This window comes from Flavobacterium sp. N2820 (assembly GCF_025947285.1).
GTDB lineage: Bacteria > Bacteroidota > Bacteroidia > Flavobacteriales > Flavobacteriaceae > Flavobacterium.
The window spans coordinates 287,758-345,428 of sequence record NZ_CP110008.1 but is presented as its reverse complement, the minus strand read 5'-3'; the positions used below and the strand labels follow the sequence as shown (position 1 = coordinate 345,428).

Here is a 57,671-nt window from a genome sequence, read left to right as displayed (position 1 = left end):
TTCTATAAAACCAAGAGAAAATAAAGAACTCTTTTTTATCTTTGAAGTCAAATAACAACACTCATGCAAAACATCATCTTAACGCACAAAGAAATTGCGCACAAAACCAAAAGAATTGCTTATCAAATTTACGAAACATTTAGTAATGAAGAAGAAGTGATTTTGGCAGGAATTGCATCAAACGGCTACATATTTGCTCAAAAAATAGCGGCTGAATTGGCTCAAATTTCCGATTTAAAAGTAACACTTTGTGAAGTTAAAATAAACAAACAAAATCCAAAAGACGGTATCACAACTTCAATTCCAAAAGAAGCATACGAGAACAAAGGTTTGGTATTGATTGATGATGTTTTAAACTCGGGAACCACTTTAATTTATGGCGTAAAACACTTTTTAGAAGTTTCGTTAAGCAAATTTAAAACCGCCGTTTTAGTGGATCGAAATCACAAAAAATATCCTGTAAAAGCTGATTTTAAAGGAATTTCATTGTCCACTTCCTTACAAGAACACATCCAAGTGGTTTTTGAAGAAAATGATTCGTATGCTTATTTAAGCTAATTTTTCGATAATCTCATCCGAAATTTTGGCAATCGATTTGTCGTCAACGTGAATTACATGCTGGACTTGGTGGTAATAAAACGAACGATCGAAGAGGTGCTTATTGATAAAATCGGTTAATTCAGCAGCATTAAAACCGGATAAAATTGGACGTTTTGCAGTTTCACTTGACAATCTTGCGACTAAATTTGCAACCGATGCCTTCAAATAAAAAGAAGTTACATCGTCTTGTTGCAACAATTCGTGGTTGTTATAATAACAAGGAGTTCCTCCACCTAAACTGAGAACAAATGTTTCTTTTTGGTCTAAAATAGTTTTCAACACTTCGTTTTCTTTTTTTCTAAAGTAAATTTCTCCTTTGGTTTGAAACAATTCAGAAATAGAATTTTGCGTTAATTTTTCAATTTCATGATCCAAATCATAGAACGGAACTTGCAACTTTTCTGCTAAAAAAGCACCTATTACCGACTTACCACATCCCATGTAACCTAACAGCACTACTTTCATATCTAAATAATCCTCTATAAATTAAAGGGTTAAGAAATTAATTATAAAAAAAGACAAATTTATAATAAATTCCCATTGGAAAATAAATAAATGTTTATATATTTGCACCCGCATTCAAGAAAAGAAAATGACTTGGTAGCTCAGTTGGTAGAGCACATCACTTTTAATGATGGGGTCCTGGGTTCGAGCCCCAGCCAGGTCACTAAAAAAGACTATTTTCTTGAATGCAACGACTTGGTAGCTCAGTTGGTAGAGCACATCACTTTTAATGATGGGGTCCTGGGTTCGAGCCCCAGCCAGGTCACTTTCAAAGACGTTGCAGTGCAACGTCTTTATTATTTTAAGGCCATGTGGAGAAACGGTAGACTCGCCATCTTGAGGGGGTGGTGCTCGCAAGGGCGTGAGGGTTCAAATCCCTCCATGGTCACTATAAAGTATTTATCTTCTTTTTAAAACTAACCAATCTTTTAAAAACGTTTAACCAAAAATAACAACTGTTAAACATTTTTTAACCAAAAAAACATTTTGTTTATTTTTTTTATTACTTTTGTTGAACAAAAAAGCAAAAAAAGATGAACAATGTAAAAAATGTTTTTAGCATCAAAGACCTAGAAAATCTTTCAGGAATAAAAGCACACACCATTCGTATCTGGGAAAAAAGATATGATGTTTTAGAACCAATGCGTTCTGAAACCAACATTCGTTCTTACGATATTAAAAATTTACAAAAACTTTTAAATATTGTTTTGTTGCATAATTATGGTTATAAGATTTCTAAAATCTCCAAATTATCACAACCCGAAATTAATAAATTAGTTAACGATATTATTTCTGAAAAAAGCGCCAAAAATCACGCCATAAGTACATTTAAAATGGCAATGATGAATTTTGATCAAGCGCTGTTTTTTAATACCTACACTAATTTATTGAGCGAAAAATCTTTTAAAGAAGTATTCTATTCGGTGTTTATTCCGCTAATGCAAGAAATTGGTTTCTTATGGCAAACCGAAACCATTTCTCCAGCCCACGAACATTTTATTACATATTTAATCAAACAAAAACTATTAATAAATACCGAAAAAGTCCAAATTCTTGAACCTACAAAAAACGACAAGGTTTTTGTTTTGTTCTTACCTTCAAATGAAATCCACGAATTGGGCTTGATGTATCTGAATTATGAAATTTTATTAAACGGCTATCAAAGTATTTATTTAGGCGAAAGTATTCCTATTGAAAGTTTGATTGATTTAAAAAATTACTTTGAAAAAATCACTTTTGTGAGCTACTTTACGGTAGAACCAAAACAAGAAGAAATCAATGAGTACATTAAAGAATTTACTTCAAAAATATTAAAAGACACCCCTCATGAAGCACTCTTGATTGGAAGAATGACCGAATTTATCGACTCGAAAGACTTAAGTCCAAATGTTAAAGTATTCCATAATATAGAAGAATTAACAAATAGCCTTTAAATAAGTTTTGTTTTGTTTAATATTTTTACTATTTTTGTTAAACAAAATTAATACACCGTGTCAAAAAAAATTGTAGTTATTGGTTCCGGATTTTCTTCATTAGCAGCAGCATGTTACTTAGCAAAAGCTGGAAATGAGGTAATTGTTTATGAAAAAAATCAAACCATAGGCGGAAGAGCGCGTCAACTTAAAAAAGAAGGATTTGTTTTTGATATAGGCCCAACATGGTATTGGATGCCTGATGTTTTTGAACGTTTTTTTGCTGACTTCAATAAAAAACCTTCTGATTATTATGAGTTAATTAAGTTATCTCCAGCGTATCAAGTATATTTTGGTCCTTTAGATTTTGTTACCATTGCTGATAATTTACCCGAAATTGTTACCACTTTCGAATCTATCGAGAAAGGAAGTGGCAAGCAATTAGAACAATTTATGGCTGAAGCCAAAAGCAATTATGACATTGCCATTAAAGATTTGGTTTATCGCCCAGGAGAATCGCCACTAGAATTAATTACCTTAGAAACGGCAAAAAAAGTAAATCAGTTTTTTAGTAACATCTCTAAAGATGTTAGAAAACGATTCAAAAACACCAAGTTAGTACAAATATTAGAATTTCCTGTTTTGTTTTTAGGAGCAAAACCAAGTGATACGCCTTCTTTTTATAGTTTCATGAATTTTGCTGATTTTGGATTGGGCACATGGCATCCAAAAAACGGGATGTATTCTGTAATATTAGCCATTGAAGCTTTGGCTAAAGAATTAGGCGTTAAAATAGAGACCAATGCTAATGTTGAAAAAATTGATGTTACAAATGGAAAAACTACCGGAATATTAGTCAATAACCAATTTATAACTGCTGATATTGTTTTAAGCGGCGCAGATTATCATCATTCAGAAACATTACTTGATGTAAATTATCGTCAATATTCAGAAAAATATTGGGAAAACAAAACGTTTGCACCTTCCTCGCTCCTATTTTATGTAGGTTTTGATAAGAAAATAGAAAATGTGGAACACCATTCGTTATTTTTTGATGTAGATTTTGATGTACACGCACAAGCGATTTATGATACGCCAAAATGGCCTGAAGAACCACTTTTTTATGCAAGTTTCCCATCAAAAACAGATGAAAATTCTGCTCCAGAAGGCAAGGAAGCAGGCATATTTTTAATACCAATAGCTCCAGGGTTAGAAGACACAAAAGAGTTACGAGAAGATTATTTTGAAAAGATTATTTCACGTTTTGAAACGTTAACTAATCAAAAAGTAAAAAATAATATTATCTTTAAAGAATCATTTTGTGTAAATGATTTTGTAAAAGAATACAACTCTTATAAAGGTAATGCATACGGAATGGCAAATACCTTATTGCAAACAGCCTTTTTGAGACCAAAATTAAAAAGCAAAAAAGTTAAAAACTTATATTTTACAGGACAATTAACTGTTCCAGGACCAGGTGTTCCTCCTGCATTAATTTCAGGGAAATTAGTTTCAGATTTAATAGAAAAGTATCAATAATAATAGTATGAAATCGATTTTTGACAACGTATCGTTTGATTGTAGCATGAAAGTTACAAAAGCTTACAGCACTTCTTTTTCGTCTGCTGTTAAAATGCTTGCACCAACTATTCGACAAGACATTTACAACATTTATGGTTTTGTTCGTTTTGCAGATGAAATTGTGGATACTTTTCATGATTATGACAAAGAAGTTTTATTTGCTCAGTTTGAAAATGATTTGGCTTTGGCGTTATCACAAAAAATTAGTTTAAACCCAATTTTAAACTCATTTCAACACACCGTACACAATTATAATATTCCAATCGATTTGATAGATGCTTTTATGAAAAGTATGAAATTAGATTTGTTTAAAACTAAATATACAACGGTTGAAGAATATAACGAATACATTTATGGTTCTGCCGATGTTGTTGGATTAATGTGTTTGAAAGTTTTTGTCAATGGAAACGATGAAAAGTATGAAGAATTAAAACACAGTGCGATGCGACTGGGTTCTGCTTTTCAGAAAGTGAATTTTTTAAGAGATTTAAAAGCCGATTTTGAAGATTTAAGCAGAACTTATTTTCCAAATACTGATTTATCAAAATTGGATGAAGTTTCAAAACAACAAATTATAGCAGAAATTCAGGCTGATTTTGATGCGGGTTTTGCTGGAATTCAAAAACTTCCGTTAGAAGCAAAATTTGGGGTTTACACGGCTTATATTTATTACAAAAAATTGTTGACTAAATTAAAGAAAACACCATCATTGGAAATCAAAAACACCCGAATAAGAGTTCCTGACTATCAAAAAGTAGGTTTGTTAGCCAAGTGCTATGTCAATTATAGATTGAATATTTTGTAGTTTTTTGTCATGCTGAATGCGTTTCAGCATTTATAAATCGAATTTAATTATTGAAATTTAAAATATTATGTGGATACATATCTTAGTCTTTTTTACAACGTTTTTCTTCATGGAATTTATGGCTTGGTTTAGTCACAAATACATTATGCATGGCTTTTTATGGAGTTTGCACGCCGATCACCATAAAAAAGACCACGATTCTTGGTTTGAACGCAATGATGCTTTCTTTATATTTTATGCAATTGTAAGTATTGGTTGTTTCTTGCTTTGGAAATATGATATTTTCGAATTAGGTTTAGCAATTGGCTTAGGAATTCTTGCCTATGGATTAGCTTATTTCTTGGTGCATGATATATTTATTCACCAACGCTTTAAGTTGTTTAGAAACGCTAATAACCGATATGCAAAAGCGGTTAGAAGAGCGCACAAAATGCACCATAAACATATTGGTAAAGAGCATGGAGAATGCTTTGGAATGTTAATTGTTCCTTTAAAATATTACAAAAACTAAAAAATCCCGCTGAAGCGGGATTTTTATTATTTTATTAATTGTTGTAAAGGTTTTAATTGATCCAAATCAACATCTGATTTTTGAAGTAAACTTAGCATATTGATTATATGTGTGGGATTCATATCGTTTCCTAAAACACGAACTACTGCAAAACCATTTTCTTTTTTTCCTGCTAAGACAACAAACTCTTCAATATGTTCATCATCGTCGCCAACAAAATAAATTGCCGCACCATCATTACCCGAACCTGCTTTCATTAATTGCTGATAACTTTCATCTTTTAAAATGGCTTTTACTTCTTTGATTTCTTGTTCATAACCGGTACTATTTGTTGAATCGGTTTTAAACGCTAAAATGTTCATTTTTTCAAATGATGCTAAAGCTGCTCTTTCGGTTTCAGACAAGGACATTTTATCTGTTTTAATAATACTCGGAGCCAAATCAACTGCAATAAACTTTGATGATTCTGTGTTTTCAACAAAATACTTTTGAAGAGACGGCTTTTCTTCGCAACTCCAAATTAAAATTACGGTTGAAACAAATAAAAGTAGCTTTTTCATGTGTTATTTTTTTGAAGCTTTTTTCAAATCATCACCGCCTGGTAAACTCATTTTTTCGGTTAACATCGAAATTTCATCTAAACTAAAGTTTCCTGTTAACGACAATACAATTGTATTTGCATCTTTCATATTTGCACCTTCAATAAACATCAAAAGTTCTTTTACAATGTTTTCATTTGCTCCAGATTTTACATAAATTTTCACGTTTTTACCTTCGCTATTTACACGCATCAATTCTTCCAGCGGATTAGATTTCAAATAACTGTTTACAGTAGATTTCATCTCTGCTCCTACTTTTGCATTACTTGTTGTAAACACTTTTAAGTTGTCTAATTTTTTAAGTAAATTTAAATAGAGCTGCGTTTCTTTGTCCTTAGCATCTACTTTTACTTTACTCATCATTTCAAACATCTTTTTATTTACGATAACAGATGCAACTCCTTCTTTATCTTCATATTTATCAAAAGCTCCTTGAGCAAATGAAGTTATTGAAGACATTAAAAATACTAAAGCTATTACTATATTTTTCATGGTTATAAATTTTATTGTTTTTATTTAAAAATTGTTTTTTTTGTTTTTTCGTATTCTTTTAAATGAGATACACTTTTCATGCCAAAATTCACTTGTTCAGAAACCATAAGCAGCGCTTTCTGAGTTTCAACATAAGCTTCTTCAGGGTTATCAAATGTTCCTAAATCTTGATCTTTAGGTCCAGAAGGATAAAAATAAAAAGTTGCCAAGCCAAAAAGGATTACAAAACTTGCTGCGATACCCATCCATTTTACATTATTTTGTTTTCTAGGTTGTAATGGAAGTTTTTGTGCAAATTGCGTTTCTTTTTGTGTTTCAAAGTAACCAAATAACGGTTGATATTTTACCAAATGTGGTGCTACATCGTTTGAAGAAAAATAGGCCTTTAATTGTTTTTCTTCCGCTATAGTGGTTGCTCCTTGAAAGTATTTTTCTATTAATTGTTCAACTAACTTGAGTTCCATAATTGTGCATTTTTTCTATTTGTTCTCTTAAGGTTTTTCGTGCTCTTGATAAAGCTACTCGAACCGCCGTTTCATTCATTTCTAGTACTTGAGCTATTTCTGAAAATTCGTATTCTTCAATTTCTCTAAGTTGCAATATTAATCGTTGTTGTTCGGGTAAATCGTTCATTAACTTTTCGGCCCATTGCAACGTATTTTGATGTTCTATTTGGGTTTCAACACTAGCTTGCTTATCTTGATAATTATTATGTACAATTTGCAAATTAGTGGCTCTTTTACTTTTTAACTGATCCAAACAATAATTCTTTGTCATCGTCATTGCTAATGCTTCTACACTATTATAGTGCTCTAAAGAATCATTTTTATTCCATAAACGCACCAAAACTTCTTGAGTTGCATCTTCTGCTTCCTCTGTACTAACAAGCATTCGTTTTGCTAAACGAAATAATTTGTCTTTAAAAGGAGTTATAATATGAATAAACTCGTTTTGGTTCATTGTATTAGGTTGGTTTATAATGAAGACGAATGTAATCTATTTTTGTTACAAAAAGAAAAAAGGTTTTGATAGAAAACTACCAAAACCTTTCAAAATCAAACAATTAAACATTTTTAAAACAGAAAATTTAAACCTAATTTAAAGTTCCTTCCTCTTGTGTTGTATCCTATTACTTCTTGAAAATCTTCATTTAAAATATTAGTTACTGCTCCAAAAACTTGTAAACGATTTGGCATTAATTCATAAGAAATAGTTGAATTTACAATTTGATAAGCTGGTAAAGTAATGGATTGAGTAGCCCAAATATTTGAATCATAATACGCATCATTTCGTTGGTCTACATATTGATAATTGATGCCAAATGTACCTCGTTTGAATTTGTAACTTAAATCAACATTCGCTTTGTGCTTTGGAATTAGTCGGTTTAACTGCTCTTCTACTTGAGTAAATGTATAATTTCCGCCAATATTAAATTTTGGTGATATTGCATAGCGAACACTTGTTTCTATCCCTTTTGCATTGTATGTTCCGATTACATTGTTGTAATAAGATTCAAATGTTGTTGGATTATAATAAAAGCCGAAAGTATTTTCTTCCTCACGATAAAAACCTACCGCGTTAATCGTTAATTTTTTATTCAATATTTGTGATTCGAAACCAAATTCTGCCGTTGCATTTTCTTCTGGTGTTAAGGCTAAATTCCCATAAGGCCCATATAATTGGTATAAACTTGGCGTAATAAAAGCGGTACTATATGAAGCTAAAATTTTTAGAGGCAATTTTTCAAAAGAAAAACTTGGATTAAAGTTATACACTACTTGATTTCCATATTCGCTATGCGTATTAAAACGTGCACCTGCATTGATATTTAACCCAAAATCCGAATTAAAAACTACGGTTGCATAAGGATCCACTAAATTGAACTTTGCGGTTTCTCTTGTCACATCAGTGAAAGCATCTTTTTGTGCCATGTCCAAGTATTGAAATTGCGTACCTACTACTACAAATAATTGTTTACTAAACTTATATTTATTAAAAGCATCAATCGAAATGGTTCTTCCCGTATAATTATATCTATCAATTGTTCCTGACCATGAGTTAGAAATATCTACCATTCTATCAATAACTGAAGCGCCTGCATTTATTGCAAACTCGCCTTTATTATAGTTGTATTTTGGTAAGAATCCAACCCTAAATTGCTCAGAAAAACTTTTATTATTCAAATCATCAGAATTAGCAATTAAACCATCAAACGAATTATCGAATGTGTTTTTTATCCGATCATAACTCCCAAAAAAATCAAAACTCAATTTATCAGAAGCTCTGAAACCTATTTTTTGTAACACATTTACTCTCGAAAACACATCTTCTTCGAAATTTTTTCCTGAAGCTTCAGACATTCCTTTGGTTTCAGTACTATTTAAAGTAGTCAAATAGGAAACTTTATGAATCGTTCCATTTACAGAGACACCTTGATTGAAATCTTGCGCATTGGTTTTAGACGTTTCCGAAGTATTTTGTGTTCCCGCATTGATGTAAGCATTACCCGAAATTCCTTTTTTAGCTGATTTTTTTAAAGTAATATTGATCACTCCTGTTGCAGCTCCTGTACCATACAAAGTACTCGAAGCGCCTTTCATTACTTCAATTTTTTCAATTTGTTCTACTGGAATTAATCGCAAATCATATTCTAAATTAATACCCGAAGCATCCGTTACTGGAACACCATCAATATAAATAGCAACTTGACGATTGCGACCACCACGAATGTAATAGCCTAAATTTTTTCCACTAAACGATTGATTTCCGTTGATTTCAACTCCTGCAACTTGACTTAAAACATTCGCCAAATTTTGACCTTTTTTAGCTTCCAAGTCTTGAGCCGTAATAACTTCAATAATTTTACCCGATTTTTCTTTGCTTTGCGCAAATTTTGTATCAGAAACGACCACTTCTTTTAGTGTGGTTACTTTTAGCGTATCAGATTCTTGAGCATACGCAAAAGTTGTTATAAGTGAATATACACTCAAACAAATAAACTTTTTGTTCATTTTAGGGTTAATAAAAATTTTAATAAAATTGGGGAGAAAAGCACAGAATTTACCCATACTCAAACTTTTTTTCCCGAAAGTTTGTTACTCAACGAATGTGGCAGGTCTCCTGGCTTGCGTCTTGTTATCAACCTTCCCATCGAAAGTTAGAAGTTAGAAGTTAGAAGTTAGAAATCAAATTTCTAAATTCAGCATTCTTAATTCTAAATTACCAACAGTGGTATTGTAGATAATAACAAGCTTTATAGCTTACAGTTGCGGGTACAGCTTAGGTATTACACCTAATTCCCTTTTAATGTTGTTTTGAAAAAATCAGAAACAACAACCAAAATTCGAGTGCAAATGTAAGTATTTTTTGAAAGTTTACAATGTTAATTTTATATCTTTGATTTTCAAACTTTCAAATATATTCAAAATGAAGATTTTAGTTTTATGTATATTCATCAGTAGTTTTACATTTTTACAAGCTCAAAAAATTGAAGTGCGAGAAATAAAAGTTTCTGATCAGGAAAATGTTAATGTAAAAGAAGTTGGAGATTCGGCAGTTGGAGATTTAGAATTTGAAGATATGGCAATTCCATTAGCAGTAGTGGAACAAGTTCCGCTTTTTAGTTCATGTGAAAAAACTGAAAAAACCTTGCAAAGAGAATGTTTTCATGAAGAAATGAAAAAACATGTAGAAAAACACATGAATTATCCGCAAGAAGCTAGAGAAAATAAAGTCTATTGTAAAGTTTTTGTAGAATTTGAAATTGAAAAAGACGGAAAAGTATCAATTGAACGAGTAAAATCGAACTTAAAAGATAAATATGGGATACTTTTTGAAACCGAAGCAAAACGAATAATCAACGAATTGCCTAATTTTATTCCTGCTATGCAAAGAGGTAAAGTTGTTAAAGTACGATATGTTCATAAAATTGAATTTAACCTTTAACTTACTTCTTCTTATTCAACTTACGCCATAACCAAATAAAACCAATTACAAAGTGCGCAATTACAATTGTAGCTACAGCATAAATAAACTCGTTCGAATCTGTTCTCATGTTTTTTTAGTACAAATTTAATGGTTTTGTTGGATTCACTTTGCATCATTTGTTACATTATTTTGAAAATCAGATAACATAATATTTTAACCTTTTAATGTGCTTTGTGTAAAATCTTTGTGCGCTTTGTGGTTAATGAACTACTTTTGCAAAAAAAAATTCATGCGCCACTATATCTTTTTAATAATTCTGTTGTTAGGATTTATTCAATGTAAAGAATCTAAGAATCAAACAGGTTTAAATACTTCTGAACAAAATAGTATTCGACATGCGGAAGGATTTTCTATTGAAAAATACGATGGCTTTTCTATTGTAAAAGTATCTAATGCTTATCCCGAAGCAAAAAACAATTACACTTATATCCTTCACAAAAAAAACGTTCAAATTCCGGATAGTTTGCAACAATTTATTTCGATTGAAGTACCAATTAAGAAAGTGATCGTTACATCTACAACCCACATTCCTGCATTAGAATCATTAGGTGTAGAACAAACTTTAATTGGATTTCCAACTACAAATTATATTTCATCTGAAAAAACAAGAGCCTTAATAGATGCAGGAAAAGTCAGGGATTTAGGTTCAAATCAAGGATTAAATACCGAAGTCATTTTAGACATTCAACCTGATGTGATTATTGGTTTTAGTGTAGATGGTGATTTAAAAACGTATAAAAACTTAGAAAAAAACGGTCAGAAAATCATCTTCAATGGAGACTGGACCGAAAAAACACCTCTTGGTAAAGCAGAATGGATTAAGTTTTTTGGTGCTTTATATGATTTAGACGATAAAGCGACAGAAATTTTCAATTCGATTGAAAAAGAATACAATTCCGTATTAGCTTTAGCAAAAAATGCAAAAACGCAGCCTACCATTTTTGCTGGTGCCATTTATGAAGACCAATGGTTTTTACCACAAGGCGATAGTTGGGCAGCCTACTTTTTAAAAGAAGCAAATGGTAATTACTTATGGAAAGAATCCAAAGGAACTGGAAGTTTAGCATTATCCTTCGAAAGTGTTTTAGACAAAGCCAAAGGTGCTGATTTTTGGATTGGACCAGGGCAATTTACTTCGATTCAGGAAATTTTAGACAATAATCCAAATTACATTCATTTTAAAGCTGTAAAAAACAAAAATGTGTATTCATTTAGCACAAAAAAAGGTAAAACTGGTGGTGCAATTTATTATGAATTAGCACAAAACCGACCTGACTTGGTTTTAAAAGATATGGTAAAAATCTTACATCCTGAAATACTACCGAATTACGAATTATACTTTTTCGAGCGATTAAAATAAATCAACTTCAAATTTAAAGTAGTTCATTCTGATGAAGAATTGTAACAATTTTTCATTCAATGCTACTTATTGTATATGAAAACAGAATCGGAAGCACTTTTTGTAAAACAACTTAAAGAAAATCAGAATATAATTCACAAAATTTGTAGATTATATACTACTGATGCTGACGCGCATAAAGATTTGTTTCAGGAAATTACGATACAATTATGGAAGGCTTTTCCCAACTTTAGAGGCGATTCTAAATTTACAACTTGGGCATACCGAGTGGGCTTAAACACTGCAATTACACTTTATCGAAAAAAGAAACGAACCATTGATACCATTGAGTTTGATAGTACTTTTCATAAGGTAACACAAGACGATTACAACTTTGAAGAAGAAGAAAAATTAAAACTATTATACAGCGCCATAAGTGAATTAAATGATATTGAAAAAGCGCTCGTTTTCTTGTATTTAGAAGACAAAGATTACACCGAAATATCTGAAACCTTAGGTATTAGTGAAGTAAATGCACGGGTAAAAATGAACCGTGTAAAAGGAAAATTAAAAAAAATATTAAATCCGTAATCATGGATGAATTAGAAATATTAAAAAAAGATTGGAAGAAAAACGAAAATACTTTCGACCAAGTTACAGAAAAAGAAATTTATGGAATGCTACACAAAAGATCTTCTTCTATTGTGAAGTGGATTATGATTATTAGTATTTTGGAACTTTTACTTTGGAGCGGAATTACTTTTTTAACTGCCGATGAAGAATACTTTAAAACACTAGAAATGTATCATTTAGATACAATTATGCCCATAATCTCAGTAATTAATTATGGTGTAATATTGTTTTTTATCTATTTATTTTTTAAAAACTATAAAACAATTAATACGACAGATACCGTAAAACAGTTGATGCAAAGCATTTTAAAAACTCGAAAAACGGTTAAATATTATGTTTGGTACAATTTAGGAATGACTGCATTTTCATTCATTTTGGTATTCATTTTTCAATTTATGTATGACCCAAATATTCAAAAATTGATTGAAAAAATGTCGAAAACTGTATCTGTAAATACATTTTATTGTATTATGATTCTAGTATATATTGCCGTTATAATTTTATTTATTGGTTTAATCTGGCTATTTTATAGAATTTTATATGGAATATTAATGAGAAGGCTCCAAAAGAATTATAACGAACTTCAAAAAATAGACTTTTAATGAAACATTTATTTTTAATTGCTGGACTTTTAACTTCGCTAGTAGGAAATTCACAAGAATTAGAAAAAAGTTTACTTTGGCGAATTTCGAGCAATGAATTGCAAGAACCATCGTATTTATATGGAACCATTCATGCTACTTGCGATGCAAAACTAGATGAAAATACACTAAAAGCATTGGATGACACACAGCAATTGTTTTTAGAATTGGATATGGACGACAAATCGATGCAAATGCAAATGCTAAAGCACATGAAAATGAATGATGGCACAAAACTATCAACATTATTAACTGCTGAGGAATTTAAAATTGTTGACGATTTTTTGAAAAAGAACATGAACATGTCGGCCAAAACCTTTGACACTTTCAAACCTTTTATAGTGAGTACGATGCTTTTACCAAAGCTGTTAGACTGCGAATTTCAATCCGTTGAATCAGAATTAATGAAAGTTACTAAAATACAAGAAGAAGAAATTTTAGGTCTTGAAAAAATGGAAGATCAAATGAAAGTTTTTGATGCCATTCCATACAAAACTCAAGCTGAAGAACTGCTAAAAACAGCCAAAGGCGATCTATCAAACGAAAAGGATGAATTCAAAAAAATGATTTTATTATACGAACAAAAAGATATTGAAGGTTTACTAATAATGATGAACGATTCTGACAATAAAATTACTTCAGAAAACCAGGATATTTTATTGAACAGTAGAAATAAAAACTGGATTCCAATTATTATTGAAACTATAAAAGAAAAACCCACCTTTTTTGGCGTTGGCGCAGCACATTTAGCAGGAGAAGAAGGTGTAATAAATCTATTAAGAGTTCAAGGTTATACTGTTGAAGCTGTAAAATAAAAAAAGAAACAATCGTGTCTTTTTTATTAATACTTCCACATTCTTTCCTTGTCTAATCTTGCTTTTTCGTCTAATTCTTCGGCTGGAATTACTTTTAAAAGCGATGGATGTTGTTCAATTGCAAATTCAATCATCTCAACCACTTCATCTACTGTTGCATTTTCATAATCAATTTTCAATGGTTCTTTAATTACGAATGATTGCAAAATACCTTTCTTTTTAATTCGCAAACCTCTTCTATCAAACGAACGTCGAAAACCATCAATTACAATAGGAACAACAATGGGTTTGTGTTGCAAAATAATATGGGCTGTACCTTTTCTAACAGGCTTAAAAGATCGGGTAGTTCCCTGCGGAAAAGTTATTACCCAGCCATCTTGTAAAGCAATTTTTATGTTTTCAGTATCGTTTGGATTAACCTCTTTTTTTTCGGTAACATCTTTTCCTTTTGCTCTCCAAGTTCGCTCTACAGTAATTGCTCCAGCATAAGCCAAAATTCTAGGTAATAAACCTTCTTGCATAGTTTCTTTAGCCGCAACATAATACAAGTTTAGCTTTGGATTCCACAAATACATAACATTTTTTATGTTATTCTCCCTTCCTTTTAAACTAGCATTAAAAACATGAAACATTGCTACAACATCTGCAAAATAGGTTTGATGATTAGAAATGAACAACACATTTGTATCTGGTAAATTTCTTATAATTTCTGAACCTTCAATATGCAACTCGTTAAAACTTCTGTAACGTTGATGCGTAATAATACCAGCGATACGAATTAACCACGTTTTTAAAAATAATATATGTCCAAAAGGATTTCTCTTAAATAATCCCATAATACTTAACTTTATTAACAAAACAAGAAAGCAAATGTAGTAAAATCAGTTATTTTAAAAAGGAAAAAAGGATAAAATCACAAATTGAAATTGTAATTTTAAATGACTTTAAAGTAGCTTATCGCAAAACACTTTTAATAGTTTCTTTTAACTCACTCAACATCATAGCGGTAGCACCCCAAACTATATATTTATCAACCATAAAAGCAGGAACTTCAATGTCTGTAGCATAAGAAGTTGACATTTTTACTTTAGTGATACTTTTTTCATCTAAAAAATCAACAATTGAGAATTCTAAAACACGTTTAACTTCATCTAAATCAGGAACAAAAATTAATTCTTCATGCGAAATTCCCATAAATGGAGCTACTAAAAAATTACTAGGCGGAATATAAATTTCGCTAAATGTTTTGATGATTCTTATTTTATCAGGATGTACACCTACTTCTTCATGTGTTTCTCTCAGTGCCGTTTCTTCCAAATTAAAATCAGTTTCTTCAACTTTTCCACCAGGAAATCCTATCTGCGAAGAATGAACACCAGGATAAGAATTTCGGACGATTAAAGCCAAATGTGCAATTTCATTTTTGGGATAAATTAGCATCAAAACAGCTGCTTTCTTTGGATTTTTATCCTTATAATTTTCTTCCTTCAAATAGGAAATACGCTCAAGTGGTGCCATTTTTATGTGGGCATCAGTAGAAAGCAGTTTTTCTTTTTCTATCTTTGGAATAAATTTAATAAAATCGGTAAAAAGCATAATCAAAATTGTTTTTGCAAACTTAAAGATAATTAAATTTTGAGGGAAAAATAACATTTTTTAAAAATAGTATGTTTAGTAAAGAAGAAGCTCTTCAAATAAAAAAGGATTTTTGGATCGCATTTGCTGCCGAATATCCTCGTAAATGGTTGTTATACAACACAAAAATCAAAGATGTTACTTTTAAGTTTTATGTTGACAATAAAAAAGCACAAGTTTTATTAGATATAGAACCAAAAGACGAAAATAAACGTATAATATATTATGAAAAGGTAGAATCTTTAAAGAATATTCTTTTAGAAGATTATCTAGAGGATGCCATTTTTGAACGCCATTTTTATTTAGAAAACGGAAAAGAAATAAGTCGCATTTGGGTTGAAAAAACAGGAATTAGTATCAATAATAAAAATACTTGGAATACAGTTTTTGACTTTTTTAATGAAAAAATGGATGCTTTTGAACGTTTTTTTTATGAAAACGAAGATTATATTAAAGATTTAGAAATTAATACATAATTCAAATACTTTGTAACATTGTTAACATTTTATTTGCATTATAAGACTTAAATTTGAAAAAATGTTAGCTATGAAGAATTTGATTTTAGTACTATTCGTATTTACGTTTCAATCCTGTCAATCACAAAACAAATCCGAAACTTCGGAAAAAACAAGCACTATGAGTACAACTGTTAAAAAAACTGATGCCGAATGGAAAGCCCAACTTTCTGAAGTGGAATATGAAGTATTGAGAAACAAAGGCACAGAACGCGCTTTTACTGGAGAATATTATGACCATTTTGAAAAAGGAAAATATGTTTGTGCCGCTTGTGAAAACGATTTGTTTGTTTCAGACACAAAATTTGACTCACACTGCGGTTGGCCGTCATTTGATCAAGCAATAAAAGGTGCTGTAATTTATAAAAAAGATTTAAGTTTTGGAATGGTTAGAACAGAAGTAATGTGTGCTAAATGTGAAGGACACTTAGGTCATGTTTTTGATGATGGTCCAAAAGAGACTACTGGTCAACGTTTTTGTACCAATTCAGTATCTATAAAGTTTGTTCCAGAAAACAAATAAGTCTATGCTGATAAATTTTTTAAAAACTAATATAAAAGAAAACATTGAAGTACTTCGTCAACTTTCGAATGAAGAATTCTGCAAAAAAAATCCTGAATTAAGTCAAGCAACAATTGGCGAACACATGCGTCATATTATCGAATTGATGGGTTGTTTATTGGATAATTATGAAGAAGGAATCATAAATTACGACAATCGAAATCGTACTATTCAAATTCAATCAGATGTAAATTATGCGATTTCTATTTTGGAAAAACAGCTTGCAATTATTGATAAACAAAACAAACAAATGTCACTAATTCATAATTGTTTTAGTACCGAAGAAGTATTGCCAACTAATTATTTTCGCGAATTATTATACAATTTAGAGCACAGTATTCATCATCAAGCCTTGATAAAAGTAGCATTGTATAATTTTCCTCACATCATCATCTCAGATTCATTTGGAGTAGCTCCATCAACACTTGAATACAGAAAACAATGTGCACAGTAACGTTTATTCCAACGAAAGAAGGTTGTATTATTACATCAAATCGTGATGAAAAAATAGCGCGTGAAAAGGCAATTCCACCACAATCTTACGAAATAAATACAAAAAAAATAATTTTTCCAAAAGATCAAAAAGCAGGTGGCACTTGGATAGCACATACCGAAAATAAAATCGTTGTTTTACTAAATGGTGCACAAGAAAAACACGTTGTAAAACCATCTTACCGAAAAAGTAGAGGTTTAATCGTTGTAGAAATTGCAAGTGCAAACAACAGTTTAGCATTTTGGAAAACCATTGATTTAACTGAAGTTGAACCCTTTACAATTGTACTTTTTGAGAACAGTAAATTGTTTCAATTACAATGGAATGAAATTAAAAAAAGTCAACAAGAACTAGCTGTTTCAGAAAATCATATTTGGTCATCGTCTACATTATACTCAAAAGAAATTCGAACCGAAAGAGCAAAATGGTTTACCAATTTTATGCTTAAAAATGCAAATCCAACTGCAAAAGATATTTTAAATTTTCATCAATTTACAGAATCCGATAATACTGAATTTGGCTTACAAATCAACCGAAACAATCTTTTAAAAACCATCAGCATTACACAATGTTTCGTTTCTAAAAACAAAATACAAATGTCTTATCTAGACTTAATGGAAAACTATGAGCAAGTTTAAACTCTTTTTTCACAAACTTACCCATTGGGAATATTGGCCTTATCAAGTACTCTATTTTCCAGTTTATTTTCAATATTTGTATTATGTAATTCGCACACAATCGTTCTTCTTTTTTAATGCTTCAAATCCTACAATAAAAAATGGCGGATTTTTTATGGAATCTAAAAAAGAAATTTACGATCTAATTCCACAAGAATATTATCCAAAAACAATATTGGTAGCTCCTGATGAAAGTTTAGAGAACATTTTACAAAAACTAACTTTCGAAAATATTAATTTCCCTTTAATAGCAAAGCCTGACATTGGTTTGAGAGGAACAGCTGTAAAAAAAATAAATACAACAGAAGAATTAGCAACGTATCATAAAAAAGCTAAATTCAATATTTTATTACAAGACTTAATACCTTATGAAAATGAAATCGGACTTTTCTATGTAAAATTACCTAATCAACCAGGAAAAATAACAGGAATAGTATCAAAAGAATTCATGATTCTAACCGGAAACGGAAAAAATACCATTCGTGAACTCTTACAACAGGATATTCGCTATATATTCCAAATTGAAACACTAGAAAAAGAATATAACGACAAACTAAACGCAGTTTTAAATGAAGGAGAGACCATAAATTTGGTTCCTTATGGAAATCATTGCCGTGGTACTAAATTCGTAGATGCAAGCTATGAAATCACACCCGAAATGGAAGAAAATTTCAATACGATTTGCAGTCAAATTGATGGCTTTCATTTTGGCCGAATGGATATAATGTATAAATCGTATGAAGATTTAGCAAATGGAAAAAACTTCCAAATTGTAGAAATAAATGGTGCTATCAGTGAACCGACACATATGTACGACCCAAAACATTCCCTTTTATTTGGTTGGAAGGAACTTACACGTCATTTTCACTATATGTATTTAATTAGTAAAAACAACCACGAAAATGGTGCAAAATACCTAACTTTTAAAGAGGGAGTTCAAGAGTTCAAAAATCACCACAAACATTACGATACTATATTAGAATTTTAGGGCGTTACCACAAGGGTCGGGCTATCCGCACTCGCTTTACTTAAAAAGCTTAGGCATTTTAAGTAAGAGCTCAAACAAATGCTCCTATCCCTAACGCGGAATTGGTTTTTATTTGAAATATACTGGAAAATTGTTAGCTTTATTAAACATTAAAGAATGTTTTATATACATTTAGTGCAAGAAAATTAATAAAGCAAAAATATATGAACTTGAAAATCACAATTTTCATTCTAATTTTATTATCTTTTAAAACTTCTTGTAATAATCAAAAGATATTACAACTAGGAACAAAAGTTAATGAAAACTCAAATGGCAAAACAAAAATATTCATACCAAATGGATCTATAAAAGATTTAAAAGAAATTAAACATAAAGGTATTTTATATAAATTAGGTATCTCAAAAACTAGAGAAATTCAGTACATCTCAACATGCGACACTAAACTTAAAATAAAAGGATTAAAAATAAACGATGAAATTTCAAAGATTTTTGATGAAACAAAAATAAACCATATTCGTGGTTGGGGATATTATATAAAAATAAATTCAGAATGGTATGCTGGATTTAACTTTAGGATAAAACCAACAAAATCCTCTAGAATAGAATGGTTTTTTAAATATGATTTCCCTGATAGCAAAATGATTACAAAAGAGTTACTATAAAATTCATTAAAAGATAACAATTAAAATATTTCGTTATCATCTTTTATAACCCACCGCTACTATGAGCCGTCACTCTCATGTCACAAGATAAAACAAGTTCACGAACGAAACGCTTGCTTTAGCTTTCAAATCTAAAACAATAAAACGACCTCAAGAGGGTGGTTTTATGTTGCTTAGTCCCATCGGGACGATATATTGGTAACAAAAAAGCCTGTCTATATTTAGACAGGCTTTTCAAAAGAAAGGCGGCGACATACTCTCCCACATTACTGCAGTACCATCTGCGCAATCGGGCTTAACTTCTCTGTTCGGAATGGGAAGAGGTGAGCCCCGACGCAATAACCACCTTAAGAGGTTATGTTGCTTTGGACAACATTTACAATTCGTAATTCATAATTTTAAATTCGTAATTGCAATAATATCTTAACATACTGAGATAAATAAATTTAAAGAAAGTTTCTTCCTCCGCCGAAGCGGAGGAATTGTACATAAGCTTACGGGTTATTAGTACTACTCGACTATGACATTACTGCCTTTACATCTATAGCCTATCGACCTAGTCATCTTCTAGGACCCTTAAAAGAAATCTCATCTTGTGGTGGGTTTCGCGCTTATATGCTTTCAGCGCTTATCCCTTCCCAACGTAGCTACTCTGCAGTGCTCCTGGCGGAACAACAGATACACCAGCGGTTAGTCCAATTCGGTCCTCTCGTACTAGAATCAGATCCACTCAAATTTCTAACGCCCACAGTAGATAGAGACCGAACTGTCTCACGACGTTCTGAACCCAGCTCGCGTGCCACTTTAATGGGCGAACAGCCCAACCCTTGGGACCTTCTCCAGCCCCAGGATGTGACGAGCCGACATCGAGGTGCCAAACCCCCCGTCGATATGAGCTCTTGGGGGAGATCAGCCTGTTATCCCCGGCGTACCTTTTATCCTTTGAGCGATGGCCCTTCCATGCGGAACCACCGGATCACTATGCTCTACTTTCGTACCTGATCGACCTGTATGTCTCTCAGTCAAGCTCCCTTATGCCATTGCACTCTACGCACGGTTACCAAGCGTGCTGAGGGAACCTTTAGAAGCCTCCGTTACTCTTTTGGAGGCGACCACCCCAGTCAAACTACCCACCAAACAATGTCCCCCGCATAGCGGGGTTAGGCCTCAGACAAGCAAAGGGTGGTATTTCAACAATGACTCCACAACGCCTAGCGACGCCACTTCACAGTCTCCCACCTATCCTACACATCACGTGTCCAAGGTCAATATTAAGCTATAGTAAAGGTGCACAGGGTCTTTTCGTCCCACTGCGGGTAAGCGGCATCTTCACCGCTACTACAATTTCACCGAGCTCATGGCTGAGACAGTATCCAGATCGTTACACCATTCGTGCAGGTCGGAACTTACCCGACAAGGAATTTCGCTACCTTAGGACCGTTATAGTTACGGCCGCCGTTTACTGGGGCTTCAATTCAATGCTTCTCCGAAGATAACATCTCCTCTTAACCTTCCAGCACCGGGCAGGTGTCAGGCCCTATACTTCATCTTACGATTTTGCAGAGCCCTGTGTTTTTGATAAACAGTCGCCTGGATCTTTTCACTGCGGCCACGCCTGAGCGTGGCGACCTTTCTCCCGAAGTTACAGGTCTATTTTGCCTAATTCCTTAGCCATGAATCTCTCGAGCACCTTAGGATTCTCTCCTCAACTACCTGTGTCGGTTTACGGTACGGGTACTTATAATCTAAGTTTAGAAGATTTTCTTGGCAGCCTTTAGGTACACTATCACTTTGTCCGAAGACTCCGTGTACTATCGCATTTCACCAGTCCCAGCGGATTTGCCTACCGGGCCTATAGCTAAGTGCTTTAACGAACTATTCCGTCAGTTCGCGGTACTTTCACCACTGCGTCTCTCCATCACAATTATAAGTAGTACGGGAATATTAACCCGTTGGCCATCGACTGTCCCTTTCGGGTTCGCCTTAGGACCCGACTAACCCGCAGCTGATTAGCATAGCTGCGGAAACCTTAGTTTTTCGGTGTGCGGGTTTCTCGCCCGCATTATCGTTACTTATGCCTACATTTTCTTTTCTAAACAGTCCAGCATGACTCACATCACACCTTCGACCCAGTTTAGAATGCTCCCCTACCACTTACGTAAAACGTAAATCCATAGCTTCGGTAATATGCTTATGCCCGATTATTATCCATGCTCGTCCGCTCGACTAGTGAGCTGTTACGCACTCTTTAAATGAATGGCTGCTTCCAAGCCAACATCCTAGCTGTCTGGGCAGACAAACCTCGTTATTTCAACTTAGCATATATTTGGGGACCTTAGCTGATGGTCTGGGTTCTTTCCCTCTCGGACATGGACCTTAGCACCCATGCCCTCACTGCTGGTAAACATTATATAGCATTCGGAGTTTGTCAGGAATTGGTAGGCGGTGAAGCCCCCGCATCCAATCAGTAGCTCTACCTCTATATAACTTATACCCAGCGCTGCACCTAAATGCATTTCGGGGAGTACGAGCTATTTCCGAGTTTGATTGGCCTTTCACCCCTACCCACAGGTCATCCGAAGACTTTTCAACGTCAACCGGTTCGGACCTCCACTATGTGTTACCACAGCTTCATCCTGCCCATGGGTAGATCACACGGTTTCGCGTCTACCATTACTGACTAAAGCGCCCTATTCAGACTCGCTTTCGCTACGGATCCATACCATAAGTACTTATCCTTGCCAGCAACGGTAACTCGTAGGCTCATTATGCAAAAGGCACGCCGTCACCCCACGAAAGGGCTCCGACCGCTTGTAAGCGTATGGTTTCAGGATCTATTTCACTCCGTTATTCACGGTTCTTTTCACCTTTCCCTCACGGTACTGGTTCACTATCGGTCTCTCAGGAGTATTTAGCCTTAGCGGATGGTCCCGCCAAATTCACACAGGGTTTCACGTGCCCCGCGCTACTCAGGATACCACTATCTATATCTTCTCTTACCCATACAGGACTATCACCCTCTTTGGTTTACCTTTCCAGGTAATTCCGGTTCAATCCGCATAGAATGTCGTGGTCCTACAACCCCAACATTGCCGTAACAACATTGGTTTGGGCTAATCCGCGTTCGCTCGCCACTACTTACGGAATCACTTTTGTTTTCTTCTCCTCCGCCTACTTAGATGTTTCAGTTCAGCGGGTTTGCTCTCCTATCGGAGTGACATGTCTTCAACATGCCGGGTTGCCCCATTCAGGTATCTACGGATCAATTCGTGTGTGCCAATCCCCGCAGCTTTTCGCAGCTTATCACGCCTTTCATCGCCTCTGAGAGCCTAGGCATCCCCCATACGCCCTTATTTTGCTTATGTGCCGCCTAATTCTATATAATAAAACTAGGACTTTTTTTAATAAATACGCGATAAATCGCATATCTACTGTACTTTCTACTTTTTAAATATTTTTATCTCAATATGTCAATGAACTTTTTCCGCTTAGCGGATTGTGGAGAATATCGGAGTCGAACCGATGACCTCCTGCGTGCAAGGCAGGCGCTCTAGCCAGCTGAGCTAATCCCCCAATTTTTAATTAAAAATTATGAATTATGAATTACGAATTTTATAATTCCTAATCTCTCAACTTCTAAAATTTCCTCTAATAAATAAAACTTTACTACTTTTTAATTCGTAATTCTTAATTCGTAATTAAAAGTAGTAGTCCCGCCCAGACTCGAACTGGGGACCCCTACATTATCAGTGTAGTACTCTAACCAGCTGAGCTACGAGACTCTGTTTTTACTTATTTGTATTATTTGAATTAACAGCGAGAGTAATATTTTGCGTATCGTTAAGTTAGCGCCTCGTCTCTTCTCTAGAAAGGAGGTGTTCCAGCCGCACCTTCCGGTACGGCTACCTTGTTACGACTTAGCCCTAGTTACCAGTTTTACCCTAGGCAGCTCCTTGCGGTCACCGACTTCAGGCACCCCCAGCTTCCATGGCTTGACGGGCGGTGTGTACAAGGCCCGGGAACGTATTCACCGGATCATGGCTGATATCCGATTACTAGCGATTCCAGCTTCACGGAGTCGAGTTGCAGACTCCGATCCGAACTGAGAACGGTTTTGTAGATTCGCTCCTGGTCACCCAGTGGCTGCTCTCTGTACCGTCCATTGTAGCACGTGTGTGGCCCAAGGCGTAAGGGCCGTGATGATTTGACGTCATCCCCACCTTCCTCACAGTTTACACTGGCAGTCTTGTTAGAGTTCCCGACATGACTCGCTGGCAACTAACAACAGGGGTTGCGCTCGTTATAGGACTTAACCTGACACCTCACGGCACGAGCTGACGACAACCATGCAGCACCTTGTAAATTGTCCGAAGAAAAAACTGTTTCCAGTCCTGTCAATCTACATTTAAGCCTTGGTAAGGTTCCTCGCGTATCATCGAATTAAACCACATGCTCCACCGCTTGTGCGGGCCCCCGTCAATTCCTTTGAGTTTCACACTTGCGTGCGTACTCCCCAGGTGGGATACTTATCACTTTCGCTTAGCCACTCAGATTGCTCCGAACAGCTAGTATCCATCGTTTACGGCGTGGACTACCAGGGTATCTAATCCTGTTCGCTCCCCACGCTTTCGTCCATCAGCGTCAATCGTTTGTTAGTAACCTGCCTTCGCAATTGGTATTCCATGTAATATCTAAGCATTTCACCGCTACACTACATATTCTAGTTACTTCACAAAAATTCAAGCCCTACAGTATCAATGGCAGTTTCCTAGTTGAGCTAGGAGATTTCACCACTGACTTATAAGGCCGCCTACGGACCCTTTAAACCCAATGATTCCGGATAACGCTTGGATCCTCCGTATTACCGCGGCTGCTGGCACGGAGTTAGCCGATCCTTATTCCTACAGTACCGTCAAGTCCCTACACGTAGGGAGGTTTCTTCCTGTATAAAAGCAGTTTACAATCCATAGGACCGTCTTCCTGCACGCGGCATGGCTGGTTCAGGCTTGCGCCCATTGACCAATATTCCTCACTGCTGCCTCCCGTAGGAGTCTGGTCCGTGTCTCAGTACCAGTGTGGGGGATCTCCCTCTCAGGACCCCTACCCATCATTGTCTTGGTAAGCCGTTACCTTACCAACTAACTAATGGGACGCATGCTCATCTTATACCGTTGGAACTTTAGTTATAAAACCATGCGATTCTATAACACTATGGGGCATTAATCCAAATTTCTCTGGGCTATTCCCCTGTATAAGGTAGATTGCATACGCGTTACGCACCCGTGCGCCGGTCTCAAGTTCCGAAGAACTCTACCCCTCGACTTGCATGTGTTAGGCCTGCCGCTAGCGTTCATCCTGAGCCAGGATCAAACTCTTCATCGTATATTGTTTGTTAGAGTAAACTCTAACTTATGTTTCGATTCAAGTCGCTAGTCTTTTCAATAATAATCGAAAAATCTTACTCTCTCTTTTTTTTCAAATCTGTATTGCTACAAATTTGTGCTGTCAATTCAATATGTCTATGAACGTGTCATTCTCTTTTTAACTTCGCTTGTGTTTCAAAGCGGGTGCAAAAGTACAACTCTTTTTTAATCTGGCAAGCTTTTTTGAAAAAATTTTTTGATTATTTTTTCCTGACCACTTACCCACTATTTTTAAGAACTTGTACTCCCCAATTCTTTCGTTTCGGGTCGGCAAAGATACTACCTTTACTTTTTATTATCCAAATCTTTTTTCAACTTTTTTAAAAGTTTTTTTGATTTGTTTAATCCTCAGTTTGTGTGTGAACTTCTTCCTTAATGCGGGTGCAAAAGTAGAAATCTTTTTTGTTCTCACAAGGCTTTTAAACTCTTTTTTTTCTCTTTTTTTGAAGATTTTTCTTAACTCTCTGATAACAAGGATTTAATAATCGAAAGTTTTTTTGGGCTTAACCACTAAGGCAACGAGGAAGACACTAAGTACCACTATGGCCATTTTTAAACATATAAGGCATAGTAGTGTTTTGTTGCTTATATATAGTGTAGGCAAAGTTCATAAAAGTGGTTCGAAGAGGTGTGGCTTAACTGCGTTAAGCATTAGCCTGCTGCGCAGGAGATTCCTATTCTGCGGAATGACAACTCGCTATGCGAGGAATTAGTGCTCGCTTTGCGAGCCAGTGAAATAGTTATATGGAATGCAAAACGTCTTGACTAACCCCGATGGGAGTGGCATCCCACGCCTTAGCGTGGATATAGCAGCGGACAGCGGGACCAATAGTTTTTATGGAATACTAAACGGCTGCTGCAAATCTTTTTTAACATTATACCTTATATATATTGTATGGATTTTATTAAAGGTTTATATTTGCAACTTATAAATTTTAAAAAATGATAAAAGTTACTTTACCCGATGGGTCGGTTAAGGAGATGGCTCAAGGAGTTACTCCAATGGATGTTGCGAAAAGCATTAGTGAAGGTTTGGCTAGAAATGTAATTTCTGCTTCCTATAATGGTACCACTATTGAAACGGCGACGACCTTAACCACGGACGGTACACTTATATTATATACTTGGAATGACAAAGAAGGTAAAAAAGCTTTTTGGCATTCGACTTCGCACGTTATGGCGCAAGCTTTAGAAGAAATTTTTCCTGGGATTAAGTTAACACTTGGACCTGCGATTGATAATGGCTTCTATTATGATGTTGATTTTGGTGATAAAAAAATTACGGATGCCGATTTCAAAAAGATTGAAGACCGTATTTTAGAAATTTCAAGAGAAAAACATGAATTTAAAATGCGTGCCGTTTCTAAAGCGGAAGCATTAGAAGTTTATAAAAACAACGAGTATAAAATAGAATTGATTTCAAACTTAGAAGACGGAACGATTACATTTTGTGATCATGCCAACTTCTTTGATTTGTGTCGTGGTGGTCACATTCCGAATACAGGAATTATCAAAGCGATGAAAATTTTATCGGTTGCAGGTGCTTACTGGAGAGGTGATGAAAAAAATAAGCAATTAACTCGTGTTTACGGAATTTCGTTTCCGAAACAAAAAGATTTAACCGATTACCTTGAATTATTAGAAGAAGCTAAACGCCGTGATCACAGAAAATTAGGAAAAGAGTTGGATTTATTCCATTTTTCTCCAAAAGTGGGTCAAGGTTTACCTTTATGGTTACCAAAAGGTGCTGCTTTGCGTGATAGATTAGAACAATTTTTGAAAAAAGCACAGAAAAAAGCAGGCTACGAACAAGTAGTAACACCTCATATTGGGATGAAAGACTTGTATGTAACTTCTGGACACTATGCTAAATATGGTGCCGATAGTTTTCAACCAATCCATACACCTGCTGAGGGAGAAGAGTTCTTGTTAAAACCAATGAACTGCCCACACCACTGTGAAATTTATAACGCAAGACCATGGTCGTATAAAGATTTACCAAAACGTTATGCGGAATTTGGAACGGTTTATCGTTATGAGCAATCGGGTGAATTGCATGGGTTGACTCGTGTTAGAGGATTTACTCAGGATGATGCGCATATTTTCTGTACGCCTGATCAATTGGATGCTGAATTTAAAAATGTAATCGATTTAGTATTGTATGTATTTGGTTCGTTAGGATTTGAAAACTTTACGGCTCAGGTTTCGGTTCGTGATTTAGATAATCCAGATAAATATATAGGAAGCATTGAAAACTGGGAAAAAGCTGAAAATGCGATTATCAGTGCAGCGAAAGACAAAGGATTAAATTATGTGATTGAATCTGGTGAAGCTGCTTTTTATGGTCCGAAATTGGATTTCATGGTAAAAGATGCTTTAGGCAGAAGTTGGCAATTGGGAACGATTCAGGTAGATTACAATTTACCAGAACGTTTTGAATTGTCTTATAAAGGTGCGGATGACAAGTTACATCGACCAGTTATGATTCACCGAGCGCCTTTTGGTTCGATGGAACGTTTTATCGCTATTTTACTGGAACATACAGCCGGAAATTTCCCAATTTGGTTGATGCCAGAGCAAGCTATAATTCTGTCTTTGAGTGAGAAATATGAAAATTATGCGAAAAAAGTTTTAGATTTGCTAGAAAATCACGAAATTCGCGCCCTGATAGATAACCGAAATGAAACAATCGGTAAGAAAATTAGAGAAGCGGAGCTGAACAAATATCCGTTTATGCTGATTGTTGGCGAGGAAGAAGAGAAAAACGGCACAATTTCTGTTAGACAACGTGGACAAGAAGGAAAAGGAAATATATCGGTAACTATTGAGCAATTTGCCGCAATAATTAACGAAGAAATCAATAAAACATTAAAACAATTTTAAGTTTAACTAAAATAATAAAGCCATAGCAATTAGAAACAACAGAGGTTTTCAACCTCGCGAAGAGAAAAAAGCAGCACACCGTATCAACAATTTAATACGTGTTGCTGAAGTACGTTTAGTAGGTGAAAATATTGAACCAGGAGTTTACAAAATTGCCGATGCACTTCGTTTAGCTGAAGAGCAAGAAGTTGATTTGGTAGAAATTTCTCCAAACGCTGAACCGCCAGTTTGTAAATTGATGGATTATGGTAAATTTTTATACCAACAAAAAAAGAGAGATAAAGAATTAAAAGCAAAATCTACTCAAATTGTAATCAAAGAAATCCGTTTTGGACCTCAAACAGATGAGCACGATTATGAATTTAAGAAAAAGAATGCCTTGAAATTTTTACAAGACGGTGCTAAGCTAAAAGCATTTGTTTTCTTTAAAGGTCGTTCAATTATCTATAAAGAGCAAGGACAAATTTTATTATTACGTTTGGCTCAAGAATTGGAAGAGTTTGGAAAAGTAGAAGCGATGCCAGTTTTAGAAGGAAAACGTATGATTATGTATATTGCTCCTAAGAAAAAAGCAAAATAAGAGTTTACATTAAAACTCTTTTGAAAAATAATAAGTAAGATAGATTATAAATACAGGAAGAAAATGCCTAAAATGAAAACAAAATCTAGTGCTAAGAAACGATTCAAAGTTACTGGTTCTGGAAAGATCAAAAGAAAACACGCTTTTAAAAGTCACATTTTGACTAAAAAATCTAAAAAGCGTAAATTAGCTTTAACACATTCTGGTTTGGTTCACAAAACAGATGAGAGAAGCATTAAACAACAATTAAATATTATTTAATTAGTTTGTTTGGTTAAAACAATTTAGTAACCCTGGAGTGGGCTGAACGAAGTACCAAGTATAAAATACAAAGTACGAAGTTTAAAAGTGTTGAAAAACCGCCTTACTACAAAAAACATTTAAAATTATGCCAAGAGCAACAAATTCAGTAGCATCAAAAGCTAGAAAAAAAAGAGTATTAAAACAAGCCAAAGGTTTCTTTGGAAGACGTAAAAACGTTTGGACTGTAGCTAAAAACGCGGTAGAAAAAGCAATGTGCTATGCTTACCGTGATAGAAAACAAAATAAGAGAAACTTCCGTGCTTTATGGATTATGCGTATCAACGCTGGTGCAAGATTACATGGAATGAGTTACTCTCAATTTATGGGAAAAATCAAAGCTAACAACATCGAATTGAACCGTAAAGTTCTTGCCGATTTAGCTATGAATCACTCAGAAGCTTTCACAGCTATCGTTAACAAAATTAAATAATTTACGTCTAACTCAGTTTATCTTACTTATATATTAAACCACGCTTAGGCGTGGTTTTTTATTGCTTATAATTCAATACCTTTACACAATAAAAATATCACATTGAACACAACCAAAACCATAACGGGCTTTCATCCGAAAAACAAACACCACGGCAAATACGATTTCAAAACTTTACTACAATCCAATCCAGATTTAGCGCCTTTTGTTGCTGTAAATGAATATGGAACTGAAACGATTGACTTTGCGAATCCTGATGCGGTGAAAATGTTGAACAAAGCGTTGTTGTTGCATTATTATGGGTTGAAAAATTGGGATATTCCAAAAGGATTTCTTTGTCCGCCTATTCCTGGACGAGCAGAATATATCCATCAAGTTGCCGATGTTTTAGAAGACACGTACGGAACTATTCAAACGAAGCATAAAATTCGCATTTTAGATGTCGGAATTGGAGCAAATTGTATTTATCCGATTATTGGTGTGTCGGAATACGATTGGCGCTTTGTAGGAAGTGAAATTGACAAACAAGCTTATGAAGCTGCTCAGGAAAATATTAATTCGAATCAGAAATTAAAAGAAAACGTTACGTTGCGATTGCAAACTTCAAAACGTAATATCTTTAAAAATATCATTCTTCCAGAAGATAAATTTGACATGACGATTTGTAATCCACCTTTTCACAGTTCTAAAGAAGAAGCAAATAAAGGTACGATTCGGAAGAATAAGAATTTAGGTATTGAAGATTCGAAAAAACCAACCTTAAACTTTGGCGGTGTAAATAACGAATTATGGTGCGAAGGTGGCGAATTGACGTTCATTAGTAATATGATTTATGAAAGCGTGCATTTTAAATTGCAGTGCAAATGGTTCTCATCGTTAGTTTCTAAAAAAGACAATTTAAAACCTTTGCTTTCGCATCTTAGAAAAGTAAAAGCAACCTACCAAATTACAGAAATGAAACATGGCAACAAAGTGAGTAGAATTTTGTTTTGGACGTTTAAGGAGGAAAAGAAAGAGTAAAGAAATAGAAAACCCGAAAGTACTACTTTCGGGTTTTGTTTTTTTAAAAATCATTTCTAATTAATAAATTCTCTGAACTTAAAATCTTTAATATTCAATCTGATATTAGAAATTTTATACTTATCACTTGAAAGTCCAATTGAAAATTGATTGTCATTACCAATTGAAAATATAACTAAAGATCAAATATGAAAATCTGATTTCATATCTAAATTATAATTTTCATTGAATTTTATCATATCTAATCTACCCATCAAATGAGGTTTGATACTTTCTAAAATTTCTTCATATCTTTTTTCAAATTCAAAAAAAAGAATCTTTTGATTTGGATTTATACCATTTACATCAGAATCAAAAAAAATATCCAATGGTGCGTTTGTATGGCTAAACATTATTTGGCATTGAAAATGACTTTCACTATTTTCATCTTTATTATTAAACCACATTAATCCAAAAAAGGAATCATTCATTTTCTTCTTAAACAACCATGGTTTATTTGGAAAAAAAACTCTTAAAATATTCATATTTATTAAAACTGTTTAATTTCTATTCAAAAACTTCCTGATTTTCACCATCAAAACTGGCAAAAACCATACTTGGATGTGAATCTTGATGAAAGATGTTGCCTTGTTTGTCGATTCCAATTGCCCCTGCAAAACCATCATATGGTTTTAATTCGGCAAAGGTTTTTTCGAAGGCTTTTTCTATTGAAAATCCGTCAGTGACACGGGTTACAATTTTTGCAGCTGTGGCGTTACTGACAATGTCCTCGCCTACTCCAGTCAAACTTACTCCACAAAATTCGTTAGCATAATTTCCAGCTACGGTTGCCGAATCTGAAATTCTTCCTGGAATTTCAAATCCTTTTCCACCTGTTGAAGTGGCTACTGCTATTTTTCCGTTTTTGTCTAAAGCTACACAACCTACGGTTCCTGTTCCTAATGAGGCTAATTTTACTTCATATTCGGCTCTTCGTTGTGGAATTTCAGTTGAAAAAGACTCAAATCCGTGTTTTCTTGCAAAATTTGTGGCACCGCTTCCGCCTAAAATTCGGTCATCGACTTGCATTAAAACTTGTGCTACTTGGATTGGATTTTTTACTTCCTCAATATTGATAACACCACTCATTTTTTGCGATTCGCCATCCATTAAAGAAGCACTCATTCTGATTTTTCCATCGGATTGAATTTGCGAACCAATTCCGGCATTAAATAATTCATCATCTTCCAATTGAGAAACCGCATAGACTACCGTTTCTAATGCCGAATGATTTTGCAAATATGCATACGAATCTTTTACAATGCGCAAAAGGGCTTGCTGTTTGGCAATTTTAGTAGCTAAACTGGTTGATGATTCTGAGAAAAATCCGCCGTGGATGATTATTTTAGACATTTTAGAAAAATTAGATTTTTAGAAAGGTTAGACTTTAAAAAATTGGATTTTTAGACCGAGTATTTTCATATTATGAAATCTAAAAGGTCTAAAAATCTAATAATCTAACAAATCAATTAAACATATTGTGACGAATGTATCGTCATTTTAAACGTATCTAAATCGAATTTATCAAATTGACTCATTACGTGTGTAACCAGATGATTTATTGAGATGGGTTGTCCTAATTCAACCTGAGTCAAATTGGTGTCTTTTACTTCCCTTCCATCAACTAAAATTACTAATCCAGAACCAATGGCTTCCATTTGGCGACCATTCGTAATTAACAATCCCGTATCTTCTCCTAAACCTATTCCCAACACTTTGGGATTTCCAACTACCGCTTGAAACAAACGACCGATTCTTCCTCTTTGTACAAAATGTGTATCTATAACTACATCGTCAATTAATCCTAGACCCGAGGTGATTTTTACTTCCCCTTTAAGCAACGCTTCTGAACTACTTCCTTGATAAATCATATTGTTTGAAGCTGCCGCTGCTCCAGCCGAAGTTCCAGCATAAATAAATTCTTCGTTTTTGTATTTCGAAATCAGCATATCATCAAAAGGAGTTCCGCCTAAAATGGAAGTCAAACGCAATTGATCACCACCAGTAAACATTACGGCATCTGCTGCTTTCAATCGTTCTAAAACTTCTTGATCGTTGGCTTGTTCTCTTTTCTCAATATATAAAACATCAACATTGTGAGCTCCTAAATAGCTAAATGCTTTTACGTATTCTGGACCAATTTCTCTTGGAATTTTTGAAGCTGTTGTTATTACTTCAATACGTGATGCTTCTTTATGTTTTGATTCCTTAATGATTCTTTTTAAAATTCCTGTCTCGAAAAAATTCAAATTCTTTGAAGCATCTTTATCCAAATTGGTTTCTGTAAAACTCCCTTTATCTACAGCGCCACCAATGATTATTAATTTCCCTTGTATTTCCATGCCGTAAAAATAAGTATTTCTTAATACTACACAAATCAAAATGGAATAAAGAAATAAAACTTCTTACCGATTTTTCAAGAAAACAGGCAGATTACCCATTAATTCATACCAAATCAAAAAGAAGATATAACAAAAGCTAAAATTTGATAATTTTAATCAAAAAGCATCGCACTGTGATAATATTTTTCTATTTTTAACAAAATCATTATCCATTTTAAAAACAACTTTCAATTTTTATGAAAATATTAAAAATACAAGCCCTTAGAGGTCCCAACATTTGGAGTGTTCAAAGAAAAAAATTAATTCAAATGCGATTAGATTTGGAGGAAATGGAACAATTTCCAACCAATAAAATCGAAGGATTTAGAGAGCGAATTGAAGCAATGTTTCCAACTATGATAGAACATCGTTGTTCAGAAGGTTGCAGAGGCGGTTTCTTTTCACGTGTTGAAAGAGGCACTTGGATGGGACATGTAATTGAACATATTGCTTTAGAAATTCAAACATTAGCCGGAATGGAAACAGGTTTTGGTCGCACTAGAGAGACGAAAACGCCAGGTGTTTACAATGTTGTTTTTAGTTATACCGAAGAAAATGTAGGTCTTTTTGCGGCAGAAAGTGCTGTAGCTATTGCCGAATCTTTAATCGCTGCAACTGAATATGATGTTGAAGCTGATATTCAAAAAATGCGTGAAATTCGTGAGCGAGTTCGTCTTGGTCCTTCAACTGGAAGCATCGTTGAAGAGGCCGTTGCAAGAGATATTCCTTGGATTCGTTTGGGAACCAATTCACTTGTGCAATTAGGTTATGGTGTAAATCAAATGCGTTTTCAGGCTACCATAACTTGTAAAACAAGCAACATTGCTGTAGATATTGCTTGCAATAAAGAAGAAACTAAACGTATGTTAGAGTTGGCGTCAATTCCTGTGGCAAGCGGTGGCATTTGTGTTGATGAAAACGATTTAGAAACTGTAATTAAAAAAATTGGTTACCCAATTGTAATCAAACCATTAGATGGAAATCATGGAAAAGGAGCATCTATAAATGTAAAAAAATGGGAAGATGCTGTGGCTGGATTAGCTTACGCAAAAAATTACAGTCGAAGAGTTATTGTTGAAAAATTTATTACAGGTTATGATTTCCGTGTATTGATTATTGACAATAAATTAGTAGCTGCTGCTAAACGAGAACCAGCACACGTTAAAGGTGATGGAAAACATACTATTCAACAATTAATTGAAGAAACGAATAAAGATCCGCGTCGTGGTTATGGACATGAAAATGTACTTACCCAGATTGATGTTGACAGAGATACAACAGATTTATTAGAAAAGCTTGGGTATACCTTAGAAACAGTTCCAAGAAAAGACGAAGTCGTCTATTTAAAATCAACTGCAAATCTAAGCACTGGTGGAACTTCTGTAGATGTAACAGACATGATGCACCCTGAAAACATTTTTCTTTGTGAACGAATTTCTCGAGTAATAGGACTAGATGTTTGTGGTGTAGACATTATGGCTGAAAACTTAACGGAGCCATTAAAATTAAATGGAGGTTGTATTTTAGAAGTAAATGCAGCACCTGGGTTTAGAATGCATTTAGCGCCATCTGAAGGATTACCAAGAAACGTGGCTGCACCTGTAATTGATATGTTGTACCCACCAGGAAAACCTAGTCGTATTCCAATTATTGCCGTAACAGGAACAAATGGGAAAACTACCACTACCCGATTAATAGCCCATATTGTTAAAAATAACGGTTTTAAAGTTGGTTTTACTACTTCTGACGGAATTTATGTGCAAAATCACATGATGGAAAAAGGCGATACAACTGGGCCAATTTCTGCAGAATATATTTTGAAAGATCCTACTGTAGAATTTGCTGTTTTAGAAACGGCTCGTGGTGGGATTTTGAGAGCAGGACTTGGTTTTAGTCGTTGTGACATTGGAATTGTAACTAATATACAAGAAGATCATTTAGGATTAAATGATATAGAAACTTTAGATGATTTAGCTAGAGTAAAAGCTACAGTTGTTAGAAGTGTGAAGAAAGAAGGTTGGGCCATATTAAATGCGGAAGACGAATATTGCATGAAACTTGTTAAAGATTTAAGTTGCAATATTGCTTATTTTAGTATGGATGAAAATACGCCTGTGGTAAAACAATTAGCAAAAGAAGGTAAAATTGTAGCAGTTTATGAAAATGGATTTATCACTATTAAAAAAGGAGAGTGGAAAATTAGAGTAGAAAGAGCGACTCATGTTCCTTTGACTTTAGGTGGAAAAGCAAAATTCATGATAGCAAATGTTTTAGCCGCTACTTTAGCAGCATATTTACAAGGATTTAAGACCGAAGACATTAGTTTATCGTTACAAACTTTTATTCCAAGTGCGGCTCAAACTCCAGGAAGAATGAATATTTTCGAATTCAAAAAATTTAAAGTATTAATTGATTTTGCGCACAATCCATCAGGATATAAAGGTGTTGAAGAATATTTGTCTTCTGTAGAAGCTACGAAGAAAATCGGAATTATTGCAGGAGTTGGTGACCGAAGAGACGAAGATATTAGAGAATGTGCCATGATTGCCGCTCGAATGTTTGATCATATCATCATTCGTCAGGAAAAACACTTACGCGGTAGAACCGAAGAAGAAATAATTGGTTTAATAATGGAAGGAATTACAGCTTCTGGAAGAACTGTAACACATGAAATAATTACAAAAGAAGTGGAAGCTATTAAACATGCTATTAATAGCGCTGAAGAAGCTAGTTTTATTACTGCTTTGAGTGATGTAGTTACTAATGCTATAGAAATTGTTCAAGAATATTTAGATAAAGAAAACGAAGAAGTTAATTAAAACAAATCATTAAATATAAATCCCAAATTCTGAAAATGTCTTTGGGATTTTTTATATTTTCAACTTTTAAAATTCAATATGCAAAATTTAGAATATTTAATTAGTCAATTAGAATCAAAAATAACACAATTTGAAATTAGTAACAGTAATGTTTCAGAAGGAAACGTTGGTTGGCACATTGAACACAGTTTAAAAACTATCGACCAAATTGTTACCGCTTGCAAGAATTCAAATCCTTCAAATTATCATTGGAAATTTAATTTTAAACGCTTTTTAATACTAACCATTGCTAAAAAAATTCCAAGAGGAAAAGCAAAAGCACCTAAAATTGTTAGACCAGAAGGTGAAATCAATCATGAAACATTAGCCATAAGCTTGTTAAAAGTTAGAAAAAATCTAAGTGATTGGAAAGATCTAAATAAGTATACTAACTTTCCTCATCCTTTTTTTGGGGTTTTAAATAAAAAAGAAACAGAAAAATTTTTAATTCTTCACACCAATCATCATTTGATGATTATTAATGATATTCTTAACTAATTATTGATAAAAAAAGAGCGCTATAAGTATAGCGCTCTTTTTTTTATTAATGATAAATTATCTTTTCATTGAAAAATGTGCTTTAAATTGTTTTGCAGCACCATTTTCAGTGTAGTCTAGTGTAAACCAGTAATCTGTAGATGGTAATTGTTGTCCGTTATAGGTTCCATCCCATCCGTTACTTGTGTCCGTTGCACTTAATTGTTTGATTAACTTTCCGTATCTATCAAAAATATACAACTTCGCATCTGCTTGATTCATTCCTACTATATTCCATGTGTCGTTGTGACCATCGCCATTTGGTGTAAAGTATTTTGGGTAATCAATCACTGTTACGTTTTGTGTTATAAATGTACACCCTTCACTATCTATTACTGTAACTGTGTGCTCTCCTGCGCTTACTCCTGTAAAAACATTTGATGATTGGAAAGAACCCTCATCTAATTGATACAACAAAGTACCTGAACCACCTGAAACGGTTACTGTGATTGTTGCATTGTCTGAAAACGCATCGGTTACCAATGTGGTAAACGAATCTGCTGGTGTAGTAGCAGTAACTGCTGCAAACTCTTCTTCTGAAACACAATTCGTAACCGAATTGGTTGCTATAACACTATAAACACCCACAACTGAGGCTGTAAATGTGGCTGCATCTGAATTTGCTTGAGCAACTCCATCAATATACCAAACAAAATCATACATACTCGCATCTAAACCTGTGTCTAATAAATACGTCTGGAAGGTAACTCCTGCTGCATCAACACATATTGTTCCATCTGCTAAAACAGGCTGTGGTAAAGGATTTACATAAACTCGAACCGTAACTGAAGTGCCTGAACATCCATTTAATGTTGGCGTAATTACATAATCAACATAACCTTGTGTGTTACCTGTTGTTTCTAATACTTGCTCTATTAATAATGTAGATCCTGTACTTGTATCAGCGGTTGCCCCTGTTACTCCTACTTGATTTACTGTCCATGTAAATATGGTATTGGCATTAAAGGTAGAGAAATTGATAAACGTGCTACCCACACCACTACATAATTCTGGATGGTTTGGACTTCCAAATAACTCCGGAATTGGATTAACATATACTGTAATTGTCGCAGATGCACCCACACAACCATTTAAACTTGGTGTTACTTGATACACAACAACGCCTTGAGATAATCCTGTTGTTTCCAATACTTGTGCAATTGAACTTCCTGATCCATTTGATGCGCCTGAAACTCCTGTGCTGCTTTGAACAACCCATGTGAAAACGGTATTGTTTACGGTGCCCTCAAAAGAAATATTTGTCGTCTCGCCAGAACAAATCGTTTGGCCATCACCGGTTACCGTAACATCGGGTATAGGGTTTACTGAAATCGTAACGAAAACTGTTTCCCCAACACATCCATTGGCCTCTGCAACTATTCCATAAACAACCTCTCCTGTTCCTGTAATTCCTGAATTTAAAACCAAAGTCTGGTTGATAAACGTATCGGTAGAACCAACTACTGATGATGAATGACCTGTAACTGTTGCACTACTAGAGGTCCATGAAAAAATAGCCCCAGGAACATTACTGCTCAATTGAATATCTACAACATCTCCTGAACAAAGAACACCTGTACTCGGTAAAACAGTAGCTGTTACCACCGGGCGTGGATATATTTGAACGGTCATTTGTGTATTCAATGCACATTGTCCTGCATCGGGTGTAAACTCATATGTTGCATCGGTTGATGTAGAACTTATAAGTTGCCATTCACCTGTAATACCATTGTTTGACGTGGTTGGTAAATTTATTGTTACTCCTTCACAAACCGCGTTTGCTTGCGTGAAAATTGGTGCAATTCCGTTTGTAAGAGTAATACTGCCCGATAAACTCGGTGTACCACAAATACTTCCTGTAGCCGTAATTGTATAATTAAAAGTCGCAGCTGTTGCTGATGTTGGCGTACCACTTATAGTAACTACATTTCCAGAAGTCGAAGCTGTTACACCTGCTGGTAAACCTACCACATTAACTCCTGTTGCACTTCCTCCAAAAGTATAAGTAATATTACCTATTGCTGTATTAACACAAATGGTTTGATTTGTAGATGCAACACTTGAAGTAAGTGTAATTTGTGGAACAGCAATAATTGTAAGCGTTGTACTTACCGTACTACTTGCACATCCTGCACTCGCGGGAATAGTGTATGTTACCGTATAGGCTCCTGCTGTACTTCCAGTTGGAGTAATCGCTCCTGTTGAAGCATTTATTAGTAAACCTGCTGGAGAAGCACTAAAACTTCCGCCTGTATACGCATTCGTTCCTGTTAAAGTAACTGCTTGTGCCGTAGCAATATCATCACAATAAGGTGTTGCCGCATAACTGATAGCTGCTGTTGGCGCTGCTGTGATGGTAACTGTAGTAGTTACATCACTACTCGCACATCCTGCACTCGCTGGAATAGTGTACGTTACAGTATATGTTCCTGCTGTACTTCCAGTTGGAGTAATAGCTCCTGTTGAAGCATCTAAAAGTAAACCTGCTGGTGTAGCACTGAAACTTCCGCCTGTATATGCATTCGTTCCTGTCAAGGTAATTGCTTGTGCCGTAGCTAAGTTATCACAATAAGGTGTTCCCGCATAGCTGATAGCTGCTGTTGGTAAACCTGTTATGGTAATTGTTGTTGTTACATCACTACTTGCACATCCTGCACTCGCTGGAATAGTGTACGTTACCGTATATGTTCCTGCTGTACTTCCAGTTGGAGTAATCGCTCCTGTTGAAGCATCTATTAGTAAACCTGCTGGAGAAGCACTAAAACTTCCGCCTGTATACGCATTCGTTCCTGTTAAAGTAACTGCTTGCCCTGTAGCAATATCATCACAATAAGGTGTTGCTGCATAACTGATAGCTGCTGTTGGCGCTGCTGTGATGGTAACTGTAGTAGTTATATCACTACTCGCACATCCTGCACTCGCTGGAATAGTGTACGTTACCGTATATGTTCCTGCTGTACTTCCAGTTGGAGTAATCGCTCCTGTTATTGCATCTAAAAGTAAACCTGCTGGTGTAGCACTGAAACTTCCGCCTGTATATGCATTCGTTCCTGTTAAGGTAATTGCTTGTGCCGTAGCTAAGTTATCACAATAAGGTGTTCCCGCATAGCTGATAGCTGCTGTTGGCGCTGCTGTGATGGTAACTGTTGTTGTTACATCACTACTTGCACATCCTGCACTCGCTGGAATAGTGTACGTTACAGTATATGTTCCTGCTGTACTTCCAGTTGGAGTAATCGCTCCTGTTGAAGCATCTATTAGTAAACCTGCTGGAGAAGCACTAAAACTTCCGCCTGTATACGCATTCGTTCCTGTTAAAGTAACTGCTTGTGCCGTAGCAATATCATCACAATAAGGTGTTGCTGCATAACTGATAGCTGCTGTTGGCGCTGCTGTGATGGTAACTGTAGTAGTTACATCACTACTCGCACATCCTGCACTCGCTGGAATAGTGTACGTTACCGTATATGTTCCTGCTGTACTTCCTGTTGGAGTAATCGCTCCTGTTATTGCATCTAAAAGTAAACCTGCTGGTGTAGCACTGAAACTTCCGCCTGTATATGCATTCGTTCCTGTCAAGGTAATTGCTTGTGCCGTAGCTAAGTTATCACAATAAGGTGTTCCTGCATAGCTGATAGCTGCTGTTGGTAAACCTGTTATGGTTACTGTTGTTGTTACATCACTACTTGCACATCCTGCACTCGCTGGAATAGTGTACGTTACCGTATATGTTCCTGCTGTACTTCCGTTTGGAGTAATCGCTCCTGTTGAAGTATCTATTAGTAAACCTGCTGGAGAAGCACTAAAACTTCCGCCTGTATATGCATTCGTTCCTGTTAAGGTAATTGCTTGTGCTGTAGCAATATCATCACAATAAGGTGTTGCCGCATAGCTGATAGCTGCTGTTGGAGCTGCTGTGATGGTAACTGTAGTAGTTACATCACTACTCGCACATCCTGCACTCGCTGGAATAGTGTACGTTACAGTATATGTTCCTGCTGTACTTCCAGTTGGAGTAATAGCTCCTGTTGAAGCATCTAAAAGTAAACCTGCTGGTGTAGCACTGAAACTTCCGCCTGTATATGCATTCGTTCCTGTCAAGGTAATTGCTTGTGCCGTAGCTAAGTTATCACAATAAGGTGTTCCTGCATAGCTGATAGCTGCTGTTGGTAAACCTGTTATGGTTACTGTTGTTGTTACATCACTACTTGCACATCCTGCACTCGCTGGAATAGTGTACGTTACCGTATATGTTCCTGCTGTACTTCCTGTTGGAGTAATCGCCCCTGTTGAAGCATCTATTAGTAAACCTGCTGGAGAAGCACTAAAACTTCCGCCTGTATACGCATTCGTTCCTGTTAAAGTAACTGCTTGTGCCGTAGCAATATCATCACAATAAGGTGTTGCTGCATAACTGATAGCTGCTGTTGGAGCTGCTGTGATGGTAACTGTTGTTGGAGTTCCAACTATAACACAAGCACCTACTGATGCTGGCGTATAATTTATTGTATAAGTTCCCGCTGTACTTGCACTTGGGTTAATTACTCCTGTAATTAAATCTATTGATAATCCTGCTGGAGTAGCAGTATAATTTGTTGCTGAACCTGCTCCTGTTAAAGTTGGCGCATACGTAGCTGTGTCATTTGTACACAATGGTGTCGTATAACTAACGCTAGCAGACCCTGGTGAAGAAACGGTTACTGTTGTTGTGAAATTTGCAACTCCACATCCGCCACAAGCTGGATAAGTAAGCGTAATGGTATATGTACCTACTACACTTGTACTTGGCGTAATAACTCCTGTTGTTGCATCTATGGTTAAACCTGCTGGTGTTGCTGTATAAACTGGTGTAGTTGAAGCACATGTGCCTGTACCCGCTCCAGAAATTACAACCGTAGGCGCATATGTACCAAAATCAATTGTACAAAAATCTGATGGCGTGTAGCTTAAACTTCCTGCTACTTGCTGTGAAACTGTAATCACAACACTACCTGTTGGAGTAGCTGTACAAACTGGTGTCGTATTAGAAGCAACACTTACCAAACTATAGGTCGTTGTAGTAGTTGGTGAAACACTCACTGTTGATGTTCCTCCTGTTAATGTGGTGGTAAAATTACTTGTACCATCTGTATAGGTAACAATCGCATCTGCTGTTCCTGTGAAGGTTAAATCTGTAGCACTTCCTGAACAAATAGCTGTTGTACCAGAAATAGTAGCTGTTGGTAAAGCAATAACGGTAACCGTAGCCGTAACACCTGTTAATGGTGTAGTTATCGTTCCGTCAGAAACTTCTACCAAAGTGTAAACCGAATCTGCTGTTAAAACTGGTGTAGTCAATACAAATTGACCCGTAGCGTCTAAAGTTATCGTCTGATTTGGTGAACCGTCAACTGTATAGGTAACTACAGCATTTGGAGTACCCGTAAAAGTAACAGTACCTGTTGTTCCTGAACATATCGTATTGGCACTAACTGAAGCTGTTACACTTGAACAATTGTATGTTAATGAAACAAATTGATCGGTATCATTACATGAAGGGTTTCCAGCATTCTCAACTCTAATATAAACAGTGATTGATGCGCCTGGCGCATAAGCTGTTGGATTGGGAATAAAATTTGAATTTCCATCCCAACAATCCGCTTGATCTTCATAAAAATAAACCACAAAATCTGATGGTAGATCTGGTGCAACCATAGCTGGAATTAACGAAGTTAAGTCATATGGATTACAATTAATATTTATAGGCGAAGGTGGTGGTGTAAGTGAAGGTGGTGAATCGAAGGTGATAAGCACCGTATCGGTTGCTAAATCTGAACAACCCGGACGAACAACTTCAACTGACCAGTTACCGCTTTGATTAATTAATAAAGTATTTACTGTAGTAGTAGTTTGTAAAACACCTTCTAAAAACCATGAGTAAGTTGGAGTACCCGCTGATGAAGGAGCTTGATTGAAAGTCGCCGTTAATAGATGATTTGTAATATTTGTAGAACAATATAATTGATCTGGACCTAAATTAACACCACAAACTATTTCACAACTAAGGGCACCTGTACCTCCAGTTTGATTTAAGGTATAAGTACCTGCTTGACCTGAAAAGTTTGTAACTAAAAGCATATAAAATTGCCCTGCAATAGCATTTGGAATATTTACATTCTCTGTTGCAGAACCTGAATAACTACAATCAATTACATTATTAGGACCTGTATAACCAGCAGAATAGCCAAATAAACTATTACAATTAATGGCTGAACTGAAAGGTCCCCATAAAATAAAATCAACATCAATAGGGTTACCTCCGTTAGAAGTTTGAAATAATGTAAAGTCAATATTACCAGATTGTCCAACTTGCAAATAAAACCAAGCAGGATTTGGTGTTGAGCCCAAACACCCAAGTGGTCCAAAACTTGGAGTTCCAGTTGTATTCACAAAGGGCCCTTGATTTCCAGAACACATTGCAGCTGCGTTAGCACAAGTGGTTGATTGTCCAAAAGAAATACTAAAACTTAGAAACAATATAAAGGTTAAAATTTTTTTCATTACTTATTCTTTTAAATAGATAAAATAAAACCACTCTGAAAATTTCTCACTACCATTCTCTTTTAATCTAAGTCTCCACTTAAAACATTTTGTTCCAGTTTCATCGTGATTAACTTGAGCACTACCCGTTACCATAAATTTTTCTTTAGAAAGGATAAAATATTGAGATTTGATATCACTTCCATTAGCACCATTGAAACAATCAAAAAAAGTAGCTACTTCAATGGCTGCATCAACGTTTTTAGTATCAAGGGCTGAAAAATCCCAAGAAATTTTTGCATCATTAATAAAGCTCAGACTAGCATGATCTGTCTTTTCTAATGTAATTGCTTTCAAATAGGGATTATTTTCAGCTAATTTTTCTTGTGAAAAACTAAAGCTAGAAATTAAAATAACAAGGTAGAGTAATAATTTTTTCATTTTGTAATTTATATAGTTTGTAAAGCAAATTTAACAAAAATTTAAACTTGGCAATTATTTTTCTAATAATTAACATATTGAAATTATTTTTAAAGTTTATTATTTATCTTTGCCAGCATAAAAAATTGCTATAAAACTAATTTACAACAATGATACAAAACGAGGATTTTCCGGACGAAATTGGAAATAATCACATTGCAACAAGTGCGCAAACACCTTTACGCGAAGATGCATTTGCTATTTCTGACGATGAAAAAATTGAATTGATAAAAAAAGATGTAGAACATATTTTAAATACACTTGGATTAGACTTAACAGACGATAGTTTAAAAGGCACTCCAAATCGTGTGGCAAAAATGTTTGTAAAAGAAATTTTTGGAGGATTAAATCCTGTAAAAAAACCAAGCTCTTCTACATTTGATAATAAATACAAGTATAATGAGATGCTTGTAGAAAAAAACATTGTGGTTTATTCTACCTGTGAGCATCATTTGTTACCTATTGTAGGTCGCGCTCACGTCGCTTACATTTCAAATGGAACAGTTGTAGGTTTATCGAAAATGAATCGCATTGTGGATTATTTTGCGAAAAGACCTCAGGTTCAAGAACGTTTAACTATACAAATTGTTCAAGAATTACAGAAAGTTTTAGGTACAAATGACGTAGCGTGTGTAATTGATGCCAAACACCTGTGTGTGAATTCAAGAGGAATTCGCGATATTGAAAGCAGCACGGTAACAGCTGAATTTGGTGGAAAATTCAAAGAAGATAAAGTCAGAAGAGAATTTTTAGATTACATCAAATTAGATACACAGTTTTAAGCTGGGTGATGAAGTTAGGTCTTGAGATGCTATACAAGTTTAGCATAACAATAAAAAACCAACAACAGAAAACCGATAACCAAAAATGGAATTATACAAAAATCAATCGTTAAAAATATACAATACACTTTCTGGTGAAAAATCAATCTTCACTCCTATTCATGAAGGAAATATTGGTATGTATGTTTGTGGTCCAACGGTGTATAGTAATGTACACCTAGGGAATGTTCGTACTTTTATGAGTTTTGATGTGATTTTTAGATATTTATTACATTTGGATTACAAAGTAAGATATGTTAGAAACATAACCGATGCCGGACATTTAACCGATGATGGAGATGTTGATAACGATCGTTTTGTAAAACAATCCCGTTTAGAAAAATTAGAACCTATGGAAATTGTACAGAAATATTCTGTTGATTTTCATAAAGTATTAGATACTTTTAATTTTCTTCCGCCTACAATTGAACCTACAGCAACCGGACACATTTTAGAGCAAATTGAATTGACACAGAAGCTAATTGACACTGGTTTTGCTTATGTAAGCAATGGTTCAGTTTATTTTGATGTGTTTGCTTACAATAAGAAAGGCTTGAATTATGGCGAATTGAGTAATAGAAATATTGACGAATTATTTGCCAATACAAGAGATTTAGACGGACAAAGCGAAAAGAAAAACCCACAAGATTTTGCGCTTTGGAAAAACGCCTCACCTGCTCACATTATGCGATGGAATTCACCTTGGGGTGAAGGTTTTCCTGGCTGGCATTTAGAATGTACCGCAATGAGTACGAAATACTTAGGAGAAACGTTTGATATTCATGGTGGTGGAATGGATTTAAAATTTCCACATCATGAATGTGAAGTCGCACAAGGAAAAGCATGCAACGGTCATTCGCCAGTAAATTATTGGATGCATACAAACATGCTTACTATGAATGGCTTACGTATGAGTAAATCGACTGGTAATTATATCCTCCCAATGGAATTAGTTACAGGTGATAACAACTTTTTTGAAAAACCATTTGGACCAAATATTGTTCGCTTTTGCTTTTTACAAGCCCATTATCGTAGTGTTTTAGATATTTCTAACGATGCGATGGTAGCCAGTGAAAAAGGATATAATCGTTTGATGGAATCATACAAACTGCTTCCAACGTTGAAAGCAAGTAACTCCTCTTCTTTAGATGTTGTGTCTTGGAAACAAAGTTGTTATGACGCCATGAACGACGATTTTAATACTCCTATTTTGATTGCGCAATTGTTTGAAGGTGCTCGTTTTATTAATTTAGTTAATGATGGAACAGCAACTTTAACTGCAGACGACATTCAATTAGTCACGACTACGTTATCTAACTTCTTATTTGATGTTTTAGGGATTAACAATACAACATCAGGAGCAGCTTCAAATACTTCTGAAAAATTGAAAGGAGTTGTGGAGTTATTGATTGAAATGCGAAAACAAGCGAGAATTAATAGAGACTTCGCGCTTTCAGATCAAATAAGAGACCAATTATTAGCATTAGACATCCAATTAAAAGACGGAAAAGACGGAACTACTTTTACCTTTTAACATACTCAAAAGAATCTCGTATTGAGATTCTTTTTTTTTAAAAAAATAATTTATGTGTAGTCAACACCAATTAAAATACCCAAAAACACTAAAACAATGGCTTACTTACCCATTTGTATTGTTGGTTCGATTTTATCAAGTTGGCATTTCCCCCTTTACACCAGCAACCTGCCGTTTTGAACCAACTTGTTCCACATACACTATTCAAGCTTTACAAAAACATGGCTTACTTAAAGGAGGTTGGCTTGCTCTAAAAAGAATTTTTAGTTGTCATCCTTGGGGAAAAAGTGGTTATGATCCTGTTCCTTGAAAATTTAGAAGTTAGAAAATAGAATTTTGAACTTGATTTGTGAGCTTGATTTTTGCCATTGAAAATATCTTATTAGAATTTTAACACGAAACACAATATTATTATTTATTTTTACGCTTTAATCAGAATAAACACTTATGATTTACGCACTAAATATGGTTTGGAATCCTGCTGAAGGAATTGATTTGGGATTTTTCATCTTACGTTTTTATAGCCTTTCTTGGGTCTTAGCTTTTGGATTAGGCTGGTATGTGATGAAACCTATTTTTATTAGAGAAAATGAATCAGTGGATTCGTTAGATAAACTTTTTGTTTACACACTTGTAGCTACAATGCTTGGGGCAAGATTGGGTCACGTTTTGTTTTATCAATCCGATTTGTTTTATAAAGATCCTTTAAGTATTTTATTGCCAATTAGTACAAATCCAACTTTACATTTTACAGGGTTTGCAGGATTAGCAAGTCATGGTGCCGCAATTGGAATCATAATAACAATGTTTTATATACAGAGACGTGTAATCAAGCGGTCTTTTTTATGGATTTTAGACCGAATCGTTATTCCAGTTTCGCTTGGAGCGATTTTTATTCGCCTGGGAAATTTTATGAATTCTGAAATTATTGGAAAACCAACTTCTGCCGATAGCTTTATGGCGATGAAATTCATCAAGGGAGAAGATTACCTAGGACCACTTGGTGAACCTGCAATAATGGCTCAAACTAATATTCAAGATGCACAGCAAGCTTTTACTGCAATTGCAACAGATCCTCAATATAAAACAATTTTAGACGCATTTCCTTATAGATATCCTGCGCAATTATATGAAGCAATTTGTTATGTTTTTGTTTTTGCCATTTTGATGTTTTTATATTGGAAAACGGAAGCAAGAAACAAAGCAGGTTATTTGTTTGGATTGTTTTTAATATTGCTATGGTCTGTAAGATTTGTGGTTGAATATGTAAAAGAAAGTCAGGAAGGTTTTGAAAAATATGAACTATTTAATGCATTATCAACTGGACAATGGTTGAGTATTCCATTTATAATCATTGGTTTCTACTTTGTACTTAAAGCAAAGAAAGTTAAAGAATAAATGAAAAGCGGTTAGAATTCTAACCGCTTTTTTTATAAACTTTATTTCATTTTTTCAAAAATCACACCCACACCCAGTACGTTTGGCAAATAAGGTCCCGTAAATTTGCTTTTAACAGTAACTTTATATTTTCCCTTTTCAAGTGTTTCAAACGTTTTTATAGTTTGAAAGACATCACAAATATCTCCTGTGCAATCACCAATATCTTTTCCTGATTCATCAATTAACTTAACATTTATTGACAACACTTCTAATTCTCCATTGGGAGTTGTTATTTCAACTTCTAAAGGCACTACTTTAAATTGAAACCCGCTAATATGACCAAAATGCAGCTTTAAGTCACAAACCTCTTCTGGTTGCATGTTTTCAAACTCAAATACTCTAATGTCATTTTCTTCCCAACGATTCTTCTCAAAATTGGAATCAAAATCATCATATATTTTACTGTTATTGCATGAAGAAAAAACAAAAATAAAAGACAACAAAAAAAATTTAATAGGCATAATCATTAATTTTAGAAATATAAATATAAAAAAAGTCCTGATATAAAATCAGGACTTTTAAATAATATATAAATAAGAATATTTAGTCTTCTTTTTTAAATTCAGCCATTTTACGACCTTCTTTTTCACCAATTGCATCAGACATAGCTGGAGTAGCAATAAACAATGAAGAATATGTTCCAACTAAAATACCTACTAAGATAGCAAATACGAATCCTCTGATTGTTTCTCCACCTAAAATAAAGATAGCAACTAATACTACTAAAGTTGTTGCAGAGGTATTAATCGTTCTACTTAAAGTAGTATTTAATGCTTTGTTTACTAATCCTTTGAAATCTGGTGATGAGTTATAATCTAAATATTCACGTACTCTGTCGAATACAATTACCGTATCATTTAACGAATAACCAATAACCGTCAAGATAGCCGCAATGAATGCTTGGTCAATTTCCATGTTAAAAGGTAAAATTGTATAGAAGAAAGAGAAAATACCTAATACAATGATTACGTCATGCGCAACAGCAGCAACCGCTCCAAATCCAAATTGCCATCTACGGAAACTAATCATCAAATAGACAAAAACAATAAACAATGAACCTAATACTGCCCAAATTGAGTTTGTTTTAATATCTTTTGAAACTGTTCCTGTTACTTTAGCAGATGATAATATTCCGATTGTTTTACCTTCATACAAATTAGCAAATTTTTCATAAGTCATGTCTGCTGGAAAGTTTTTCTTTAAACCTTCAAATAACTTATTATTTACTTCTTGATCAACTCCTTCACCTTCATCATCAACTTTATATTTTGTTGTGATCTTTAACTGATTGTTTGTTCCGTAGATTTTAACTTCAGCTCCAGCTTCACCAAATACAACACTTAAATCTTTAGCTACTTCATCAGCTACTACTGGCTTGTCAAAACGAACTTGGTATGTTCTACCTCCAACGAAATCAATACCTTGATTTAATCCTTTAGTAAATAAAGAAATCAAACTTAATACAACTAATACAGTTGAAATAGCATAAGCGATTTTCTTTTTACCTAAGAAATCAATATTTAAGTTTTTAAACCAATTTTTAGTCAATGAAGTAGAAAAAGTTAATCTTTCATTACGAACTAAACTCCAATCTAAAATCATTCTGGTTACAAATACTGCTGTAAATACAGAAGTTATAATACCAATTAATAAAGTAGTTGCAAAACCTTTGATTGGTCCTGTTCCAAATACTAATAAAATGATAGCAGTTAAAGCTGTAGTTACGTTAGCATCTACAATTGAGGATAATGCACCTTTCCATGTAAACGCGTAATCTGTAGCTTCTTGAACCGTTTTACCATTATCTAATTCTTCTTTAGCTCTTTCAAAGATAATTACGTTAGCGTCAACCGCCATACCAATTGTTAATACAATACCTGCAATACCAGGCAATGTTAATACAGCTCCAAAACTAGCTAAAGCACCAAAGATGAATAAAATATTTACTAACAAGGCTAAGTTTGCATAGAATCCAGCTTTACCATAATATACTACCATCCATAATAATACTAATGCGAACCCTAAAATAAAAGAAATTAATCCATTATTGATAGCTTCTTCTCCTAATGATGGACCTACTACTTCTGATTGAACAATTTCTGCAGTTGCTGGTAATTTACCTGCACCTAAAATTTTAGTTAATTCTTGTGCATCTTCAATTGTAAAGTTTCCAGAAATTCTCGAACTTCCACCTGCAATTGCTTCATTAACTTGTGGAGCAGAATAAACAGTGTTATCCATTACAATAGCAATAAAGCCTTGCTCTTTTGCTACTCTACTTGTTAATTTTTCCCATTCACGAGTTCCATAAGAATTCATGTTCATCGTTACACCTTGCTTTCCAAATTCATCTGCTTCTGCTCTTGTAGTTGTAATCATGTCTCCTGCTAAAGCTGGCTTACCTGAAGCATCTCCTTTTAAGAAATACAATTGTGTAAATTCTGGATTTTTTGGGTCTGATTTTTCCCAAGCCATTCTAGCATATGTTAAATTAGCTGGTAATAATGCTTTGATATCAGCTCTTTTAAAATATGAATTGATAACAGCTGTATCTTTTACTTTTGCAATACCTAATACTGGTTGTCCCATAGGTTGTTGCCCTAATAATTGTAGTTTATCAAAAAGTGGATTTACTACCGAAGTAGAATCTGCTTTATCTGTTAATAAAGAATCAATCCCAGTGTTTTTAACTGGAGTTGATTTTTTAGCTACTTCTGTTTTCTTTAAAGCTTCGTTTACTTGAATTAAATAGCCAAAAGCATCAACATCTGAATGTGCAACCCAAAACTCTAACTGAGCCGAAGTTTGTAAAATTCTTTTGATTTTATCTACATCTTTTGCCCCAGGTAATTCAACTAAGATTCTACCTGAGTTTCCTAATAATTGAATGTTAGGTTGTGTAACACCAAATTGGTCAATACGTTCTCTTAATACTTTGAACGCACTTTCTACAGACTCATTAACTTTTTGTTTGATAATAGGCTGAACTTGTTTGTTTGTCATTCCTATTTCAATAATTCCATCAAGGTTTTTATTTCTAAAAACATCAGCATCAGCCAATCTTAAATTAGCTCTATCAGCTTCTTCAAAAAATGCATCGATGTAATCTTGATTTCCTTGTTGATTGATTTTCGCATCAGCAAGTGCTTTGTTGAAAGCTGGATTTTTTGTTTCGTTTGCTAATCCTTTTAAGATGTCTTTAACCGAAATTTGAAGAATTACGTTTAATCCTCCTTCAAGGTCAAGACCTTTGTTGATTTGATTATCTGTTACTTCTTTGTAGGTTTTTCCAAGAAATACTTCTTCTTTTTTCAAAGAATCTAAATAACGTAGTTCTTTTTTTGAATCTCCTTTAGCAAAAGCTTTAGCATCGTTAGCTATGCCGTTTGCAACAAAAGTGAAAGAAAGTTGGTATACACATACCAAAGCAAAGATAATTGCGAAAAATTTAATTAGTCCTCTATTCTGCATTACTCTATAATTTATTATTCTATTTTATAAAAACGGACAAATATATAATTTACAATAGGATTAACCAATTTTATTTTGATTAAAATGCTATTATACCCCAGATTAAAATAAAAAGCCTTTTATTAGTCAAAAATTGTTAGCTTTTACAACATAAAACAACAACAAAAGGAAGCTGATTTTTTCTTGCAAAAGCTAACAATTTTGCGATAAAAGCTTGCAATGGAAAGCTGGATTAGGTTCAAAAAAAAACTGCCAATTGCTTGACAGTTTTGCTATTTTCTTGTTGAAATTATAGTACTGATTTCAAATCTGCATTCATTGCTCTAACTGCATCAGCTGATTTTGCAAAGGCAGCTTTTTCGACATCATTCAACTGAATATCAACTATTTGCTCCACTCCATTTTTTCCGATAATACATGGAACTCCCATACAAATATCTTCTTGTCCGTATTCTCCTTCTAAGAAAACTGAACATGGAATCATACGTTTTTGATTGTTTAAAATACTATCTACTAAATACGCTACAGATGCTCCCGGCGCATACCAAGCTGAAGTACCTAATAATCCCGTCAAAGTTGCTCCTCCTACCATTGTATCAGCAGCTACTTTGTCTAATGCTTCTTGTGATAAGAAATTTGAAACTGGCGCTCCGTTGTAAGATGCTAAACGTGTTAATGGAATCATTGTTGTATCTCCATGACCACCTATTACCATTCCTTGAACATCATTAGCTGGTTTATCTAAAGCTTTTGATAAGAAATATTTGAAACGTGAACTATCTAAAGCCCCCCCCATTCCAATTACTCTGTTCTTTGGAAGTCCAGTAGCTTTTAATGTTAAATAGGTCATTGTATCCATTGGATTTGATACAACTACAATAATTGCGTTTGGCGAATGTGTTAATACGTTATCTGCAACCGATTTTACGATTCCTGCATTGATTCCGATTAATTCTTCACGAGTCATTCCTGGTTTTCTTGGAATTCCAGATGTAATTACTACCACATCACTTCCAGCTGTTTTTGAATAATCGCCTGTTGTTCCGCTCAATTGTGTGTTAAAAACAGTTGTTGTAGCACATTGCATAATATCCATAGCCTTACCTTCAGCAAAACCTTCTTTAATGTCAACTAATACTACTTCGCTTGCGATTCCTCTATACGAAATAACATCTGCACATGTTGCACCTACGTTACCCGCACCTACTATTGTTACTTTCATTTTGTTGTATATATTAAATATTTATAAAATTAAAACTGATATTGTACACCAATATTTCCGTTTACAAATTTACCAAAAGCAATTGAACTTTGCACATAAAATTTGCTTATTTGGTATCTACCAGAAACTTCTCCTAAAATATTGGTTTTATCTTTTGAAATTCGAGTTAACAGGTCATTAATTACATCTTGAACAGGTAAAACTTCTTCTATCGCACCTTTTTTTCCATCTACAATATATTCGAATGAGCTCCTGTTTATTATCAAATTAGTAATTAATTCAAACTTTTTAAACTCTTTAGAAGCACTCATTTGAAAATGATACGTATCAACTAGAGCATTAAAAACATCGATTCCCAAATTTCCATAAACGGTATTGATATCTAGAAATTCAAAACTCAAATCTTCTTTTGAATAAATAGCAGCAGCAGAAAAATAGATGTTTTTAGCTTCTATTTTTGGAAAATATTGACTCAAATTATGCTTTAAACCAAACCCATAAACTTGATAATTACCTCTCTTAAGCTTTGTTTTTACAGAATATCGAGCTAGAAATTCAAATCCATAAGGCAATTCTATTCCTCCTTGTAAATAGGGATAAACAACCGTTTCCTGATCAATACCCTCCGGTGTTTCTAAGCGCACTTCTTCTCCACCTAAATCTCCAACTAAATAAATTTGATCATCATTACCCAATGCTGTTGGAACAGTTGCAGTTGTAGCTCCTTCAATTTCAAAAAACTGAAAATCATCATTTTGAATGCTAAATTTTCTATCTCTTTTGGGCACAAAAAAAACATTGGTATGCACTCCTAAAGTAACTTTCCATTTTTCTTTCTTTTTGGGAGAATTTACCCATGCAGAGGAAGCTTGATAAACCGCAGCATCAGTAGCTGGAATTATATATTGTTCTGAATACAAAAGGGCATCTGAAAGCAGATACCCTATTTGTTCTAATTCTGTTGACGACTGACCCTTTACTTTTTGTGTAAAAAAGAAAGCAGCAAACATTCCTATTATTATACTTGATTTACGCATCAATTTTGGCGTAAGAAGCATTTTTCTCAATAAATTCTCTACGAGGTGGCACCTCATCACCCATTAACATTGAAAAAACTCTATCCGCTTCTGCTAAACTATCAATGGTTACTTGTCTAAATGTTCTGTTTTCTGGATTCAAAGTGGTTTCCCATAATTGCTCCGCATTCATTTCCCCAAGACCTTTATAACGCTGAATTGTAGCACTTCCACCCATTCTCTCATTAGCAATATCACGTTGGTCATCGTTCCAAGCATACTCTTTTTTGTTTCCTTTTTTAACTAAATATAAAGGTGGAGCCGCTATGTAAACGTGTCCTTTTTCAATAAGCTCTTTCATGTAACGGAAAAAGAATGTTAAAATTAAGGTAGAAATGTGAGAACCATCGACATCGGCATCACACATAATCACTACTTTATGGTAACGTAATTTTTCTAAATTCAATGCTTTTGAATCTTCTGCAGTACCTATGGTAACCCCTAATGCTGTGAAAATATTTCGAATTTCTTCGTTTTCAAATACTTTGTGTTGCATTGCCTTTTCCACATTCAAAATTTTACCACGTAAAGGCAAAATTGCTTGAAAAAAACGATCACGTCCTTGTTTAGCTGTTCCACCTGCCGAATCTCCCTCGACAAGGAAAATTTCACATTTTGCTGGATCTTGTTCTGAACAATCTGACAATTTTCCTGGTAATCCTCCACCACCCATTACGGTTTTACGTTGCACCATTTCACGTGCTTTTTTAGCAGCATGACGGGCTTGAGCAGCCAAAATTACTTTTTGAACAATGATTTTTGCATCATTTGGATTTTCTTCCAAATAATTTTCTAACATTTCTGAAACCGCTTGAGAAACTGGAGAAACTACTTCTCTATTCCCTAATTTGGTTTTGGTTTGACCTTCGAACTGTGGTTCTTGCACCTTTACCGAAATAATAGCTGTTAAACCTTCACGGAAGTCATCTCCAGAAATTTCGAATTTTAATTTATCTAACAATCCAGAAGCATCTGCATATTTTTTTAACGTACGCGTTAACCCCATACGGAAACCTTGTAAATGCGTTCCTCCTTCGTGTGTATTGATATTATTTACATAAGAAAAAATATTCTCTGTATAACTTGTGTTGTAAATTAAAGCAACCTCAACAGGAATTTCGCTTTTTTCATGCTCCATGCTAATTACATGAGAAATGATTGGTTCGCGATTTCCATCTAAAAACTTAACAAATTCTTTTAATCCTTCTTGTGAATGAAACGTTTCAACTGGTTGACTTCCGTCATCAGCTAAATGTCTTTTATCTGTTAAAGTAATTGTAATTCCTTTATTTAAGAAAGAAAGTTCACGTAAACGAGAAGCTAAAGTATCGTAAGAATATTCTAAAGTTTGTGTAAAAATGGTCGCATCTGGTTTAAATGTAACCATTGTACCTCTTTTATCTGTAGTTCCAATTTGTTTAACTGGATACATTGCTTTCCCTTTTTCGTATTCTTGCTCGTAGATTTTACCTTCACGATAAACCGTTGCACGTAAATGATCAGATAGTGCATTTACACACGAAACACCAACACCGTGTAAACCTCCAGAAACTTTGTACGAATCTTTATCAAATTTACCTCCAGCACCAATTTTAGTCATTACCACCTCAAGTGCAGAAACGCCTTCTTTTTTGTGTAAATCAACTGGAATACCACGACCGTTATCTTCTACTGTAATGGAATTATCTTCGTTTATAGCTACATAAATTGTATCACAATGACCGGCTAAAGCTTCATCGATAGAGTTATCTACTACTTCATACACCAAATGGTGCAAACCTCTTACTCCAGTATCGCCAATATACATGGAAGGACGCATTCTTACGTGCTCCATTCCTTCTAATGCCTGAATACTGTCTGCCGAATAATTGTTTTTCTTAACTTCTTCGCTCATATAATTTTACTCTTAAAATATTCGATTTTTTATTAACAGACAAATATAACCATTCCGATAAAAAATAGACTATAAATAAGCATAAAAAGCCATTAAGTTATTAACATTTGTTGAAAACAAAAACGTCAGCTATTTCTAACTGACGCTTCCTAACAACAAACCATATTTATGAAATACTACACTAATGCTGCGCTTGAAGCAATAGCTACATCTGCCTTTACGTGAGCGGCATTTGCTCTACCACTTGGATCTTGATTTTCTTGCCATTTTGGAATCCATTTTCGCACGGTTTGTGCCGCACTATCTTGTGAAAAATGTTTTTGAAAAATACGACGATAGAAAAAGGCTTCTTTTGTAACCGGTGTATTATATGGAAACAACTCTTTTGCTCTTGAAAACTCAATATCAGTTACTTGACTTGAACAATATTCAATTAAAGTATCAATCCAGTTATACCCTACTCCATCTGAAAACTGTTCTTTTTGACGCCATAAAATTTCTTCTGGCAAGTATGGCTTCTCAGGTGTGTCGAATGCTTTTCTTAAAATATATTTTTCAATTCCGTCATACGTTTTTGGCATTTTTTCTTCTGGCTGAATTTTGATTGCTAAATCCAAAAACGCTTTATCTAAAAATGGAACTCTTGCTTCTAATCCATGTGCCATGGTTGATTTATCGGCACGAAGCAAATCGGCTGTAAATAACTTCTGCACGCGTTCAATGGTTTCTTTTTGAAAATCCAATACTGAAGGCGCATTTCTAAAGTACAAATAACCTCCAAAAATCTCATCGGCTCCTTCGCCTGACAATACCATTTTAATCCCTTTTTCTGTAATCGCTTTTGACAAGAAATACATTGGCGTGCTTGCCCGAATTGACGTTACATCGTAGGTTTCTAAATGCCAAATTAACTTATCTAAAATATCGATTCCTTGTTCGACTGTGAAATGAATTTCATGATGTGTAGTTCCAATAAAATCCGCTACTTTTTTTGCTGCTACTAAATCGGGTGCCGAAGCATCTAATCCAATAGAAAACGAATGTAATTCTTGTCCAGTTCCTTCTAACAATCTTGAAGTAATTGAAGCAATTAAGGATGAATCTAATCCACCTGAAAGCAATACTCCAAAAGGCACATCGCACATTAAACGTTTTTCAACAGCTTGAGTTAAACTTGCATTTAAAGCTTCTAAATCTAATTTTTCAACTGCAGTTTCATGCGCTTCCCATTCTGGTTTGTAATATTTCACAAAACCTGTTTTTTCGGTGTAATAATGTCCTGGCGGAAATGTAGAAAACGTTTTGCATTGGTCGGTTATGGCTTTCATTTCGGAAGCAAAATACAAGCGTCCTCTTTCATCCATTCCATAATACAAAGGTTTTACTCCCAGTGGATCACGAGCTACAATATAATCATCTCCATCGATAACTACTAAAGCGAAAATTCCGTCTAACATATCGCAGAAATCATATCCAAATTCTTCGTACAAATGCACGATAACTTCTGAATCTGATGTGGTTCTAAATGTGTGATGTTTTAAAGTTGTTTCTCTTAATTTTTTGTGATTGTATATTTCGCCATTATGCACCATCCAAGCCGAATCGGTTCCTTGAATAGGTTGTTTTCCTGTATGTAAATCGACAATTGACAAACGCTCGTGTGCCAAAATGTGTCCTTTCTCAGTTACATGGATATCACTTTCATCTGGACCACGGTGGCTCATTCTTTTAGACAATTGTTGTACCAATGCTTCTTCTTTTCCTTTTCCTATAATGGCTAATATTCCGCACATAATCTTTAAGTTTAATCGTTGAAATGTTTAATTGTGTAAGTGAGATGATACATTCACTTAATTTGATGAAGCAAAATTGATTAATTAAGTTTAAATAATAAACAACAATTTTGTTATTAATTATAATTTATAACTAAAATTTGATTTTTTAATGAAATTATAAACTTAAAAAGTTATTTTGAGTTAGTTTTGGTTACAAATCATAAAAAAACCACTCGAGTGAGTGGTTTACATTTTATTCAATTGTTTTTATTTCGAAACGATTCGAGTTGATTAACACCTCATCTCCTGGTCTTTTTCCTAATAATTGACTTCCCAAAGGAGATTCTGGTGAAACGGCAATAATGGTTTTATTATCGATTGTTATTTTTGGCAAAGCGCCACTGATATAAAACAGCATTTCGTTGGTTTGAACCATACTTCCAAGTGCAACTTTGGCGTGAATTGCATCTGCATCAATTTTATCAACGCTATTCTTTTGACCGATGATTTCCGCTAACTTTTGATTTAGTTTTTCTTGCTCTAAATGCATCATCGACAAAGCGGTTTCGTGCTTATCACCAGCCGAACCTTTCGCATCGTTTTGCGCATCTTGAGCCAAATCGGAAATCATAAAACGCAATTCGTTTATTTTTTCAGATAATAGGTTTTGATAATGGGATTTTATTTTTTGTTTGAATGTCATGGTTTAATCAAAAAGTTCGCAAAGAAAGCGCTAAGGAAGTAAAGGATTATTGTTTTTGTTTTAAAATTTCATACAATATACCATACTCCCCACAACTTCCAAAATAACTTACATCATTAGAAGAACCCAAAATATAGCTTTGTCCACATTCAAAACAAATTTTTGCTATTCCAATAATCTTATCTTGTTTATAAAAAACAAGAATATCTCTGTAAACTGGAGCACAAGCTAACGGATAACCTCCTTCACATTTTGATGTACTAAAAAGTTTATTTATGTCGTTATGAAAATTATTATCAATATGTATTTTTGAAAATTTGTATTTTACCAAATTACTTATAAATTCTTTATCATTAACATCTTTAGGATAATTATATCCAATTAGATTTAGATAATTATGCTCTTCAGATTTCTTATCAACACCATCTAATCTTTGCATTTCTTGCAAAATATCGTCATCTTTTATGTCTTTAGAATAATGTTCAACCTTATCAAAATCAAAGAAATTCAAATTATTAGATTTTATCTCGGTTGTATTCACAATTTTATTTTCTGAATCCTTACAATTCAAAAAACTAAAACAAATAATTAGAAAAAGATATTTATTCATGAAATATAGTATTGAAAAACTTAGAAAACCACTTTAGTAAACCTCAAAATTCGTTGTTCAAAATTGAATATTCAACATTTTTTTTTAACCTGGAACAATGAATTTTGAATATTGAATGTTGAAGTTTTAAAAATCGAATTTATAATTCGCTCCTAACAACACCTGAACTCCTTGTACTGGGAAATTTGCCCAGCGGTTGTATTGTTGATTGGCTAAATTGT

50 protein-coding genes, 5 tRNA genes, 3 rRNA genes and 1 riboswitch (2 of these 59 only partly in view) are annotated in these 57,671 nt (G+C 34.4%); of the genes, 31 read left to right on the top strand and 27 right to left on the bottom strand.

The genetic code is table 11. The features are described from left to right. On the top strand, positions 1-55 hold the final stretch of the coding sequence (locus OLM52_RS01670; protein ID WP_264549418.1) for a TPMT family class I SAM-dependent methyltransferase. Its footprint begins 512 nt before the window's first position; the window shows 55 of its 567 coding nt (coding positions 513-567); the start codon falls outside the window, past its left edge; it ends in the stop codon at positions 53-55. 8 nt (positions 56-63) lie between these two features. After that, positions 64-558, top strand: a complete 495-nt coding sequence (locus tag OLM52_RS01665) for a phosphoribosyltransferase family protein (protein WP_264549417.1) — start codon at positions 64-66, stop codon at positions 556-558. Here the strand turns inward: OLM52_RS01665 and OLM52_RS01660 are convergent. Then, positions 550-1,065, bottom strand: coding sequence for a shikimate kinase (locus OLM52_RS01660; protein WP_264549416.1), 516 nt, complete (start codon positions 1,063-1,065; stop codon positions 550-552). The two genes, OLM52_RS01665 and OLM52_RS01660, sit on opposite strands and share 9 nt — an antisense overlap. 129 nt (positions 1,066-1,194) lie before the next feature. Between OLM52_RS01660 and OLM52_RS01655 the strand changes: the two genes are divergently transcribed. The 7 genes from OLM52_RS01655 (at position 1,195) to OLM52_RS01625 (ending at position 5,413) form a co-directional block, all read left to right on the top strand. Next, positions 1,195-1,267 (top strand) — tRNA-Lys (locus OLM52_RS01655). Positions 1,268-1,296: 29 nt separating this feature from the next. Then, a tRNA-Lys gene (locus OLM52_RS01650) sits at positions 1,297-1,369 on the top strand. Positions 1,370-1,409: 40 nt separating this feature from the next. Next, positions 1,410-1,492: transfer RNA gene (locus OLM52_RS01645), tRNA-Leu, on the top strand. A 145-nt stretch (positions 1,493-1,637) separates the two neighbouring features. Beyond that, the gene (locus OLM52_RS01640) at positions 1,638-2,537 is read left to right on the top strand and encodes a MerR family transcriptional regulator (RefSeq protein ID WP_264549415.1); all 900 of its coding nucleotides are present in this window, start codon (positions 1,638-1,640) and stop codon (positions 2,535-2,537) included. 57 nt (positions 2,538-2,594) lie between these two features. Beyond that, on the top strand, positions 2,595-4,055 hold the full coding sequence (locus OLM52_RS01635; RefSeq protein ID WP_264549414.1) for a phytoene desaturase family protein: 1,461 nt from the start codon (positions 2,595-2,597) through the stop codon (positions 4,053-4,055). Positions 4,056-4,062: 7 nt separating this feature from the next. Beyond that, positions 4,063-4,902, top strand: a complete 840-nt coding sequence (locus tag OLM52_RS01630) for a phytoene/squalene synthase family protein (RefSeq protein ID WP_264549413.1) — start codon at positions 4,063-4,065, stop codon at positions 4,900-4,902. Positions 4,903-4,969: 67 nt separating this feature from the next. Beyond that, on the top strand, positions 4,970-5,413 hold the full coding sequence (locus OLM52_RS01625) for a sterol desaturase family protein (protein ID WP_264549412.1): 444 nt from the start codon (positions 4,970-4,972) through the stop codon (positions 5,411-5,413). A 26-nt stretch (positions 5,414-5,439) separates the two neighbouring features. On the opposite strand, the gene OLM52_RS01620 is transcribed toward OLM52_RS01625, so the two are convergent. The 5 genes from OLM52_RS01620 to OLM52_RS01600 form a co-directional block, all read right to left on the bottom strand. Beyond that, positions 5,440-5,973: a DUF4252 domain-containing protein gene (locus OLM52_RS01620; RefSeq protein ID WP_264549411.1), complete on the bottom strand. Its 534-nt coding sequence runs from the start codon at positions 5,971-5,973 to the stop codon at positions 5,440-5,442. 3 nt (positions 5,974-5,976) lie between these two features. Continuing rightward, positions 5,977-6,504 carry a DUF4252 domain-containing protein gene (locus tag OLM52_RS01615; protein WP_264549410.1) on the bottom strand — a complete coding sequence of 176 codons (528 nt, stop codon included), beginning with the start codon at positions 6,502-6,504 and terminating at the stop codon, positions 5,977-5,979. Between the two features lie 20 nt (positions 6,505-6,524). Further along, the gene (locus tag OLM52_RS01610) at positions 6,525-6,968 is read right to left on the bottom strand and encodes a hypothetical protein (RefSeq protein ID WP_264549409.1); all 444 of its coding nucleotides are present in this window, start codon (positions 6,966-6,968) and stop codon (positions 6,525-6,527) included. Continuing rightward, the gene (locus OLM52_RS01605; RefSeq protein ID WP_264549408.1) at positions 6,949-7,464 is read right to left on the bottom strand and encodes an RNA polymerase sigma factor; all 516 of its coding nucleotides are present in this window, start codon (positions 7,462-7,464) and stop codon (positions 6,949-6,951) included. Before OLM52_RS01605 ends, OLM52_RS01610 begins: the two co-directional genes overlap by 20 nt. Positions 7,465-7,577: 113 nt before the next feature. Next, positions 7,578-9,515: a TonB-dependent receptor plug domain-containing protein gene (locus OLM52_RS01600; RefSeq protein WP_264549407.1), complete on the bottom strand. Its 1,938-nt coding sequence runs from the start codon at positions 9,513-9,515 to the stop codon at positions 7,578-7,580. A gap of 81 nt (positions 9,516-9,596) precedes the next feature. Next, positions 9,597-9,860: riboswitch (cobalamin riboswitch) on the bottom strand. Positions 9,861-9,930: 70 nt separating this feature from the next. Here OLM52_RS01600 and OLM52_RS01595 point away from each other — a divergent pair. The 5 genes from OLM52_RS01595 to OLM52_RS01575 all read left to right on the top strand — a co-directional run bounded on the left by OLM52_RS01595 (position 9,931) and on the right by OLM52_RS01575 (position 13,919). Continuing rightward, positions 9,931-10,449 (top strand): energy transducer TonB, encoded by a 519-nt coding sequence (locus OLM52_RS01595; RefSeq protein WP_264549406.1) that lies wholly within the window; start codon positions 9,931-9,933, stop codon positions 10,447-10,449. A gap of 271 nt (positions 10,450-10,720) precedes the next feature. Further along, complete coding sequence (locus OLM52_RS01590; RefSeq protein WP_264549405.1) at positions 10,721-11,851, top strand: ABC transporter substrate-binding protein; 1,131 nt, start codon at positions 10,721-10,723, stop codon at positions 11,849-11,851. A 75-nt stretch (positions 11,852-11,926) separates the two neighbouring features. After that, positions 11,927-12,421 (top strand): RNA polymerase sigma factor, encoded by a 495-nt coding sequence (locus OLM52_RS01585; RefSeq protein WP_264549404.1) that lies wholly within the window; start codon positions 11,927-11,929, stop codon positions 12,419-12,421. Positions 12,422-12,423: 2 nt separating this feature from the next. Then, positions 12,424-13,065, top strand: coding sequence for a hypothetical protein (locus OLM52_RS01580; protein ID WP_264549403.1), 642 nt, complete (start codon positions 12,424-12,426; stop codon positions 13,063-13,065). Then, the gene (locus OLM52_RS01575) at positions 13,065-13,919 is read left to right on the top strand and encodes a TraB/GumN family protein (protein WP_264549402.1); all 855 of its coding nucleotides are present in this window, start codon (positions 13,065-13,067) and stop codon (positions 13,917-13,919) included. The genes OLM52_RS01580 and OLM52_RS01575 overlap by 1 nt, the downstream gene beginning before the upstream one ends. A gap of 26 nt (positions 13,920-13,945) precedes the next feature. On the opposite strand, the gene OLM52_RS01570 is transcribed toward OLM52_RS01575, so the two are convergent. Beyond that, positions 13,946-14,755, bottom strand: coding sequence for a lysophospholipid acyltransferase family protein (locus OLM52_RS01570; protein ID WP_264549401.1), 810 nt, complete (start codon positions 14,753-14,755; stop codon positions 13,946-13,948). A 118-nt stretch (positions 14,756-14,873) separates the two neighbouring features. Further along, positions 14,874-15,515, bottom strand: coding sequence for an NUDIX hydrolase (locus OLM52_RS01565; RefSeq protein ID WP_264549400.1), 642 nt, complete (start codon positions 15,513-15,515; stop codon positions 14,874-14,876). 71 nt (positions 15,516-15,586) lie between these two features. Here OLM52_RS01565 and OLM52_RS01560 point away from each other — a divergent pair, with 71 nt between their 5' ends. The 6 genes from OLM52_RS01560 to OLM52_RS01535 all read left to right on the top strand — a co-directional run bounded on the left by OLM52_RS01560 (position 15,587) and on the right by OLM52_RS01535 (position 19,451). Next, positions 15,587-16,030, top strand: a complete 444-nt coding sequence (locus OLM52_RS01560; RefSeq protein ID WP_264549399.1) for a DUF4268 domain-containing protein — start codon at positions 15,587-15,589, stop codon at positions 16,028-16,030. Positions 16,031-16,190: 160 nt separating this feature from the next. Further along, complete coding sequence (msrB, locus tag OLM52_RS01555) at positions 16,191-16,592, top strand: peptide-methionine (R)-S-oxide reductase MsrB (RefSeq protein WP_264549398.1); 402 nt, start codon at positions 16,191-16,193, stop codon at positions 16,590-16,592. A gap of 4 nt (positions 16,593-16,596) precedes the next feature. Beyond that, entirely contained in the window at positions 16,597-17,085 is a 489-nt protein-coding gene (locus tag OLM52_RS01550) for a DinB family protein (RefSeq protein WP_264549397.1), read from the top strand. After that, complete coding sequence (locus OLM52_RS01545) at positions 17,073-17,762, top strand: NRDE family protein (RefSeq protein ID WP_264549396.1); 690 nt, start codon at positions 17,073-17,075, stop codon at positions 17,760-17,762. Before OLM52_RS01550 ends, OLM52_RS01545 begins: the two co-directional genes overlap by 13 nt. Further along, on the top strand, positions 17,749-18,789 hold the full coding sequence (locus tag OLM52_RS01540; protein ID WP_264549395.1) for a D-alanine--D-alanine ligase: 1,041 nt from the start codon (positions 17,749-17,751) through the stop codon (positions 18,787-18,789). Before OLM52_RS01545 ends, OLM52_RS01540 begins: the two co-directional genes overlap by 14 nt. Before the next feature lie 209 nt (positions 18,790-18,998). Further along, positions 18,999-19,451, top strand: a complete 453-nt coding sequence (locus OLM52_RS01535; RefSeq protein ID WP_264549394.1) for a hypothetical protein — start codon at positions 18,999-19,001, stop codon at positions 19,449-19,451. A 240-nt stretch (positions 19,452-19,691) separates the two neighbouring features. Here OLM52_RS01535 and rrf read toward each other — a convergent pair. The 5 genes from rrf to OLM52_RS01510 all read right to left on the bottom strand — a co-directional run bounded on the left by rrf (position 19,692) and on the right by OLM52_RS01510 (position 24,833). After that, positions 19,692-19,801 (bottom strand): 5S ribosomal RNA (rrf, locus tag OLM52_RS01530). A gap of 134 nt (positions 19,802-19,935) precedes the next feature. Further along, positions 19,936-22,816: ribosomal RNA gene (locus OLM52_RS01525) — 23S ribosomal RNA — on the bottom strand. Positions 22,817-22,950: 134 nt separating this feature from the next. Beyond that, a tRNA-Ala gene (locus OLM52_RS01520) sits at positions 22,951-23,024 on the bottom strand. A 135-nt stretch (positions 23,025-23,159) separates the two neighbouring features. Beyond that, positions 23,160-23,233, bottom strand: a tRNA-Ile gene (locus tag OLM52_RS01515). 86 nt (positions 23,234-23,319) lie between these two features. Beyond that, positions 23,320-24,833: ribosomal RNA gene (locus OLM52_RS01510) — 16S ribosomal RNA — on the bottom strand. Together the 16S, 23S and 5S rRNA genes with 2 tRNA genes alongside form the textbook arrangement of a ribosomal RNA operon. A 983-nt stretch (positions 24,834-25,816) precedes the next feature. Here OLM52_RS01510 and thrS point away from each other — a divergent pair. The 5 genes from thrS (at position 25,817) to rlmF (ending at position 30,090) form a co-directional block, all read left to right on the top strand. Then, positions 25,817-27,757, top strand: a complete 1,941-nt coding sequence (thrS, locus tag OLM52_RS01505; protein WP_264549393.1) for a threonine--tRNA ligase — start codon at positions 25,817-25,819, stop codon at positions 27,755-27,757. Between the two features lie 28 nt (positions 27,758-27,785). Further along, a complete protein-coding gene (gene infC, locus OLM52_RS01500) occupies positions 27,786-28,337 on the top strand; it encodes a translation initiation factor IF-3 (protein WP_264550508.1) in 552 nt (183 codons plus the stop codon). A gap of 63 nt (positions 28,338-28,400) precedes the next feature. Further along, positions 28,401-28,598: a 50S ribosomal protein L35 gene (gene rpmI, locus OLM52_RS01495; RefSeq protein WP_008256922.1), complete on the top strand. Its 198-nt coding sequence runs from the start codon at positions 28,401-28,403 to the stop codon at positions 28,596-28,598. A 127-nt stretch (positions 28,599-28,725) separates the two neighbouring features. After that, positions 28,726-29,070, top strand: a complete 345-nt coding sequence (rplT, locus tag OLM52_RS01490) for a 50S ribosomal protein L20 (protein ID WP_264549392.1) — start codon at positions 28,726-28,728, stop codon at positions 29,068-29,070. Between the two features lie 102 nt (positions 29,071-29,172). Next, complete coding sequence (rlmF, locus tag OLM52_RS01485; protein ID WP_264549391.1) at positions 29,173-30,090, top strand: 23S rRNA (adenine(1618)-N(6))-methyltransferase RlmF; 918 nt, start codon at positions 29,173-29,175, stop codon at positions 30,088-30,090. 182 nt (positions 30,091-30,272) lie between these two features. On the opposite strand, the gene OLM52_RS01480 is transcribed toward rlmF, so the two are convergent. From OLM52_RS01480 to OLM52_RS01470, 3 genes are all read right to left on the bottom strand, one after another. Then, positions 30,273-30,614, bottom strand: coding sequence for a hypothetical protein (locus OLM52_RS01480; protein ID WP_264549390.1), 342 nt, complete (start codon positions 30,612-30,614; stop codon positions 30,273-30,275). Between the two features lie 22 nt (positions 30,615-30,636). Beyond that, the gene (locus OLM52_RS01475; protein ID WP_264549389.1) at positions 30,637-31,482 is read right to left on the bottom strand and encodes an isoaspartyl peptidase/L-asparaginase; all 846 of its coding nucleotides are present in this window, start codon (positions 31,480-31,482) and stop codon (positions 30,637-30,639) included. A 116-nt stretch (positions 31,483-31,598) separates the two neighbouring features. Further along, complete coding sequence (locus tag OLM52_RS01470) at positions 31,599-32,471, bottom strand: cyanophycinase (protein ID WP_264549388.1); 873 nt, start codon at positions 32,469-32,471, stop codon at positions 31,599-31,601. A 236-nt stretch (positions 32,472-32,707) separates the two neighbouring features. Between OLM52_RS01470 and cphA the strand changes: the two genes are divergently transcribed. Then, positions 32,708-35,329, top strand: coding sequence for a cyanophycin synthetase (cphA, locus tag OLM52_RS01465; protein ID WP_264549387.1), 2,622 nt, complete (start codon positions 32,708-32,710; stop codon positions 35,327-35,329). A gap of 78 nt (positions 35,330-35,407) precedes the next feature. Then, positions 35,408-35,866 (top strand): DUF1569 domain-containing protein, encoded by a 459-nt coding sequence (locus tag OLM52_RS01460; RefSeq protein WP_264549386.1) that lies wholly within the window; start codon positions 35,408-35,410, stop codon positions 35,864-35,866. A gap of 57 nt (positions 35,867-35,923) precedes the next feature. Here the strand turns inward: OLM52_RS01460 and OLM52_RS01455 are convergent, their stop codons facing one another. Then, positions 35,924-42,445, bottom strand: coding sequence for a T9SS type B sorting domain-containing protein (locus OLM52_RS01455; protein ID WP_264549385.1), 6,522 nt, complete (start codon positions 42,443-42,445; stop codon positions 35,924-35,926). A gap of 3 nt (positions 42,446-42,448) precedes the next feature. After that, a complete protein-coding gene (locus OLM52_RS01450) occupies positions 42,449-42,865 on the bottom strand; it encodes a hypothetical protein (RefSeq protein ID WP_264549384.1) in 417 nt (138 codons plus the stop codon). Positions 42,866-43,014: 149 nt separating this feature from the next. Here OLM52_RS01450 and folE point away from each other — a divergent pair, with 149 nt between their 5' ends. The 4 genes from folE to lgt all read left to right on the top strand — a co-directional run bounded on the left by folE (position 43,015) and on the right by lgt (position 46,657). Then, entirely contained in the window at positions 43,015-43,686 is a 672-nt protein-coding gene (gene folE / locus OLM52_RS01445) for a GTP cyclohydrolase I FolE (RefSeq protein ID WP_264549383.1), read from the top strand. Positions 43,687-43,771: 85 nt separating this feature from the next. Continuing rightward, the gene (gene cysS, locus OLM52_RS01440) at positions 43,772-45,259 is read left to right on the top strand and encodes a cysteine--tRNA ligase (RefSeq protein ID WP_264549382.1); all 1,488 of its coding nucleotides are present in this window, start codon (positions 43,772-43,774) and stop codon (positions 45,257-45,259) included. A 52-nt stretch (positions 45,260-45,311) separates the two neighbouring features. Then, on the top strand, positions 45,312-45,569 hold the full coding sequence (gene yidD / locus OLM52_RS01435; protein ID WP_264549381.1) for a membrane protein insertion efficiency factor YidD: 258 nt from the start codon (positions 45,312-45,314) through the stop codon (positions 45,567-45,569). A gap of 137 nt (positions 45,570-45,706) precedes the next feature. Further along, positions 45,707-46,657 carry a prolipoprotein diacylglyceryl transferase gene (gene lgt / locus OLM52_RS01430; protein WP_264549380.1) on the top strand — a complete coding sequence of 317 codons (951 nt, stop codon included), beginning with the start codon at positions 45,707-45,709 and terminating at the stop codon, positions 46,655-46,657. A gap of 41 nt (positions 46,658-46,698) precedes the next feature. On the opposite strand, the gene OLM52_RS01425 is transcribed toward lgt, so the two are convergent. The 9 genes from OLM52_RS01425 to OLM52_RS01385 all read right to left on the bottom strand — a co-directional run. Next, complete coding sequence (locus OLM52_RS01425) at positions 46,699-47,160, bottom strand: hypothetical protein (RefSeq protein WP_264549379.1); 462 nt, start codon at positions 47,158-47,160, stop codon at positions 46,699-46,701. An 82-nt stretch (positions 47,161-47,242) separates the two neighbouring features. Then, complete coding sequence (gene secDF / locus OLM52_RS01420) at positions 47,243-50,170, bottom strand: protein translocase subunit SecDF (protein ID WP_264549378.1); 2,928 nt, start codon at positions 50,168-50,170, stop codon at positions 47,243-47,245. Positions 50,171-50,459: 289 nt separating this feature from the next. Beyond that, complete coding sequence (locus OLM52_RS01415) at positions 50,460-51,392, bottom strand: malate dehydrogenase (protein ID WP_264549377.1); 933 nt, start codon at positions 51,390-51,392, stop codon at positions 50,460-50,462. A 29-nt stretch (positions 51,393-51,421) separates the two neighbouring features. Then, entirely contained in the window at positions 51,422-52,450 is a 1,029-nt protein-coding gene (locus tag OLM52_RS01410; RefSeq protein ID WP_264549376.1) for a DUF6588 family protein, read from the bottom strand. After that, positions 52,422-54,362, bottom strand: a complete 1,941-nt coding sequence (gene gyrB, locus OLM52_RS01405) for a DNA topoisomerase (ATP-hydrolyzing) subunit B (protein ID WP_264549375.1) — start codon at positions 54,360-54,362, stop codon at positions 52,422-52,424. Before gyrB ends, OLM52_RS01410 begins: the two co-directional genes overlap by 29 nt. A gap of 176 nt (positions 54,363-54,538) precedes the next feature. Next, entirely contained in the window at positions 54,539-56,155 is a 1,617-nt protein-coding gene (gene asnB, locus OLM52_RS01400) for an asparagine synthase B (protein ID WP_264549374.1), read from the bottom strand. A 235-nt stretch (positions 56,156-56,390) separates the two neighbouring features. Further along, on the bottom strand, positions 56,391-56,840 hold the full coding sequence (locus tag OLM52_RS01395) for a GreA/GreB family elongation factor (RefSeq protein ID WP_264549373.1): 450 nt from the start codon (positions 56,838-56,840) through the stop codon (positions 56,391-56,393). Positions 56,841-56,886: 46 nt separating this feature from the next. Continuing rightward, positions 56,887-57,381 (bottom strand): hypothetical protein, encoded by a 495-nt coding sequence (locus tag OLM52_RS01390; RefSeq protein ID WP_264549372.1) that lies wholly within the window; start codon positions 57,379-57,381, stop codon positions 56,887-56,889. 195 nt (positions 57,382-57,576) lie between these two features. Further along, a protein-coding gene (locus OLM52_RS01385) for a TonB-dependent receptor (RefSeq protein WP_264549371.1) crosses the window boundary here: on the bottom strand, positions 57,577-57,671 show its 3' portion. It continues 1,660 nt past the right edge of the window; only the last 95 of its 1,755 coding nucleotides appear in the window; the start codon falls outside the window, past its right edge; it ends in the stop codon at positions 57,577-57,579.

What these genes read in the sequence shown, in the direction of transcription:
- OLM52_RS01665 (WP_264549417.1), top strand. Translation starts at nt 64, where the DNA reads ATGCAAAACATCATCTTAACGCACAAAGAAATTGCGCACAAAACCAAA.
- OLM52_RS01660 (WP_264549416.1), bottom strand. Translation starts at nt 1,065, where the DNA reads ATGAAAGTAGTGCTGTTAGGTTACATGGGATGTGGTAAGTCGGTAATA.
- OLM52_RS01640 (WP_264549415.1), top strand. Translation starts at nt 1,638, where the DNA reads ATGAACAATGTAAAAAATGTTTTTAGCATCAAAGACCTAGAAAATCTT.
- OLM52_RS01630 (WP_264549413.1), top strand. Translation starts at nt 4,063, where the DNA reads ATGAAATCGATTTTTGACAACGTATCGTTTGATTGTAGCATGAAAGTT.
- OLM52_RS01625 (WP_264549412.1), top strand. Translation starts at nt 4,970, where the DNA reads ATGTGGATACATATCTTAGTCTTTTTTACAACGTTTTTCTTCATGGAA.
- OLM52_RS01620 (WP_264549411.1), bottom strand. Translation starts at nt 5,973, where the DNA reads ATGAAAAAGCTACTTTTATTTGTTTCAACCGTAATTTTAATTTGGAGT.
- OLM52_RS01615 (WP_264549410.1), bottom strand. Translation starts at nt 6,504, where the DNA reads ATGAAAAATATAGTAATAGCTTTAGTATTTTTAATGTCTTCAATAACT.
- OLM52_RS01610 (WP_264549409.1), bottom strand. Translation starts at nt 6,968, where the DNA reads ATGGAACTCAAGTTAGTTGAACAATTAATAGAAAAATACTTTCAAGGA.
- OLM52_RS01605 (WP_264549408.1), bottom strand. Translation starts at nt 7,464, where the DNA reads ATGAACCAAAACGAGTTTATTCATATTATAACTCCTTTTAAAGACAAA.
- OLM52_RS01600 (WP_264549407.1), bottom strand. Translation starts at nt 9,515, where the DNA reads ATGAACAAAAAGTTTATTTGTTTGAGTGTATATTCACTTATAACAACT.
- OLM52_RS01595 (WP_264549406.1), top strand. Translation starts at nt 9,931, where the DNA reads ATGAAGATTTTAGTTTTATGTATATTCATCAGTAGTTTTACATTTTTA.
- OLM52_RS01590 (WP_264549405.1), top strand. Translation starts at nt 10,721, where the DNA reads ATGCGCCACTATATCTTTTTAATAATTCTGTTGTTAGGATTTATTCAA.
- OLM52_RS01585 (WP_264549404.1), top strand. Translation starts at nt 11,927, where the DNA reads ATGAAAACAGAATCGGAAGCACTTTTTGTAAAACAACTTAAAGAAAAT.
- OLM52_RS01580 (WP_264549403.1), top strand. Translation starts at nt 12,424, where the DNA reads ATGGATGAATTAGAAATATTAAAAAAAGATTGGAAGAAAAACGAAAAT.
- OLM52_RS01575 (WP_264549402.1), top strand. Translation starts at nt 13,065, where the DNA reads ATGAAACATTTATTTTTAATTGCTGGACTTTTAACTTCGCTAGTAGGA.
- OLM52_RS01570 (WP_264549401.1), bottom strand. Translation starts at nt 14,755, where the DNA reads ATGGGATTATTTAAGAGAAATCCTTTTGGACATATATTATTTTTAAAA.
- OLM52_RS01565 (WP_264549400.1), bottom strand. Translation starts at nt 15,515, where the DNA reads ATGCTTTTTACCGATTTTATTAAATTTATTCCAAAGATAGAAAAAGAA.
- OLM52_RS01560 (WP_264549399.1), top strand. Translation starts at nt 15,587, where the DNA reads ATGTTTAGTAAAGAAGAAGCTCTTCAAATAAAAAAGGATTTTTGGATC.
- msrB (WP_264549398.1), top strand. Translation starts at nt 16,191, where the DNA reads ATGAGTACAACTGTTAAAAAAACTGATGCCGAATGGAAAGCCCAACTT.
- OLM52_RS01550 (WP_264549397.1), top strand. Translation starts at nt 16,597, where the DNA reads ATGCTGATAAATTTTTTAAAAACTAATATAAAAGAAAACATTGAAGTA.
- OLM52_RS01545 (WP_264549396.1), top strand. Translation starts at nt 17,073, where the DNA reads ATGTGCACAGTAACGTTTATTCCAACGAAAGAAGGTTGTATTATTACA.
- OLM52_RS01540 (WP_264549395.1), top strand. Translation starts at nt 17,749, where the DNA reads ATGAGCAAGTTTAAACTCTTTTTTCACAAACTTACCCATTGGGAATAT.
- thrS (WP_264549393.1), top strand. Translation starts at nt 25,817, where the DNA reads ATGATAAAAGTTACTTTACCCGATGGGTCGGTTAAGGAGATGGCTCAA.
- rpmI (WP_008256922.1), top strand. Translation starts at nt 28,401, where the DNA reads ATGCCTAAAATGAAAACAAAATCTAGTGCTAAGAAACGATTCAAAGTT.
- rplT (WP_264549392.1), top strand. Translation starts at nt 28,726, where the DNA reads ATGCCAAGAGCAACAAATTCAGTAGCATCAAAAGCTAGAAAAAAAAGA.
- OLM52_RS01480 (WP_264549390.1), bottom strand. Translation starts at nt 30,614, where the DNA reads ATGAATATTTTAAGAGTTTTTTTTCCAAATAAACCATGGTTGTTTAAG.
- OLM52_RS01475 (WP_264549389.1), bottom strand. Translation starts at nt 31,482, where the DNA reads ATGTCTAAAATAATCATCCACGGCGGATTTTTCTCAGAATCATCAACC.
- OLM52_RS01470 (WP_264549388.1), bottom strand. Translation starts at nt 32,471, where the DNA reads ATGGAAATACAAGGGAAATTAATAATCATTGGTGGCGCTGTAGATAAA.
- cphA (WP_264549387.1), top strand. Translation starts at nt 32,708, where the DNA reads ATGAAAATATTAAAAATACAAGCCCTTAGAGGTCCCAACATTTGGAGT.
- OLM52_RS01460 (WP_264549386.1), top strand. Translation starts at nt 35,408, where the DNA reads ATGCAAAATTTAGAATATTTAATTAGTCAATTAGAATCAAAAATAACA.
- OLM52_RS01455 (WP_264549385.1), bottom strand. Translation starts at nt 42,445, where the DNA reads ATGAAAAAAATTTTAACCTTTATATTGTTTCTAAGTTTTAGTATTTCT.
- OLM52_RS01450 (WP_264549384.1), bottom strand. Translation starts at nt 42,865, where the DNA reads ATGAAAAAATTATTACTCTACCTTGTTATTTTAATTTCTAGCTTTAGT.
- folE (WP_264549383.1), top strand. Translation starts at nt 43,015, where the DNA reads ATGATACAAAACGAGGATTTTCCGGACGAAATTGGAAATAATCACATT.
- cysS (WP_264549382.1), top strand. Translation starts at nt 43,772, where the DNA reads ATGGAATTATACAAAAATCAATCGTTAAAAATATACAATACACTTTCT.
- yidD (WP_264549381.1), top strand. Translation starts at nt 45,312, where the DNA reads ATGTGTAGTCAACACCAATTAAAATACCCAAAAACACTAAAACAATGG.
- lgt (WP_264549380.1), top strand. Translation starts at nt 45,707, where the DNA reads ATGATTTACGCACTAAATATGGTTTGGAATCCTGCTGAAGGAATTGAT.
- OLM52_RS01425 (WP_264549379.1), bottom strand. Translation starts at nt 47,160, where the DNA reads ATGCCTATTAAATTTTTTTTGTTGTCTTTTATTTTTGTTTTTTCTTCA.
- secDF (WP_264549378.1), bottom strand. Translation starts at nt 50,170, where the DNA reads ATGCAGAATAGAGGACTAATTAAATTTTTCGCAATTATCTTTGCTTTG.
- OLM52_RS01415 (WP_264549377.1), bottom strand. Translation starts at nt 51,392, where the DNA reads ATGAAAGTAACAATAGTAGGTGCGGGTAACGTAGGTGCAACATGTGCA.
- OLM52_RS01410 (WP_264549376.1), bottom strand. Translation starts at nt 52,450, where the DNA reads ATGCTTCTTACGCCAAAATTGATGCGTAAATCAAGTATAATAATAGGA.
- gyrB (WP_264549375.1), bottom strand. Translation starts at nt 54,362, where the DNA reads ATGAGCGAAGAAGTTAAGAAAAACAATTATTCGGCAGACAGTATTCAG.
- asnB (WP_264549374.1), bottom strand. Translation starts at nt 56,155, where the DNA reads ATGTGCGGAATATTAGCCATTATAGGAAAAGGAAAAGAAGAAGCATTG.
- OLM52_RS01395 (WP_264549373.1), bottom strand. Translation starts at nt 56,840, where the DNA reads ATGACATTCAAACAAAAAATAAAATCCCATTATCAAAACCTATTATCT.